The 43,526-nt window shown below is 61.9% G+C and carries 33 protein-coding genes; 20 read left to right on the top strand and 13 right to left on the bottom strand.

Annotation, left to right across the window (positions count from 1 at the left end; genetic code table 11):
- Positions 1–324: 324 nt before the first annotated feature.
- The gene (locus VFV96_06330) at positions 325–963 is read right to left on the bottom strand and encodes a DUF4339 domain-containing protein (protein ID HEU5070013.1); all 639 of its coding nucleotides are present in this window, start codon (positions 961–963) and stop codon (positions 325–327) included.
- A gap of 136 nt (positions 964–1,099) precedes the next feature.
- On the opposite strand from VFV96_06330, the gene VFV96_06325 reads away from it, so the two are divergent.
- Positions 1,100–1,963: a hypothetical protein gene (locus tag VFV96_06325; GenBank protein HEU5070012.1), complete on the top strand. Its 864-nt coding sequence runs from the start codon at positions 1,100–1,102 to the stop codon at positions 1,961–1,963.
- 92 nt (positions 1,964–2,055) lie between these two features.
- On the opposite strand, the gene VFV96_06320 is transcribed toward VFV96_06325, so the two are convergent.
- The 4 genes from VFV96_06320 to VFV96_06305 form a co-directional block, all read right to left on the bottom strand.
- The gene (locus VFV96_06320) at positions 2,056–2,655 is read right to left on the bottom strand and encodes a hypothetical protein (protein ID HEU5070011.1); all 600 of its coding nucleotides are present in this window, start codon (positions 2,653–2,655) and stop codon (positions 2,056–2,058) included.
- A gap of 229 nt (positions 2,656–2,884) precedes the next feature.
- Positions 2,885–3,676, bottom strand: coding sequence for a DUF4197 domain-containing protein (locus VFV96_06315; GenBank protein ID HEU5070010.1), 792 nt, complete (start codon positions 3,674–3,676; stop codon positions 2,885–2,887).
- Positions 3,677–3,797: 121 nt separating this feature from the next.
- Positions 3,798–4,742, bottom strand: coding sequence for a prolyl oligopeptidase family serine peptidase (locus tag VFV96_06310; GenBank protein HEU5070009.1), 945 nt, complete (start codon positions 4,740–4,742; stop codon positions 3,798–3,800).
- Positions 4,743–4,744: 2 nt separating this feature from the next.
- Positions 4,745–6,562 (bottom strand): glutamine--tRNA ligase/YqeY domain fusion protein, encoded by a 1,818-nt coding sequence (locus tag VFV96_06305; GenBank protein HEU5070008.1) that lies wholly within the window; start codon positions 6,560–6,562, stop codon positions 4,745–4,747.
- Between the two features lie 104 nt (positions 6,563–6,666).
- On the opposite strand from VFV96_06305, the gene VFV96_06300 reads away from it, so the two are divergent.
- Positions 6,667–8,853, top strand: coding sequence for a right-handed parallel beta-helix repeat-containing protein (locus VFV96_06300; GenBank protein HEU5070007.1), 2,187 nt, complete (start codon positions 6,667–6,669; stop codon positions 8,851–8,853).
- 201 nt (positions 8,854–9,054) lie between these two features.
- Positions 9,055–10,887 carry a translational GTPase TypA gene (gene typA / locus VFV96_06295; GenBank protein ID HEU5070006.1) on the top strand — a complete coding sequence of 611 codons (1,833 nt, stop codon included), beginning with the start codon at positions 9,055–9,057 and terminating at the stop codon, positions 10,885–10,887.
- A 165-nt stretch (positions 10,888–11,052) separates the two neighbouring features.
- On the opposite strand, the gene VFV96_06290 is transcribed toward typA, so the two are convergent.
- Complete coding sequence (locus VFV96_06290; protein HEU5070005.1) at positions 11,053–11,571, bottom strand: DUF465 domain-containing protein; 519 nt, start codon at positions 11,569–11,571, stop codon at positions 11,053–11,055.
- Positions 11,572–11,801: 230 nt separating this feature from the next.
- On the opposite strand from VFV96_06290, the gene uvrB reads away from it, so the two are divergent.
- Genes uvrB through VFV96_06275 form a run of 3 tightly spaced genes read left to right on the top strand, consistent with a single transcriptional unit; the run spans position 11,802 to position 14,731 of the window.
- A complete protein-coding gene (gene uvrB / locus VFV96_06285; GenBank protein HEU5070004.1) occupies positions 11,802–13,943 on the top strand; it encodes an excinuclease ABC subunit UvrB in 2,142 nt (713 codons plus the stop codon).
- A 45-nt stretch (positions 13,944–13,988) separates the two neighbouring features.
- Positions 13,989–14,297, top strand: coding sequence for a type II toxin-antitoxin system HigB family toxin (locus VFV96_06280; GenBank protein ID HEU5070003.1), 309 nt, complete (start codon positions 13,989–13,991; stop codon positions 14,295–14,297).
- On the top strand, positions 14,294–14,731 hold the full coding sequence (locus VFV96_06275; protein HEU5070002.1) for a helix-turn-helix domain-containing protein: 438 nt from the start codon (positions 14,294–14,296) through the stop codon (positions 14,729–14,731). The genes VFV96_06280 and VFV96_06275 overlap by 4 nt, the downstream gene beginning before the upstream one ends.
- Positions 14,732–14,949: 218 nt before the next feature.
- Here VFV96_06275 and VFV96_06270 read toward each other — a convergent pair whose 3' ends face one another.
- Positions 14,950–16,341 carry an MBL fold metallo-hydrolase gene (locus VFV96_06270; GenBank protein HEU5070001.1) on the bottom strand — a complete coding sequence of 464 codons (1,392 nt, stop codon included), beginning with the start codon at positions 16,339–16,341 and terminating at the stop codon, positions 14,950–14,952.
- A gap of 122 nt (positions 16,342–16,463) precedes the next feature.
- On the opposite strand from VFV96_06270, the gene VFV96_06265 reads away from it, so the two are divergent.
- Entirely contained in the window at positions 16,464–17,357 is an 894-nt protein-coding gene (locus VFV96_06265) for a rhomboid family intramembrane serine protease (GenBank protein HEU5070000.1), read from the top strand.
- A 34-nt stretch (positions 17,358–17,391) separates the two neighbouring features.
- Here the strand turns inward: VFV96_06265 and VFV96_06260 are convergent, their stop codons facing one another.
- The gene (locus tag VFV96_06260; GenBank protein HEU5069999.1) at positions 17,392–17,952 is read right to left on the bottom strand and encodes a YqgE/AlgH family protein; all 561 of its coding nucleotides are present in this window, start codon (positions 17,950–17,952) and stop codon (positions 17,392–17,394) included.
- 194 nt (positions 17,953–18,146) lie between these two features.
- Positions 18,147–18,683, bottom strand: coding sequence for a glutathione peroxidase (locus VFV96_06255; GenBank protein HEU5069998.1), 537 nt, complete (start codon positions 18,681–18,683; stop codon positions 18,147–18,149).
- 402 nt (positions 18,684–19,085) lie between these two features.
- Here VFV96_06255 and VFV96_06250 point away from each other — a divergent pair, with 402 nt between their 5' ends.
- Both VFV96_06250 and VFV96_06245 read left to right on the top strand, forming a co-directional pair.
- Positions 19,086–24,332 (top strand): immunoglobulin domain-containing protein, encoded by a 5,247-nt coding sequence (locus VFV96_06250; protein HEU5069997.1) that lies wholly within the window; start codon positions 19,086–19,088, stop codon positions 24,330–24,332.
- 169 nt (positions 24,333–24,501) lie between these two features.
- On the top strand, positions 24,502–25,497 hold the full coding sequence (locus VFV96_06245; GenBank protein ID HEU5069996.1) for a tetratricopeptide repeat protein: 996 nt from the start codon (positions 24,502–24,504) through the stop codon (positions 25,495–25,497).
- A gap of 24 nt (positions 25,498–25,521) precedes the next feature.
- On the opposite strand, the gene VFV96_06240 is transcribed toward VFV96_06245, so the two are convergent.
- From VFV96_06240 to VFV96_06230, 3 genes are read right to left on the bottom strand one after another with little or no spacing between them, the layout of a single operon-like run.
- Positions 25,522–26,967: a hypothetical protein gene (locus VFV96_06240; GenBank protein HEU5069995.1), complete on the bottom strand. Its 1,446-nt coding sequence runs from the start codon at positions 26,965–26,967 to the stop codon at positions 25,522–25,524.
- The gene (locus tag VFV96_06235) at positions 26,961–27,422 is read right to left on the bottom strand and encodes a hypothetical protein (GenBank protein ID HEU5069994.1); all 462 of its coding nucleotides are present in this window, start codon (positions 27,420–27,422) and stop codon (positions 26,961–26,963) included. The genes VFV96_06240 and VFV96_06235 overlap by 7 nt, the downstream gene beginning before the upstream one ends.
- 49 nt (positions 27,423–27,471) lie before the next feature.
- Positions 27,472–31,791, bottom strand: coding sequence for an amylo-alpha-1,6-glucosidase (locus VFV96_06230; protein ID HEU5069993.1), 4,320 nt, complete (start codon positions 31,789–31,791; stop codon positions 27,472–27,474).
- A 232-nt stretch (positions 31,792–32,023) separates the two neighbouring features.
- Between VFV96_06230 and VFV96_06225 the strand changes: the two genes are divergently transcribed.
- Both VFV96_06225 and VFV96_06220 read left to right on the top strand, forming a co-directional pair.
- A complete protein-coding gene (locus tag VFV96_06225) occupies positions 32,024–32,878 on the top strand; it encodes a hypothetical protein (protein ID HEU5069992.1) in 855 nt (284 codons plus the stop codon).
- 2 nt (positions 32,879–32,880) lie between these two features.
- Positions 32,881–34,620, top strand: a complete 1,740-nt coding sequence (locus VFV96_06220; GenBank protein ID HEU5069991.1) for an ATPase, T2SS/T4P/T4SS family — start codon at positions 32,881–32,883, stop codon at positions 34,618–34,620.
- A gap of 15 nt (positions 34,621–34,635) precedes the next feature.
- Here the strand turns inward: VFV96_06220 and VFV96_06215 are convergent, their stop codons facing one another.
- Positions 34,636–35,652 (bottom strand): hypothetical protein, encoded by a 1,017-nt coding sequence (locus VFV96_06215; GenBank protein ID HEU5069990.1) that lies wholly within the window; start codon positions 35,650–35,652, stop codon positions 34,636–34,638.
- A gap of 100 nt (positions 35,653–35,752) precedes the next feature.
- On the opposite strand from VFV96_06215, the gene VFV96_06210 reads away from it, so the two are divergent.
- From VFV96_06210 to VFV96_06170, 9 genes are all read left to right on the top strand, one after another.
- The gene (locus tag VFV96_06210; GenBank protein ID HEU5069989.1) at positions 35,753–36,772 is read left to right on the top strand and encodes a hypothetical protein; all 1,020 of its coding nucleotides are present in this window, start codon (positions 35,753–35,755) and stop codon (positions 36,770–36,772) included.
- A gap of 6 nt (positions 36,773–36,778) precedes the next feature.
- On the top strand, positions 36,779–37,795 hold the full coding sequence (locus tag VFV96_06205) for a hypothetical protein (protein ID HEU5069988.1): 1,017 nt from the start codon (positions 36,779–36,781) through the stop codon (positions 37,793–37,795).
- A 190-nt stretch (positions 37,796–37,985) separates the two neighbouring features.
- The gene (locus tag VFV96_06200) at positions 37,986–38,306 is read left to right on the top strand and encodes a cytochrome c (GenBank protein HEU5069987.1); all 321 of its coding nucleotides are present in this window, start codon (positions 37,986–37,988) and stop codon (positions 38,304–38,306) included.
- A gap of 215 nt (positions 38,307–38,521) precedes the next feature.
- The gene (locus VFV96_06195) at positions 38,522–38,983 is read left to right on the top strand and encodes a hypothetical protein (GenBank protein ID HEU5069986.1); all 462 of its coding nucleotides are present in this window, start codon (positions 38,522–38,524) and stop codon (positions 38,981–38,983) included.
- On the top strand, positions 38,980–39,789 hold the full coding sequence (locus VFV96_06190; protein HEU5069985.1) for a 4Fe-4S dicluster domain-containing protein: 810 nt from the start codon (positions 38,980–38,982) through the stop codon (positions 39,787–39,789). Before VFV96_06195 ends, VFV96_06190 begins: the two co-directional genes overlap by 4 nt.
- Before the next feature lies 1 nt (position 39,790).
- Complete coding sequence (gene nrfD / locus VFV96_06185) at positions 39,791–41,029, top strand: NrfD/PsrC family molybdoenzyme membrane anchor subunit (GenBank protein HEU5069984.1); 1,239 nt, start codon at positions 39,791–39,793, stop codon at positions 41,027–41,029.
- Positions 41,030–41,146: 117 nt separating this feature from the next.
- Positions 41,147–41,476 carry a cytochrome c gene (locus VFV96_06180; protein ID HEU5069983.1) on the top strand — a complete coding sequence of 110 codons (330 nt, stop codon included), beginning with the start codon at positions 41,147–41,149 and terminating at the stop codon, positions 41,474–41,476.
- Positions 41,477–41,589: 113 nt separating this feature from the next.
- On the top strand, positions 41,590–43,071 hold the full coding sequence (locus tag VFV96_06175; protein HEU5069982.1) for a NapC/NirT family cytochrome c: 1,482 nt from the start codon (positions 41,590–41,592) through the stop codon (positions 43,069–43,071).
- Positions 43,046–43,526 (top strand): hypothetical protein (locus VFV96_06170; protein ID HEU5069981.1); only part of this gene is annotated, 481 nt, incomplete at its 3' end. The genes VFV96_06175 and VFV96_06170, both read left to right, overlap by 26 nt.

Here is a 43,526-nt window from a genome sequence, read left to right as displayed (position 1 = left end):
CGCGGAACGGTATTACAACCGGGAACGGCGCCACAGCGCCCTCGGTTACCAGAGCCCGGTGGACTTTGAACTGCAACTAAACTAAAACACCTATGCGCACCGCCCCTCCAAGGTGTCCATCAAACCGGGTGAGGCCCAGTCCGCGTTACTGGGGAAAGTATTTCCGTGCCGGTCCTGATCCGGGGCGGGCGGTCTTCCTTCGGCTTCGGCAGGCACGGTTGGGCCATGGTCGGGGACACGCTGAACGTGCTGGCGTGAGGCGCTGCGTGCCCCGCGCGTAAGCCCGTTTCCGCCTTTACGAACCGCCCGAAAGCCACTGGCCGTTCATGCGCGAGTTTCGGCCAGCGCGCGGCAGGCTTGGCAGCCGCGAAAGAGGCAGAAGAGCACGAACACGTGGAAGCCCACGCCAATCCAGTCCCGCCCCAGCAGAAAAACCAAACCGTCCAGGCCGAAAAGGATCATGCCCACGATGAAGGCCCAGAGGTGTCGTTTGTGCGCGAAAACGCCGAACAACACAAACACTCCGGCCACCATCAGGTCCAGGGCCAGCGCGACGAACCGGCCGCCATTGGCAATTTCGGCGCCCACCGCGTCCACGATCTGCGTCACACCCAGGCCGACAATGAACCGCCAGTCGCTGCCCCAGGTGGCGGCGATCGAGTTGACCAGTGACAAACCGGCAATCCAGTAGAACCACGAGGCGCCCGATTTCAACTGGGACGCCGTGGCGGCCGGCACGCCGCCGGCGCTTGCAGGCGGTGCGATGGGTTGAGGCGCGGCGGACGCAAAGAACGCCTGCAGCTCGCTGAAATCCGTCGCCCGTGCCCAGGCGGTCAGGTCACTGCGCCGGAGTTCGCTCTGGCCGTTGAGGCGTCCTTCCCGAATCCAGGCGACCACCTGGGACAAGGTGACGGGGCCGTATTCCCGGCCATCGGTGCCGCGCACGGTGTAGGTGTTTTCCATAGGCGTGGCCGTGGTTTACCAAAGCCCTTGGCGAAAGACAACCGTGGCCCGCCGGGCGTTCGTCGTGCGCGTTGGCCATTGTCCGCCGACGGGAAACAGGCTTCCGTTTTGCGCACGTTCCAGACAGGCTGCGGCCATGAAACCACGAGTGCGGCAGGTCGTGGCCCTGGGGCTGAGTGTGATGCTCACGGGGTGTTACACCACGGAGAATCATTTCGCGCGCATCGTCAATGAACCCGGACCCGTGCCGCCCGCCGTGCAGTCGCAATTTGGCGTCATGGGTGTCCTGTCGGCGGACGCCGCGGCGCAGTTCCAGTTCACGCGGCCGGACGATGTGGGCGAAGCCATGGGGGAGATTGGCGCGGGCAGTTTTGCCGTGCTGGCCAAATCGGCGGTGGAGGACGAGGATGCGAGCGCCGGCGAAAAGCTCGAAGGCGTGGCCTTCAGCGCGGTGCTGGCGGTTGCGGCCGGCGTGGTGGGCGGCCTTTTGACCGGGGTGCCCGAGGCCGATTTGAAACGCGCTCAAAAGGAGGTGCAACAGGCGCTGGTGGACAATCCGGTCGAACCGGGAATCGGGGCGCAGCTCCTGGAGATCGCGCGGGTCGCGCCGGCGACGAACGTGGTGGCGGTTCCGGGGGCGGTGCTGACGCGGCTGAGCCAGGCGGATTTGGCCCAGGGGAACTTTCGCGCCCTCGCCGGATCGGGGATCGACAGCGTGCTCATCCTCCGCGCCGTGGATCAGGGATTCGCGACCGAACGCTCGTTAAATCCGGTCATGGCGGTGGATCTGAAACTCCAGCTCGAAGTGGTGCGCGTGGCGGACGGCGCGGTGTTGTTTGCGAACGTGCTCGAATACCGGGGCGAGCGGCGGCAGTTCACACGCTGGGGAGCCCATCACGCCCGACTGTTTCGCGCGGAAATCAAGGCGGCCCAACGCACGTTTGCCGCGGTGGTTTTTGACGAACTGGGTGGCGATGCCTCCGTGGCGCCGCCCAAATAAACTGGCGCCACACCGTCCTCCTGATCCCGACAAAACAAAAAGGGCCGGCCCGTGGATGACGGGCCGGCCGTGTTTGTGTTTGTTCGGAGGAACTAAAACCGATAGCGCGCGCCGATGCCCGCAGTGAAACCGCCGCGCACCGATGGCGTGACGTCCAGCACCGGCGCCACTTCCGCAAAGAGGCTCACGGGAATGTCGGGGAACAGGTAGGTTACCCCGACCGGAACGCGAATGCCGGCCTCGTCGTCCTGATTGTCGCGAAACTTCACGCGGCCGCCGACGCCGAAGTAAAGCGGCAACGCACCCTGGGAGACATGGAAGATGTCATACTTGTGCCAGAGCACGTCGCTTTGAATCGTGAAGTCGGTGTCGTGGTGAAACGACCAGCCGAACGCACCGTCGATGGCCAGGGTGTTGTTGAACCAGTATTTCACCGAGGCGCCCGTCGGTTCGCCGATCACCAGGCCGGCTTCGAAGCGATGATCCAAATCAATCGCACCGTTCATGGGCTGCGGCGTGGTGGAGCTGTGGGTCATGCTCATGCTCTCTGCCGTGGCCGGATTCGTCGTTGTGGACGTTGTTTCCGGCGCCGCATTGGCCGGCGCATTGGTGGTGGCGGTGGTGTTTTCTTGCGCACGAACCGTTACGCAAGCCAGCGCCGCCGTCATGGTGAGGAGAAGTGTTTTTTTCATAGTTTGATCCCTTTCGTGTCCAGCCAGGTTCCAAGCGGCTGACGTGCCAGCCGGTTTCGGCCCGAGGAAAAAAGATGTCCCGACCGGCGCAAATGAAGCAGCACGAACCTTTTGTGAATTTGAGTGATGGAGGCGCGGCGGTCCGTGGGAGACTCGGCGCGTCGGACAATTCGCGACCGGGCGTTGCAAATTGCAACGTGACGCTGTTCGTCAACGCAGGGCGGGCACGCTACGGTTTCGCGTCCGCGCCAAACACCGTTTGCAGCAGATCCGTGGTGCGGGCGAGCGGATTGGTGCGGATGCTTTTTTCCTCCTCGGCCACCCGCTTGAACAGGCCATCCATCGCTTTGTCGGTGACGTAGGCGTCAATGTCGCCGGCGCTCAACTGCGGGCCGGCTTTGCTGCCGAAGAAACTGCTCACCGTGTCGAGCGCGGTGAACTTGCCCATCATCGCCTTGTATTGCGCCGTCACGCCCACTTGATCGGTCGCCCTTTGCACAATGGGATAAAACTTCGCCTGCAAGTTCGTCCGGGTCGTGCGGCGAAAATACTGCGTGGCGGCGTCGGCAGGCCCGGTGAGGATGGCTTTCGCGTCGCTGATCGTCATCTGCTGGACGGCCTCACCGAAGACGTCGGCGGCGACGGGGACGGCTTGTTCCGCCGCGTGATTCATCGAGCCGACGAAGTCATCCGCCAGCTGGCCCTGGCCCGCCGCGCGCAGCACGGATTCCACCTTCTGCAATTTTTCCGGCAGCGGGATTTTCACATCCAGATTGGTGAGGAAACCGTCGGTATGGCCAAGCGTCGCCACGGCGTGCTGGACGCCCTTGCCGAGCGCCTCCTTCAAGCCACCGATCATCTGGTCCTGGGTGAGGGCTGCGGGGGCGGTGGACGACAGCGAGATGTTCGTCGCCGGGTTGTTGGTCTGGAGGGCAGACCTCAAATTGTCCAGTAGTCCGGCAGTGGCGGCAAAGCCACTCAACAGCACGGCCAGGGCGAGCGTATGGCGCGGAGCTTTCATGGAACAAACTACCGCAGGCGGTGTGAAATGCCAGCGCGCCGGGGATTGGCTCGCACGCGGAAGTGAATGCCCCGTTTGCCGATCTCCACCGATGCGGGGGAAGTCTTTGGGCCTGGCGTCGTTACCGCCGCATGGCGTCCGCCAGTTCCGCGTCGGTAAAGGTGAGGTTCGCCGCGGGACCATCGTCAGCAAGAATCTTCGCCGCAATCAGCCGGGTGACCGGTTGCAGCACGCTGAAGTGGTCCGCGCCTTTGATCGGATGGAAATGAACCAGCGGATTCCGGTTGGCGCGGGCCATGGTGCGGAGTTCGCCAATGTTGCTGTCGCGCTCCGCACCCTCCAACACAAAGGTGGGTGTGTGAATCGCGTTCAACCATTTCACCGGTGCGCGCAAATCCGTTTCCTGGCGGCTGGCAAGGTCGAACGGCAAATGGTCCGGCCCGTAGCCGCGGACATCGCTGACGGCGCCAAACGCGAACACGGCGCGGAACACATTGGTGTGCTCGGCGACCAGCAGGGCCAGCGTGCCGCCCGTGCTGTGGCCGCCGAGATAAATCCGGTCCGGATCCACGCCCGGCTGGTGCCGCAGGAATGCGGCGGCGGCGAGAATGTCGTCCGCCTCGCCATACAGGCCCTCCAGCCAGCCCGGATTCAGGTTGCCGCCGCGGAGCGAAGGAAACATCGTGATGATGCCCGCCTCGCGAAAGGCACTGGCCGACTGGTCATTCTCGCGCGGGCCGGGCTCCCACGCGGTCTCGTTGATGCTGTTGTCGAAACCGCCAAAAATCCAGATGATCGCCGGATGTTTTCGTCCGTCTCGTGGCGGGGGGCTGAGGTAGGCGGGCATCGCGCCGATCGGAGAGGGATAATACGCGAGCCGGAAAAGATTCGGCGGTGGCAGGGGAACTGACGCGCGCGTCTTCTCGCGGCGAACCAGATGGGTTGCGAAGCCCTGCCGCCCTTCGGCGAGCGTCTTCTTTCCGCCTTCCGACAGGTCTTGCTGGCGACTGCATCCAGCAACCAGCAGCAGAGCAATACCACAGGTGCGGAGCAGGTTGGTCGTCATGGCTATCCCTTCTGCGCTTCCTTCGCCCACGTGTCCTTCAGCGTGATGGTGCGATTGAACACGGGCTTGCCGGGCGCGCTGTCCTGATCCAGACAGAAGTAGGCGAGACGTTCGAACTGATAACGCAGTTCGGGCTTCGCGTCTTTCAACGACGGTTCCAGTTTGGCCGTCACTACTTCCAGGCTCTTCGGGTTCAGCGCGGTCTTGAAATCGCGGCCGTCCTTGTCCGGCTCCGGCTCGGTGAAGAGGCGGTCGTAGAGGCGCACCTCGGCGTCAATCGCGTGTGCGGCACTGACCCAGTGGATGGTGCCCTTGACCTTGCGGCCCGCCGTCGTGCCACCGGTCTTGCTGTCGAGATCCGCGGTGCAGCGGAGTTCGAGCACGCAGCCGTCCTCATCCTTGATGACTTCCTCGCACTTGATGATATAGGCGTATTTCAGCCGCACTTCGCCACCGGGCTTCAGGCGGAAGAATTTCGGTGGCGGCACTTCGGCGAAGTCGTCGCGCTCAATGTAAAGCTCGCGGCTGAACGAAATCTTCCGCTTGCCTGCGCTCTCGTCCTCGGGATTGTTGACGGCTTCGAGCTCTTCGACTTTGCCCTCAGGATAGTTGGTGAGGACCACCTTGATCGGGCGCAACACGGCCAGGCGGCGCTGGGCGCGCTTGTTCAGATCCTCGCGGATGGCGTGCTCGAAGACGGCGATGTCCGTTGTGCTGACGTATTTCGTCACGCCGACGCCGATCGCGAAGTTGCGCAACGCCTCCGGCGTGATGCCGCGGCGGCGCATGCCGCTGATCGTGGGCAGGCGCGGGTCGCTCCAGCCGCTGACAACCTTCTCGTTCACGAGCTGGATGAGCTTCCGCTTCGAGACGATCATGTAAGTCGGGATGAGCTTGGCGAACTCGTATTGCTTCGGCAGTGGACGCGGGAGTTCGAGATTCTCCAGAATCCAGTCGTAAAGCGGGCGATGCACCTCGAACTCCAGCGTGCAAATGCTGTGGGTGATTTCCTCGATGTAATCGCTCAGGCAGTGCGCGAAGTCATACATCGGATAGATGCACCACTTGTCGCCGGTGTGATGATGCGAGGCGTGCCGGATGCGGTAGAGCAGGGGATCACGCAGCCACACATTGGGCGCCGCCATGTCGATCTTCGCGCGGAGCGTGCGGGCGCCATCGGGGAACTCGCCTTTCTTCATGCGCGTGAACAGGTCAAGATTCTCCTCGATGCTGCGATTGCGCCACGGCGATTCTTTGCCCGGCTTGTCCGGCGCGCCGCGATAGGCATCCGTGTCAGCGGGCGACAGGTCACAAACATAGGCCTTGCCCTTCTTGATGAGCGAAACGGCGTATTCGTAGATCTGGTCGAAGTAGTCCGAGGCGTAGAACGGCTCCAGCGTGCGGTCTTCATGCGTTTTGCCGACGACAGCAGGCAGATGGAAGTCGGACTTGCCGTTGACGGTTTGCGACTCCGGAAGTTTGCCCTTCGGTTTCAAGCCGTATTTGTCCGTGGCCCACCCACCGATGAGCCATTCCAGATCCTCCTCGATGGATTCCACGTATTCGATGTCCTCCTTGGTGGGATTGGTGTCGTCCATGCGGAGGTTGCAGATGCCGCCGAACTCGAGGGCGATGCCGAAATTCAGGCAGATGCTCTTGGCGTGTCCGATATGGAGGTAACCATTTGGCTCGGGGGGAAAGCGGGTGTGAATGTGCGGATATTTCCCCTCGGCCACGTGCTGCGCGACAATGTCGCGGATAAAGTCCGAGGGCGCCGCCGGTGCGGCTGTTGCGGAATCTGTGCTCTTGGCGTCAGACATGGGCAGAGTTTTAACGATGAACGGCAGTTGAAGCAATGCAGGAGGGGACGGAGCGGCGCTGCTTATTCGTTGCCTGCCGGGAAAGGCTGAACTATGAGGTTGTTGTGAAAATTGCGCTGCCTGGGTGGATTGTGGCCGCTTCGGTGGCTGCCTTCGTTTCAAGCACACCGGCTCTGGACCTCCATTTAGCGCCGGATGGCAATGATGCCTGGTCGGGGAAATTATCCCGCCCGAATGCCGCCCATAACGATGGCCCGCTGGCCACCCTAACCGGCGCCCGAGACGCGATTCGTAAACTCAAGGAACAAGGAAAGACCAATGAACCCGTCCAGGTGCTCGTCGCGGGCGGACGCTTTTCGATGACGGAGCCGCTTGAATTGACGCCTGCCGACAGCGGGACGGCGGCCGCGCCGATTACTTACGAAGCCGCGCCTGGTGCGCAGCCGGTCTTTAGTGGCGGGCGAATTATTGCCGATTGGCGTCGGGGAGAGAATGGCCTCTGGCAAACGCGCGTGCCGGGCGTCGCCGAGGGCAAATGGTATTTTGAGCAGCTCTGGATCAATGGCCATCGCGCCACCCGCGCCCGCACGCCGAATCAATTCTGGTATTACTTGGCCGACGTTCGCGAGGAAACGCTGACAAATGCGCCCGGGCATTCCGGAGCGCAGGCCTGCCAGATTGCGCAACTCCGGCCCAACGATTTCAGGGCGCTTGCCGGTCTGGAGCCGGAAGACCTCAAAGACGTGAACCTGGTGGTTTATCATAATTGGGACAACACCCGCCGGTTCATCGACGGTCTCGACGTGACGAATCACTCGCTCAGCACGAGTGGCGAGCGCATGAAGTCATGGAACCCGTGGAAAAAGGATTCGCATTTCGTTCTCGAAAATGCCTTCCGCTTTCTCGACGCGCCGGGCGAATGGTTTCTGCGCCGCGATGGGATGCTGTTCTACAAACCGCGTCCCGGCGAAGACATGACCAAGGCGGAGGTGGTGGCGCCCGTATGCGAAAAATTCATCGTGTTGCGTGGCGATCCGGCGGCCGGGCAGTTCGTCGAACATATCACGTTCAAGGGGCTTGCCTTTCAACACGCCCAGTGGCTTACGCCTCGTGGCGGTTTTGAACCCGCCCAGGCGGCGGCGACGATTGACGCGGTTGTCATGGCGGATGGCGCGCGGCACGTGGCGTTTGAGAACTGTGAACTCGGTCACATTGGCACCTACGCAATCTGGTTTCGTCGTGGCTGCGAAGATGATGTGCTCCGCCACTGTTACCTTCACGATTTCGGTGCCGGCGGGGTGCGCATTGGCGAGATGAATCTGCCGCGAGTGCCCGCCGACGAAACGCGCCGGGTCATCGTGGACAACAACATCATCCGGCACGGCGGCGCCATTTTCCCGTGCGCCGTGGGCGTGTGGATTGGCTTCAGCCCGGACAATCAGATTACGCACAACGAAATCGCGGATTTGTTTTACACCGGCATCAGCGTGGGCTGGCGCTGGGGTTATGCGGAGAGCAACTGCAAACGAAATCTGATTGCCTTCAACCACGTTCACCACCTCGGCCAGGGGCTGTTGAGCGACATGGGCGGGATTTACACGCTCGGTCCGTCCGCGGGCACGGTTGTGCGGAACAATGTCTTCCACGACATCCATTCGTTTTCCTACGGGGGCTGGGGGCTTTACACCGACGAAGGCAGCTCAGGCATTCTCTTTGAAGACAACCTGGTTTATGACACGAAGACCGGCAGTTTTCACCAGCATTACGGCCGGGAAAATATTTTGCGGAACAACATCCTGGCCGACAGCGCGGAGCATCAGTTGCAGGTTACCCGCGTCGAAGACCACCTTTCGTTCACCTTCGAACACAACATCGTTTACTGGACGAACAACAGCCCCGCACTGGCCGGTCCCTGGGCGGCGAACCGCCAGTTGACCCGCAGCAACTGCTACTGGAACGCGTCCGGTGCGCCGGTGACCTTTTTTGGCCAGTCACTCGCCGATTGGCAGCATACACCGGTGCCACCGCCCGCAACCAACAGCGCGACGAGCCTGCCGGCGTGGGCGGGGCAGGGCCGTGAAGCGGGCACGCTGATTGCCGATCCGCTGTTCGTGGATGCAGCGCACAATAATTTCCAGCTGGAGTCCAACTCGCCTGCGCTCAAATTGGGTTTTCACCCCTTTGATGCCGGCCAAGCCGGGGTTTACGGGGACGCGGCGTGGGTCCGGCAGGCGAAGAACGTCGATTATCAAGCGACGGAGGTGGCGCCACCGCAACCCACCGCAAAATAGCCGTGCGCTGTGGTGAAACCGGCCGGAAAGGGGCTGGAAATCACTCTTTCCCCGGCTTGACCTTTGGCCTTTTATGGCCACACTACGCGGCCCGGCTAGTCGCCCTCCGCAAGCCGCTGGTGTTCCGCCAGCGTTTCCCGGTCGCATCGGATTGATGCGTCGGTTATTTTTTGCGCCGTGAGCGAGCCGGTCATTTACGATATGGAGCACATCCGAAACATCGCGATCATCGCGCACGTTGACCACGGCAAGACCACGCTCGTCGATTGCCTGCTCAAGCAATCCGGCACCTTCCGCGCCAACCAGGCCGAAACACAGGTCGAACGTCTCATGGACTCGATGGACCTGGAAAAGGAAAAGGGCATCACCATCCGGGCGAAAAACGCGGCGTTCAAATATCACAACTACCACATCAACATTGTGGACACTCCCGGCCACGCCGATTTCGGCGGCGAGGTTGAGCGCATCATGAACATGATTGACGGGGTGCTGCTCGTTGTGGATTCCGCCGAAGGCCCGCAGGCACAGACGCGCTTTGTGCTTCGCAAGGCGCTCGAGGCCGGCGCCAAGCCCATCGTCGTCATCAACAAGATCGACCGCGAGAACGCCAATCCGAAGAAGGTGCTCGACCAGGTCTTTGAACTGTTCATCTCGCTCAATGCCACCGATGAACAGCTCGATTTCCCGTTCATTTATTGCTCGGCCAAGCAGGGTTTCGCGAAGACCGAGCTGGAACACAGCAGCGGCACGATGGAGCCGTTGTTCGAGGCCATTGTGAAGCAAATCCCGCCGCCGCGCGCCAAGGCCGGCGATGGCTTCCAGATCCTCGTCGCGAATCTCGATTACTCCGACTACCTCGGCCGTATCGCGTTCGGCAAAATTGTCGAAGGCAAAATCAAGGTCGGCGACGCGGCGGTTTGCCGGCACGGCGATGGCCGGATCACCAAGAACAAAGTGACCATGCTCTACCACTTCGAGGGCATGAAGCGCATCGAGATTCAGGAGGCGCACGCCGGCGACATCGTGGGCGTGACCGGCTTCGAGGACGTGTTCATCGGGGAAACGCTGTGTGACAGCGAGGAGCGCCCGGCGCTGCCTTACATCCCGATTGATCCGCCGACGATCCAGATGGAGTTCGCCGTGAACGACGGTCCGCTCGCCGGCCAGGACGGCAAGCTCGTCACCGCGCGCCACATCTGGGACCGGCTGGTAAAGGAGACGCGCACGAACGTCGCCCTGCGCATCGCGCAGACCAGCGACCCCAAGATTTTTGCGGTCAGCGGCCGCGGTGAAATGCAGATCGCCATTCTGGTCGAGCAAATGCGCCGCGAAGGTTACGAAGTGCTCGTTTCGCGCCCCGAAGTGCTCTGGAAGAAGAATGAAGCCGGTGAACTGCTCGAACCCATCGAGAAGTTGTTTGTGGAAGTGCCGCAGGAAAACATGGGCGCGATCATGGAAAACCTGGCCTTCCGCAAGGCGCAGATTACGAACATGAACCACCACGGCGACCAGGTGACCATCGAGGCGCTGATTCCGATGCGCGGCCTCATCGGCTTCGAGACGGACCTGGTCAACCAGACCAAGGGCATGGGCGTGATGAGCCATCTGTTCCATGAATATGGGCCTGACCGGGGCGAGATCGCCGCGCGCAAAAACGGCTCGCTGGTTTCGATGGATGCCGGCGAAGCCACCAGCTATGCGCTGAACATGATCCAGGAACGCGGCCGGTTGATGGTTGAGCCCGGCGACAGTGTTTACGTCGGCATGATTGTGGGTGAAAACGCGCGCGAGAACGACATCCCGGTCAATCCGGTGAAGGAAAAGAAGCTTACCAACATGCGTTCGCAGGGCGACGGCAAGGGCATCCAGCTGGCGCCGCCGCTGAAGCTGAGCCTGGAACGCGCGCTCGAATACATCGACGTGGACGAATACGTGGAAGCCACGCCGAAAAACCTGCGCCTGCGCAAAAAGGAGCTGGACGAAAACAAGCGCAAGCGCGCCGAGAAAAACCGCGCCATCAAGTTCGTGGAATAAATCGAAACGGATTTAAGTGGGGAACAACACAGCCGGCAGAGCCACCTCTGCCGGCTGTTGCTTTTGGAGCCGCAAAAACTTCACTGTGGATGGACCGGGGGGAAACGCGGATCCGCCGGGTTAAAACCACCGTTGCCAGCCCTCCGGCCGCACTTCCGCGGCCCGTTATTTGGCCGCGGGCTCCGCGTGGTTGATGGCGTGGTAAAGCCAGTCTTTCAACCGCGCGCGCCGCAGCTTCAGATCCTCCAGCTCCTGGTCGTTGGCGGAATCGATTTCCTCCTCGATGCGGTAGATGGCGTCGTCGAGGTGGTGGTATTCGTCGTAGGCTTTGCGGAACTGATGATTGGTGCCCTTGAGCCGTTTGATGATGGCGGAACGTTCGGGCAGCTCGTGATTGATGGGGTGGTGCAGGCCGGCGTCCGTTGCGGAGGTGGGGGCGGCCTGCGGGGCGGATTTAAGAATGGCGTGGTAGAGCCAGTCCTTGAGCCGGGCGCGCTCCAGCTTGAGCTCCTCCAGCTCCTGATCTGTGGCGAAGTCAATGTCCTCCTCGATGCGATACACGGCGTCATCCAGGCGGTGATACTCCTTGAACGCCTTCCGGAACTGATCGTCCGTGTTTTTCAACTGTTTGATGGTTTCCAGGTGGCGGGGAAACTCGCGGGTGATGGGATGATGCAAGTCCATGGTGAATTTCCTTTCGGTTCTGTGGTCATGCTAAACGCGGCTCGCCATCAGTAAAGCGGAAGTTTCAGGGGCTCCCGGCCAGCGAGGGAATCATGGCTCGGTAAAATTGGAGGTGCGGATTTGCATTTGGGAGCATTCCCATGATCCGTCCTGGTCCGCCGCCGCCCCGGAGGTTTCTCGCTGCGGCGGAATTTTGACGTTTACCGGCCGGCCACGTAGTTTGGCCGCGCATGTTCGAACTCGTTTCACCTTACGCACCCGCCGGCGATCAGCCGCAAGCCATCGCCAAACTGGCCGCGGCCATCGAGGCGGGCGCGAAGCATCAGACGCTCCTCGGCGTCACGGGTTCGGGCAAGACGTTCACCATCGCCAACGTCATCGCGAAGGTGAACCGCCCCACGCTGGTGCTCTCGCACAACAAGACGCTCGCCGCCCAGCTTTACGCGGAGTTCAAAAGTTTCTTCCCGCGCAACGCCGTCGAATACTTCGTCAGCTACTTCGATTTTTACCAGCCCGAGGCTTACATCCCGCGCACGGACACGTTCATCGAGAAGGATTCCTCGACGAACGACGACATCGAACGGCTGCGGCTCTCCGCGATGAGCAGCCTGTTCGCGCGCCGCGACGTCGTGGTGGTGGCGAGCGTGTCGTGCATCTACGGCATCGGCAGCAAGGAGGATTACGAGGCGATGCTGGTGCATGTGCAGGTCGGGCAGCATTTCACCCGCGAGCAATTCCTGGCGAAGCTGGTGGACATCCAATACACGCGGAATGACATCACGTTCGAGCGCGCGCAGTTCCGCGTGCGCGGCGATGTCATCGAGCTGCGCCCCGCCTACACCGAGGACGCCGTGCGCGTGGAGTTTTTCGGCGACGAGATTGAGCGCATCACGCGTTTCGATCCGCTCACCGGCAACAAGTATGAGCAGTTGCCGCATCTCACGGTGTTCCCCGGCAAGCAATTCGTCACGCCCGCCGAGAAGATGCGGCCCGCGATCCTGGCCATCCGCGAGGAACTCGGCGAACGTATCACCTGGTTCGAGAAACACGGCAAACTCATCGAGGCGCAACGCATCAAGCAGCGCGTGGAATACGACCTCGAGATGATGGAGGAGATGGGCTTCTGCTCCGGCATCGAGAATTACTCGCGGCACATCGGTGGGCGTCCGGCGGGTTCGAAGCCGACGACGCTGCTGGATTTTCTGCCGAAGGATTATCTGCTGGTGATTGATGAATCGCACGCAACGGTGCCGCAGGTCGGCGCGATGTATGAAGGCGACAAGTCGCGCAAGACGACGCTCGTGGATTACGGCTTCCGCCTGCCGAGCGCGCTGGACAATCGCCCGCTGAAGTTCGAGGAGTTTCAGAAAATGCAGGGCCAGACCATTTACGTCAGCGCCACGCCGGGACCGAGGGAGTTGGAGTGGACGCGGCGGAGCGCATTGGAGCGCCGGTCTCCGACCCGGCACGAACCGACGAGCGACGCCAAACCCGCCGGATCGGAGACGGGCGCTCCGGGCGTTGTCGAACTCGTTGTGCGCCCGACCGGCCTGATTGACCCGACCATCACGCTCAAGCCGCTCGCCGGGCAGATTGACGATCTCATCGAGGAGGCGCGCAAGCGCGTCGAGCGCAAGGAGCGTGTGCTGGTCACCACGCTCACCAAGCGCACGGCAGAGGAACTCACCGATTACCTGCGCGACATTGGCATCAACGTGCGTTACCTCCACAGCGAGATTGGAGCGATCGAGCGCGTGGAGATTTTGCGGTCGCTGCGCAAGGGTGAGTTTGACGTGCTCGTCGGCATCAACCTGCTGCGCGAAGGCCTCGACCTGCCGGAAGTTTCGCTCGTCGCCATCCTCGACGCGGACAAGGAAGGCTATCTCCGCAGTGCGACCAGCCTAATCCAGACCGCCGGTCGCGCCGCGCGCCACCTGCACGGCGAGGTGATTCTCTACGCCGACGTGAAGACGCAGAGCATCCAGAAGTTTCTCGCCGTCTCCGAGTATCGCCGCAAGAAGCAGCTTGCCTACAATGCCGAACACAACATCACGCCGCGCAGCGTGGTTCGGGCGGTGGAAGACAGCCTGGTGATTCGCAGCGAGCAACGGAATGTCGCCGCGGGAGTGTTGAATGACGCTAGGATGGACGTGGACCTCACCGAGACTTTGCGCGAACTCGAAGAGGAAATGCTGGCCGCAGCGAACAACCTGGAGTTCGAGAAAGCCGCGTTGTTGCGCGACCAGATCAAGGAATTGAAGCGGATGGTGGGTGGAGGCAAAGAGGCCACGGCTTCAGCACAACCAGTCAGCTACAAACAACGCAAACCTTCTCCGCGCCAACGCGGCAAGTCGGGCGGCGATCCATTCTAAGTTTCGCAAGTTGACAAGATTTCCAAGCGGGGACAATTTGTCCCCGTGCGAATCATCGCCGAAGGAACCATCCGACAGTGGGCGGCGGATCATGCGCGGGCCGCGACATCGCTCCGTCAATGGGTCAAGGTGGTGCGGCTGGTCGAGTGGGATGCTTTCGCAGCCTTGCGCCGAACCTTTCCGTCCGCCGGCATGGTCACTGTGGAGAGCGGGCGCAAGGTGGCGGTGTTTAACGTGGGCGGCAACGAGTTCCGGCTCGTGTGCGCCGTCCACTTCAACACGGGCACGGTGTTCGCCCTGCGGTTCCTGACGCACGCGGAATACAGCAAAGACATCTGGAAAAACGAATTATGAAAACCGCCAGCCGACCCGTCGCCACGCCAGAAACCTTCGCGTCCCTGCCGAAGGATTACACGGGCCTTTGCCAGCGTTACGTCCCGCGCCCGCTGCACGACGCTACCGACTACGCCGCCGCGCGCCGCGCCATCGAGCCGCTGGCGGGATTTGAAGACCGCCTGAACGCGGATCAGACGGATTATCTCGAAGCCGTGAGTTCATTCATTGAAGCCTACGACCAGACGCGGGTGAAGTGGCCCAAGGGCAAGCCGGTGGAAACACTCCAGTTCCTCCTCGAACAACACGACCTGTCCGCCGCCGACCTCTCGCGCATCCTCGGCAGCGACCGTTCGCTCGGGTCGAAACTTTTGCGGGGCGAACGCCGCCTGACGGTGGACCACATCCGCACGCTGGCCCGGCGCTTCAACATCGAACCCGGAGTTTTGCTTTGAGCCAAGCTCCCGACAGGCAGAGGAATATTTGGCAAGGGAATGAAGGCGATTCCATTCCGTTGCCAAACATTCTGAATGGAGGAACGAACTGGCTGACGTTGACCAACATTTCGCTTCCCAGCAGCACATTCATCTGGGGGGACACCACATCGGCAGTTCTTGGGCAGAGGTTCTACCGCGCTGTGCTTATTGAGTGATGAGGGTCCGGCAATCCTACCTCACAGCTTGATCACATCTCCCTGCATCGGCAGTGCGGCTTTGAGGCCAAACCGCTTCCGGATCAGCGCCGCCAGCGGCTCGCGTCCCTTCGCTTCACCATGGGTCAGAACCACCTGCGGCTTTGAGGGTGCCAGGTGGGCCAGCCACTTGATCAATTCAGACTGTCCGGCATGGGCGCTGAAGCCGTTCAACGTGTGGATGTGCGCTTTGACGGCGACAGGCTCGCCAAAGATTTTCACGGTTTGGGCGCCATCGACGAGCTGCCGGCCCAGGGTGCCCTCGCCTTGATAGCCCACGATCAACACGCACGTTTCCGGCCGCCAGAGGCCGTGCTTCAAATGGTGCAGGATGCGCCCGCCGTTGCACATGCCCGAACCGGCCATGATCAGGCACGGACCCGCCACGTCGTTGAGTTTCATGGAGTCCTGCGCCGTAGGCGTCGGCTTCACGAAACGCTGGCTGCGGACAAATTCACAGGCCTTCTCCATCGCCTTCGCCTCGTCGTCGAACAAATCGGGGTAGCTGCGGTAAATCTTCGTGGCTTCGATGGCCATAGGGCTGTCGAGGTAGATGGGAAAGGGTTTGACGGTGCCGGCGCAGAAGAGTTCTTCGAGATGGTAGATGATCTGCTGGGTGCGCCCGGTGGCGAAGGCGGGCACCAGCATGCGCGCCCGCCGGTTGATGCCGTCGGCGATGATGGCGCGGAACTCGGCGAGCGTTTCCTGAATGGGTTTGTGATCGCGGTCGCCGTAGGTGGACTCCAGAAACACGAGGTCCGCGCGTTGAAAGGGTTCGGCATCCTGAATGATCGCCAGCCCGGCCGGGCCGAGGTCGCCGGAGAACACGACGGTTCTGGTCCGGCCCGCCTCCTGGATCCGCAAGGCGATGCTGGCGGAGCCGAGCATGTGGCCGGCATGCACGTAACGCGCGCTGATGCCGGGCGCCGGTTCAAAGTCCCGGTTGAATTCGACCGGACGAAAGCGCGGCATTGTTTCATCCACGTCGGCCGCGGTGTAAAGCGGTTCGATGGCGGCTTTGCCGGCCCGCTGGCGTTTACGGTTGTTGCGCTCCGCTTCGTTCAGTTGGAGGTGGGCAGAATCGCGGAGGATCAGCCCGGCCAGTTCGATGGTGGGCTTTGTGGCGTGGATGGGCCCCTGGTAGCCGTGCTTGGTGAGGAGCGGCAGGCGCCCGACGTGGTCCAGGTGGGCGTGGGTGACCAGCACGGCATCGAGCCGTTTGGCGAGCAGCCCGGCGGGCAGGACGTTCTTGGCCTCCAATTTGGCGCCGCCCTGAAACATGCCGAAGTCCACGAGCAGCCGCGCGCGGTCGGTTTCAACCAGATACGCCGAACCGGTTACGTCGCCGGCGGCACCGTGCAAGGTGATTTTCATGATGAGGTAATGCGTGAGACGCAGGCAGTGAAACGGTCCGGCCGGGCCAGTTCAAGTTCAGATCGTGCCCCAGAGTGTGGCAATGAACTTGGAGCCGCGCGGCAAAAGCGTTAGAACAGGGCGTGCGTTCGATTGGAAATCTGCCTGCGGAAGCTCAGGCCCGGACCTTTGGCGACTATCTGCTCACGCGGGGCATCCGCAATCAGGTGGAGCATGACGCGGGAGGCGTTTGGGAGATTTGGGTGCTGGAGGATGAACAGGTGGACGTGGGCCGTGCCTTGCTGGAGCGGTTTCGCCAGCAGCCGGATGCTGCCGAGTTCAACGGACGGGCGGCGGATGCCGGGCGGTTGCGCGCCGCCGAGGAAAAGGCCGAAGCCGACTGGCGCAAGCGGGTGCACAACCGGCGCCGGGTGTTTCCCGGTTCCGTGCGCCACGGTGCCGGTCCGTTCACGTATGCCTTGATTGTTGCGTGTGTGGTGGTCGCGGTGTTCTCGCGGTTGGGGACGGATGAAGCGGTGGTGAAGCGGCTGTTGATCAGCCTTTACGTGGGACACAGTGCGGGCTTTCTGCCGGAAGTGATGCACGGTGAGGTGTGGCGGCTCTTCACGCCCATCCTGCTGCACTTTTCAATCGGCCACATTCTGTTCAACATGATGTGGCTTTTCAGCCTCGGCAGCATGGTGGAATCCGCCCAAGGCTCCGGCCGGTTTGCGCTGCTGATCGCATTTTTCGCGCTGGGTTCAAACCTGGCCGAATATACGTTTTCGCATCCGCTCTTTGGCGGCATGTCGGGCGTCAACTACGGGCTGATCGGCTACGTCTGGATTCGCGGCAAGTTCGATCCCGCCTCGGGCCTGCACCTTGACCAGCAAAACGTGGTGCTGGCCATCGGCTGGTTTTTCCTGTGCTTCACCGGCTGGGTGGGACCGGTGGCCAACTATGCGCACGCCGCCGGCTTGCTGCTGGGCATGGGGTGGGGCTGGATTTCGGCCCAGGGGGCACAGCGGAAGCTGTGAGCCAAAGCGTGTTCCAGCCGGACGGAGCCTGCGCTCAATTCACCGACGGGTCTTCGGGCATTTCCGCGAGGAGGCGGCATTTCCAGCCTTTGGAGCGCATGATCGTTTTCCATAAACCCTCCGGCGCCGGATCGAAAACCAGATCCAGGGTTGCCGGATGCGTCAGCCAGGCCTTGCGTTTCATCTCGTTTTCCAACTGACCCGGCGCCCAGCCGGCGTAGCCTGCAAATGTTTTCAGCCGGCGGCTGGGGGAGTAACCGTTGCTGATTTCCATGAGCTCATCCAGCGAATGCCCGAGGCTGAGTCCGGCCATGACATTGGCGTCCGGGAGAAAAGCATCGGAGTGGAGATAGCTCATGGCCGTGGGCTGCACCGGTCCGCCGACGAACAGCGGCTGGTCCTTCAGGGATTCGGGGAGCTCGGTTGAGACGACTTCGCCGAACTTTTTTTCCGCGGTGCGGTTGAGCACGAGGCCGAACGCGCCCTCCGCGTCGTGCTGACAGATCAACACCACCGTGCGGGCAAAGAAGGAACCGCCCAAGCTGCCGGCATCCAGCAGCAGCTGTCCCTGAAGGTATTTGGACGTCTCGCTCATGGCCCGCCGCAATGTGTCGCAAGCTTGCCGGGCGGGCAACTTGGATTAAATTCGTGCCATGAAGAAACTGCTTTTGATCGCCAGCCTGCTGGCCGTGGTGGCCACGCTGATCACGGGCTGCAAATCGCACGCGGGCAGCCGGGAATACACCCCGGGCAAAGGCTGGCAACAGAACTGATGCGGCCGGGCGACCCTCACTTCGCGGCCAGTGCGGATTCAACGGCCCGGGTGATTTCGGTGGAATCCGGCGTCACCTTGGATTCCCACCGGTGCAGGATTTTGCCGTCCCGGCCGATGAGGAATTTGTTGAAGTTCCAGGTGATGTTTCCGGGGAACGGCGAATCCTTGCCGGCCAGCGCGACGTAAAGCGGATGCCGTTGCGGACCGTTCACGTCAAGCTTGTCGAACATCGGAAAAGAGACGTTGAATTTGCTCGTGCAGAATTGTTTGATCTCCGCGTTGGAGCCCGGCTCCTGTCCGCCGAACTGGTTGCAGGGGAAACCCAGCACCACCAAGCCCTGGTCCTTGTATTTCTCGTAGGTCGCCTCCAGTGCGGCGTATTGCTTGGTGAAGCCGCAATGCGAGGCGACGTTCACAATCAGGAGCACCTTGCCCTTGTAGGCGTTCAAGGTGGTGTCCTTCCCGTCAATATCCTTCAGTTTGATGTCGTAAAGCGAATCCGCGGCGAAGGTCACGGTTTGCAGGGCGAACAAAACGGCGAGGAACAACATGGATTTCATGGCGGCACTATAACCGGTTTTTCGGCGGGCGCCACTGGCATGTTGAACAAGCTTGGCCGCGTTCATCCGTGGCGGCGCGGCCCGATCACGGCCGGCCAATGCGTGGATTCACGGCCGTCATACCCGATGCAATCCCCTTTGCCTGGCGGATTTGAAACAGGGCTCAGGTGATAAGAATACAATAAATGCAACAATTGTCCTGTGGCGACGGCAACGGGCGATTCTTTACTGTCAGTCTCAGTCACCCATCAAGCCATGCCAGCGCTGCGACGCGCTTTTCTCGTCGTGTCATGAGGCACTCTGAGGAAGTCCTGTCGCGATGTAGCTCCAGACAGCCGGTGGCCAAGCTGCGGGTGAAACTGACAACCACAACGCAACCCGACTAACTCACCTATGCGCATACCCACAATCGACTGGCGTCATGCAGCTCCACTGGCCCTTACGCTCCTCGCGGCCGGTGCAGTTCGCGCCGACTACAAACCCGTTCCCCTGACCCCGGGCAGTTTTACCGCCGATGCGGTCGTCGAAAAAACGGCGCCGCCGCCGTTGCAGAACTTTGTGACCGCCACGGTTGATGGCGGCACCAACATCAACTCGGTGACCTACTTTGAGCAGGGTTACGTCACCAACAAGCCGGGGATCGGCCTGCCCGTCCACGGCACCACCTTCGCGGCGTTGGATGAACCCAACCATCAGTTCCAGATGCCCGCCGACTATACGACGAATGATGCGGTCCTCGTTTACACGGGCATCCCGACCGGCACGGTCACGCTGACCACGCCGACGGCTTACAGTGCACTTTCGTTCCTGATGACCAGTGCGGGCGGCGCGACCACCATCAACTACACCGTGCATCACTCGGGCGGCGCCGATGAAACCGGGACACTCGGTGTGCCTGACTGGTTCGACAACACGACCGGACCGCGGGCCTGGAACATCAACGGCCGCGTGAACGTGGACAATGGCGGTTTGGACAACGTGAGCAACAACGTGCCCAATCTTTGCTACAAGGACATTTTCCTGACCGACACGGTGAATCCCGTCACGAGCATCACCTTTACGTCGAGCAGCGGCAATCGCGTGTCGATTTTCGGGACGAGCGCCTCGGTCGATGGCAGCACGTTTTCGCCCATCGCAATGAGCGGGTTCAATCGGGACGTGATCATTGAGGCGAACAACGGTGCGCCCACGTCCGGTTTTACCTTCTCTGAAACAACCGTCACCATGGACGGTGGTTCGCCCAACAACACGGCCAACACCTTTTACGAGGTCGGCTTCAACCGCGATGCGCCGACGACGGGCGTTCCGGCCGCGGGCTCCACGTGGACGTTTGGCAATCACACCTACACGATGGCGCCCAGCTACAAGTCGAACGACGTGATGTATGTGGCCGGCTTCGGCACTTACACGGCCGGCACGCTGACCTTGAGTTCGCCGGCGGCTTACACCGGGCTCTCTTTCCTTGCCAGTGCGGGCAACGGGCCGGTGGGTATCAACGTGACCGTCCACCACGCTGATTCGTCCACTGAAGGTTTTACCATCAATGTGCTGGACTGGTTCAGCGGTTCCACAGCGGCTTGGGTGGCCAACGGGCGGGTGCAGCCGGAAAACCTGGCCCTCAACAACGTCAACGGCGGTGGCTGCAAACTGTTCGCGAATGATATCGTCCTGGCCAGTTCCAGTCCCGTTACAAGCATCGATTTTGCATACTCCAGCGGCGGTCGCGCGGGAATCTTTTCCGTGAGCGGCCAATCAACGGGCGGCGGCAACTATAGTCCGGTGGCGGTCACTGGCTACAACGCCGATCTGATCATGGAAGCCAATCCGCCGTGGGGCCCCAAAGGCCTGACCACCGCCACCACGGTTTCCATGGATCGTGGCACGAACAATTTTGAGGCCACGTGGTATGAGCAGGGGTATTCCAAGAACTATCCCTCCAGTGGTCTGCCGCCGGCGGGTTCCACCATCACGAGCCTGGCCCAGGGCGATCACAATTATCAGATGCCTTCGACCTACGCGGGCAACAACGTGATTTTCGTGGATTCGTTCTACACCAACGCCAACCTGACGCTGGCCACGCCTTCCGCTTACACCGGCCTGTCCTTCTTGAGCGCCACCGCCAACGGGAATGTGACCAACCAGTGCATCATGCAGTTCCAGGACGGCACGCAAGAAACGAACACATTCGTCTCGCGCGACTGGTTCAACAACGCTCCTTATGCCTTCACTTCGCGCGGCCGCGTGAACCTGACCCGGCGGACGCTGGATGCGGTGTTGAATTCATCCAATCCGCGCTTGTATGAAGCCGAGTTTTCTCTCAACAACTTCAGCAGCCCACTGACCAACATCGTTTTGAAGTTCCTCGGCGCGGCGAGCGCCAACGGACGCATGGTCGTGCTGGCCGTCAGCGGCACCACCAACAACGTCAAGCCGTTGATCGTAGTGCAACCCGCCGGCTTCAAGATGTGGGATGGTTCCAACGCGGTGGTTTCCGTCGGCATCGGTGGCGGCACCCCGCCGATTACCTACCAATGGCAGTTCGGCACCAATGGGGTTTTCAACGATCTCGCCAACGGCGGCGTGTATTCTGGCGTCACGACCACGAATCTCGCGCTGACCGGGGCCAGTTTCCCGAATGCGGGTGATTATCGGGTCATTGCCACCAGCCCAGGCGGTTCGGTAACCAGCCTGGTGGCGACGGTGACCGTGCTCACCACCTTGCCCGATGTGACGAAGCCAAGCGATGTCATCACCATTTATCAGGGCACGCCCTCGGGCGGGGAGCCGCCCGCCAACGCGCTGGACAATACCACCACGAAGTATCTCAACTTCGGGCTCAGCAACGGCACGCCTTACACGGGACCGGTTGGCTTCATTGTCACGCCGGCCATCGGGCGGACCACGTTGTCCGCGATCCGGTTCTACACCGCGAATGATTCCGAAAATCGTGATCCCGCCGATTATCTGATCGAAGGCTCCAATGATGGCGGCACGACCTACGCCATGGTTTCGTCCAACTCCCTGGCGCTGCCTTCGACCCGCAACGCCGGCGGCCAGGCGTTGAATCCCATCAATCAGGCAATTCAGGAGGTTCGCTTTGCGAACGCCCAAGGTTACAGCACCTACCGCATCACCTTCGCGAACGTGAAGAACAATGCAAGCGCGAACAGCATGCAGATCGGCGAAGTCGAACTGCTCGGCGTGCAAACGCCGACGCCACCTATCATCGTCGATCAGCCGCCGGTGAACAACAAGGTGTTCGTGGGAGCATCGCCCGTGCTCCATGTGCGGGCCATCGGTTATCCCACGAACTTCACCTACCAGTGGTATCTGAACGGCGCAACGCAGATTCCAAATGCCACGAATGCCGATTACCAGCTTACCAACGTGCAACTGGCGGATTCGGGCAAAACGTTCATGTGCACCGTGGTCAACAGCAGCGGGTCCACCAACAGCATCACCTCGACCCTCACAGTCATTGCCGCTCCAACAGAGAACTATCCGCTCACCATTCTGGCGGATCAGCCGGTCGGCTTCTGGCGTCTGGATGAGGCGGACGACGGCGTGGGCAACAACGGGGCCATCGCCAACGACTACTGGGGCGGCCACGGCGGTGTTTACAGCAACACGACCCTGGCGCAGGCCGGTTACAGCTTGAACGATCCCAACACGGCCGCCGCGTTTGGTCTGGTGTCACCGAGCAACAGCTACGCCGGCTCAATCAATGGCGTGGGTTTCTCCACCCCCAGCAACAACAACGCGGCCTTCTCCGTGGAAGCCTGGGTCAAGGGCAACGCCTTTGACCAGACCACGGACGCGGGGCTGGTCACGAAGGGCCCTGGCGGTGGTGGCGAGCAATTCTGCCTCGACACGGGCTCAACGGGTGCTGGCACGCACGGCATCCGCTTCTACGTCCGCGACGCCGCGGGCGCGGTGCACAGTGCCAACACCGGCACCAACCAGTTGGACGGCCTCTGGCATCATGTGGTGGGCGTCTGCGACCAGGCTCACAGCAACGTGGTGCTTTATGTGGACGGCCGGCGGAGTTCGACGGCGACCATCACGCCGTTGACCGGGCTGCTCAATTCGACTGAACCGGTCAGCATCGGGTCGCGCCGCAGCAGCAGCGGCAGCCCGACCTACAACAACCAGTTCTATGGGAGCATTGATGAGGTGGCCATCTACGGTTACGCGCTCAGTTCGAACCAGGTGTTGAACCACTACTATGCGGCGGGCATCGGACCGTCCTTCGTTCAGGACATCACCAACTTGGTGACCGTGCCGGAAGGCTCCACCGTGGCGTTCCAGCCGGTTGTCATGGGCACGCCGAACCTGTCGTATCAGTGGTATCTCTCCACCGACAGCGGCGGTTCTTTCAATCCGCTGCCGGGCGAAACCAACGCCAGCCTCGTGATTCCCAATGTGCCGGCGACTTACACCGGCTACATCTATCAGTTGAACGTGAGCAATGATTACGGCACCGCCCAGAGCACGATGGCACAGCTCTCCGTGATTGCGGGGCCGCCCACGTTGCTGACGGACATTCCCTACGAAACCTATGTGTTCGCGGGCAACACGGTCCGCCTGTCGGCCTCCTTTGGCGGCAGTCCGCCGATCTCGTATCAGTGGTATAAGGACAACAACCCGTTGTCCGACGGCGGCCGCATCGCGGGCGCGCACAGCAACGTGCTGACCATTGCCAACGCGCAGGTCGGTGACGCGGGCGGCTACCAGTTGTTCGCCAGCAACAACCAGGGCGGTCCGGTGCCCAGCAGCCTGGGCACGCTGATTGTCGGGGCCATTCCCACCTTCAACACGAACGGTCTGGGATGGAGCCTCAACGGCAACGTTTCAGCGCCTGTCTTTGACTACACGGGCGTGCTGACGCTGACGGACGGAACCGGCGGCGAAGCCCGCAGCAGCTTCTTCCCGTATCCGGTCTATATCGGCGCGTTCGATGCCAGCTTCCGCTATCAGGACACGACGGTGGGCGGCGGTGGCGCGGACGGTGTCGCGTTCATCGTCCAGAACTCGCCGGACGGTCCGGCCGCGCTGGGCGGCGCGGGCGGCGCCCTCGGTTACGAGGGGATCACTCCCAGTGCCGCGGTGATGTTCAACATTTACAGCGGCGCCCCCGGCGGTGTCGGGGTGGCCCTGGGCACCAATGGAACGCGGTTGAGCAATTACATCAACACCACGCCGGTCGGCATCTCCAGCGGCGGGCCGATCGATGTTCACCTGCGCTACACGCCGGGGGTGTTGCACCTGGACCTCACCGACGTGACCTATGCGGTGTCGTTCTCCACGAACCTCAATGTGGACCTGCCGGCGTCCGTCGGCAGCGACTCCGCCTACGTCGGCTTCAGCGGAGCCACGGGCGGCATCACCTCCAGCCAGACCGTGAGCAACTTCGTTTACACGCCGTTCACAGTGCTGGGCGCAGCGCACACCGGTCCCAACTCGACGGTCATTTACTGGCCGTCCACGGTCGGCGGCTACGTCCTGCAATCCCGCCCGGATCTGACGACGGGCACCTGGCAGGACGTGACGGCGCCGATCACGCAGGTCGGGGATCAGAATCAGTTGATCGTATCGCCAACCGGCCGGCAATTCTACCGGCTGGTGCTGCCGCTGCCGTAATCGGCGGCAACGTTTCCCGCAGCGGGAAAACTTCGACAGGAGGCCGGGCATCCGCCCGGCCTCCTTTTCTTTTGCGCCACCGCCGCGGCCGCCGTCGTCCGTAGGATTACCAACATGGGTCGCCTTGACATCATCGCCGGGCGGTTTCAACCTCCGGCCACGGTTTGCCATGAAAAACGTCGTCCAGTTCTCCCGCTTTGGCGCCCTCGGAATCGCGCTGCTCCTGCTCGTTGCCAATCGTGGTCACGCGGAACCGCAAACCACCAACGACGTGCCCGCGGCGGCGAAGGCTGACGATCTCCTCCAAGCCGAGCTCTTGAAGTCCTACGTGCATTTGCAGGAGCAGTTGCACGCCGCCCAGCTCGCCATCGAACAGAACCGGCAGGAATATCAGGAATCCGCCCGCGCGCAGGTGACCGCCATGACCGACAAGTTGAACGCCATCCAGACCGCGCTTGATCTGGAACGGCAGCGCCAGCAGGAGGAAATGCAGCGCTCGAACCGCACCTTGCTGGGAGTGGCCTCCGCATTCGGCGGCCTTGGGCTCTTGGCCATGCTGTTCACGGCCGTCTTTCAGTGGCGCACCATGAGCCGACTGGCCGACATGACCACCACGCACACGCAACTGGTGGCGCGACTGCCCCAGGGACTGCTGGCGGTCGAAGCGGACGGGCAGGCCGCCTCCGCCGTTGAAGTGTCCAATCAACGCCTGATGTCCGTAATCGATCGTCTCGAGCGCCGGGTTTACGAACTCGAACATACCGCCGCGAAGCCGCTTCCCGCAGGTGAGCCCGGCGGGGTGGAGACGGAAACGCCGGCGGAGGATGAACCGGCAGACGGCGTGGCCGGGCGCATTGCCGCCTTGCTCAACCGGGGGCAGACGCTTCTCAACGCGGACCAGGTGGAAGAGGCGCTGGCCGCCTACGAAGAGGCCTTGAAGCTCGACGAAAATCATCCGGAAACCCTGGTGAAAAAAGGGGCGGCTTTGGAACGGCTCAAACAGGATGATGAGGCGCTGCGGTGTTACGACCGCGCGATTGCCGCGAACGGCAAGCTGACCATCGCCTACCTCTACAAGGGCGGCATCTACAACCGGCTCGAACGCTACAACGAAGCGCTGGAATGCTACGAGCAGGCCTTGAAGGTCCAGGGCAGCGCGGCTTGACGAAAGGCTGCCGGTGCGGCTGGATCAATTCCGGCCAAAATGGCCGGCTTCGCCGCGTTCGCGGGCGGCATTGAGTTGATGCTTCGCGAGCAGGATCTTGGCCTTGATCAGTTCCCGGTTCTCTTCGCCCTTGGACGCCAGTTCCTTCTCCAACTCGGCGATCCGTCGTTCGTAGGCGGCAATGCGTTCCTGCAATGGGGCGTGGAGTTGTTCCAGACGCTGCTCCAGGCTGCGCATTTCAGCTTCGGCCCCTTCTTGTGCGGAGAGCAATTCAGCCCGTTGCCGAAACAAGCCCTGCACCACGCGTTGACGCATCCATTCCAGAAACCCGCCGCGAATGGCCTGCTGCGTCTGCTCGACGCGGGCTTCCGCGGCGAGGGCGCGGCTTTGCCACTGCGTCACGGAAGCCGCGGCCGCGGGCGCCAGCGCGGGCACGCCCACCATCGGACGCCGGGCGCGCACGCGCCACAAGACCAGCAAACAGAGCAACGTCAACGTAGCAGCACCGCCGGCCAGCCAGCGGCCGCGTGAACGCGATTGTTGCGTTGCGGTTTTGGCCTGGACGAGCTGGGTTTGCAGCGTGCCGATGAGGCTCTTTTCGCGCAACTGATTCAGCGCGGCGAGGGTTTTGGCATCCACCACCTGGCCCTGCGTCACGATGACCTGGGCCGGCGCGTAGCTTTCCGTGATGCACAGGGCTTCCACCCGCCGCGTGCGCAGCAGCTGGGTCAGGTCCGCGTCCACCCATGCGTTGGTGGTTAGAAATCGTGCCAGGAAACGGGCGCTGGCCTGTTCCTCGCGGGCGAAGGCGTGCAGCAGCTCGCTGCGGGCCGCCGCCAGCGAGGCCAGTTGCGTTCCCCGGACGATGGTGCCGCTTTTTTCGACGGTCTCCGGCGTCGGCTGATCCGTCAACACGTCCACCGGCACGAGGCGGATGGAGTTCTTGGCGTTGAAAATGGCAGGCGCCTTGCCGGCGATGATGGGCCGCTCCATGACGGCCCGCAGTTTTGCTGCGAGATCGTCCTGCGCGTCGGCGTCGCTTTCATCGCGGGCCCACACCGGCGCCAAGGCATCCAGCAGCGGGAAGCCATCCGTCCGGCGGCGGGCTGATTCGACGGCGCGCTGAAACAACGCCCCGCCGATTTGGCGTTCGCTTTCGGGCCTGCCCTTCATCGTGCGGTAAAGGGCGTCCAGAAAATTGCTGCGGGCATTGGCGAAGGCATGGCTGAGCGCGGCTTCGGCGTCGGCCGCGGCGTCGGCCTGGAAACGCACGACCACCGGCACCTTGAGGGCCTCGCGTTGCTGCAACGCGGCCGTGCGCTCGGGATCAATTATCATCAGCGGCACGGGGGTGACGACTTCCTGGGTGGCGACATCACCCAGCCGGTAAGCGGGAACTTGCGCGGGAACGGTTCGCGCGGGAGCCAGCAGAGCCACGGCGAGCAGCAGGCTGGCGCGACGGTTCACCATAGGAAGGATTTTTGTTCGCCCAAGAGCTGGTCGCCGTGCCACAACGTGACGCGCCAGGCGGTGACTTCACCGAAGGTCTTGAAATCATCACCCTTCAACGCCACGCCGGACCAGTGCGTGCCGCCGTGGCCGGTGTTGACTTCCGATTCGATGGTTTTCTGCCGGGGCAGATTGCCCTGTGCGATGCCCCGCAGTTCAACGCGCAGTTTAAGCGCACCCTGCACACCCTTGGCACGCCATTCCACGTCGTAGCGGATGCCCGATTGCTGGTCGGGATGCCGCCGCAGCCATGCCTGATAGGCGTCGCGGTCGTAGAGGCTCGGAGATTTCGTATGCCGGCCCTGCAAGTCCAGGAAATGGGGGAGCACCTTCACGACCTTGCCGGTGGCCGCCGAGGCGGACGTCACCAGCAGGACGCTGCAAAAAATCATCAGGGGAAACAGCCACCGGCGCATGGCCGCAACATTAACGACGGACCTCGGAAACGCAAAACGGAAATTCATCTCAGCATCCGGCGAGCCATTGCCACACGCGCAACGCTTCAGTCGCGCCCCAGGCCTGGGCATCGCACCCGCGCTGGCGGTGCGGGGCATCGCCATCGAGCACTTCCGGGATTTGACCGAGGCAGCCTTCGTCAAGCAGGCGGAAGCTGCTGGTCAAGTAGGCGCGGGCGGCGGCGACGGCTTCGGGCGAAGCCTCCCATGCGCGGGCCAGGGCTTCGCAGAACACCGGAAACGTCCACGTCCACGCGGTGCCGTTGTGATATGCGGGCTTGCGGCGCGTGTCCTCGTCGCCCTCGTAGCGGCCGCAATACGGCCGGCGCGGGTCGTTCAGCAGCTGACCGTGGTGGCGGATGTCCAGCGGCAGTTTCACCGGCAGCGGCGCGAGCGACCGCAATCCGCCCGGCACCACCAGCCAGCGACGCACGGCTTCGGTCATGCGTTGCGCGCGCTCACCGTGGATCAACCCGAGGCTGACGGTGAACAGGCCGTTGCTGCGCAGTGCATCATCCACGGCCGACCGGGCGGCGGGCATGCCGCGTTCTGCGCGGAGGGAATCGGCAAACCAGCCCGGTTCTTCGAGCCAGAAGAATTGCTCCAGCGAGCGGGTGGCGCGGTCGGCCAGCGCGGACCATGGTTCGCCGGCGGGCCGGGCCCCGATGCGGTCCAGCTGCCGCAACAACCGGATCCAGAGGCATTGGATTTCGATGGGATAACCTTCGCGGGGCGTGCCGGCGGGATAATTGGTGTCCATCCACGTGAAATGGCCGGGACTCCAGACGAGTCCTGAAGCGGCGTCCACGTGAATGCCGTTGGGGGTGCCCGCCAGATAGCCGGCGGCGATGCTGCGCAACACTTCGGCCAGCGGCCGTTTGCCGGCCTCCACGGGCGTTGCGTAAAAGTCGGCCGCGCCGCGCCGCCCGGCCAGTTCCTCGCACACGATGCCAAACCACAGCGGCGCATCGGAGGTGTCGCGATTTCCCACGTGCTCGCCATGAATGATGTTGGGCAGGGTGCCCTTTTCCTCGAAGCGCGCGAAGGTGAGCAGGATTTCGCGCACTTCCTCGATCATGCCGGCGGCAAGCAGGCCACGCGCGCAGATCAGCGTGTCGCGGCCCCAGTCGAGAAACCACGGGTAACCCGCAATGACCGTGCGGCCTTCGCCGCGGCGCACGACGAACGCACGTGCGGCTTGTTGCAGGGCCGAACTGTCCAGCGGCCGGCCGGCTTCACGGGCGGCCTGCCACCGGCCTGCCGCGTCGGCCAGAGTCCGGACTTCGGCGTCCGTCGGGTCAGCCGCCTCCGCGGTGACGATCAAATTGATGGCGTCGCCCTTGTTGATGGCCAGTTCAAACCAGCCCGGGCTGTAAACATCGCCCGCACCGGTTTGCCCACGCGTGGCTTCGACGGGGTGCGGCACGTTGAAACACCATTCCGGTTGCGGATGGAAAATGCCGTGGCCGGCCACCACGCGCAGTTGGCGATCCCGGGCGGGTGTGAACGCGAAGCCTATGGCCGGGGCCGCGAGCGGGTGCGTGTTGACTGTGAAGTGATGATCCGCGCCGCCGTTGTGTTTGGTTTCCGAATGGAAATTGCGGTCCTCGATGTCCACGCGCACCGTGAGGCGCACGTTGGCTTCGGCGGGGAGTTGTTTGCCGTGAGCTTCGCTGACATTCGGCCGGCTGAAACGAAACAGGGTGGTGTTGCGCCCGGGCAGCATGTCCGCCGCAAGTTGCAATTCCACGGTGCGGCCGTCACCGGCTTGCGCCACAAACTGCCAGACGGCGGGCGGTCCCGGATGGAAGCTGGCGAGGTTGTGGTAGTCCAGCGGCGTGATGAAGCCGTCGGCATTCACCCAGACCCGCAGGCGCTTCGCGAAAACGTGGCGGTCCACCGGCAACGTGGGATGCAGATTGGCGCCGAGCACGCAGTCGTATTTGGAGTTCACCCGGCCCAGATCAACGCAAAGCCGCGCCATGCCGCCGCGCCCGTTGGTGAGCAGCACCAGATCCTCGGGCAGCGGGCGACGTTGCGGGACGACCGGCTCGGCCGGGAGAAAGCGCACCGCCGCGATGACGGGCTCAAACGGTTCCGTCAATCGTTCGAGCGTCAGGACAGCGTCGAGCGGTTCGGTGCGGGGAGGAAAGCAGGCGAAGCGGGTTTTGCCTCCGACCACGGAACAAATGTGCTGCGCCGGAGAATCGTTGGGTGGCGCATTTTCGGGTTGCGCCGCGGCCAGCGTGGCGCGGAACGGGGCGTCGTCCTCCAGCAGCAACCAATGGTGCGGCGGAATCAGCGTGATGCGGCGCGCATCCTCGCGGGCCCAGCGAATGACATTGGGAAATGGCGCGGCGCCGGAGGTCTCGGTGCGTGGCCCCCGCCGGCTGGCGGCGGCCAGAAACCGGGCCGGCGAGGCTTCGACCTCGGCGGCGAGCGTCAGCCAGTCGAACGCGCCCACGGTTTCGGGTGGATGAACCTGGCACAGGCACGCCACGGCCCAGGCGGCGCGCGCGCGGGCCTGCCGGTAACCGTCGCCGTGGAGACCCATCGGTTCGAGCGTGGCGGCCAGGCAATAGGCGGCGCCGGCCGGCAGTTTGAACCGCAGTTGATTCGCGTGGTGTGCCATTTCGGGCACGGGCTGGCCCAACAGGTCGAACGCGTTCAGCCAACGACCTTCCGCGCCCACGTGGGCCGGCGTCGCGTGCGCCAGCTTGGCGACGGGCAGTTTGATTTCGCGCGGCTGGTCCGGATCAAGATTCACCAGCACCAGCACGGCATCCTTGCCCTCGGCCGATTCGCGGAACAACGCGAACACATCGGAATCGAGCGTGCTGACCCGCGTCAGGGTGGCGCCATCGAAGAAGGCGGGATGCCAGGCGAGGAGCCGGTTCAACTGGGCCAGCTCCGGAATGATGTTGTTGGGCGCACCCCAGTTCAGGCCCGTGCAGCCGTGAACCTTGATTTTTTCCTCGGCCAGCCACTCAACACCACCGGTGAAGCCAAAACCGCCGCTGACGCTGGCGAGGGCACACAGCCGGTTGCGCAGGAGGGACCATGCCCGCCCGCGGGCGGCCAGGCGGGCGTTGTCGTGGGTTTCGGCGTAATGAATGAGCATGCCGACCCGCTGGCTTTGCTTGAGGGCGTGGTCCAGATACCCGCCGACCTGCACCGCGGAGTAGTTTTGGAACAATTCGCTGTAGGCCCACTGCATGCCGCCTTCGGTCAGGAGGGTCTCGGTGGCCTCCCACGCGCCGCCCAGACCTTCCAGCAAAAAAACCACATCGGGAAACTCCTGCTGGACGCGGGCGATGATGTATTGCCAGGCGGGCATCGGAACCATGTAGCCCGCGTCGCACCGGAATCCATCGACGCCGCGGCGACACCAGACGAGCAGACTCTCCGCGATCACGTCCCAGAGGGCGACGCTGTCCTGCTTCAATTCAACGAGGTCTTCCCACGTGGTGCCCCAGGCACCAGGGCTGTGAAATTCCCCGCCCGGATTCCGCACGAACCATTGGGGATGCTGCTCCTGCAAGGTGGAGCCCCAGCCGGTGTGGTTGATCACGATGTCCAGAAAAACGCGGGCACCGTGACGATGAACCGCCAGGGCCAGTTCGCGGAATTGATCCACGCCCGTGGTGCGCCTGTCGAATTCAACGAGTGCCGGATCGATGGCCGTCAAATCCAGGCAGGCGTAAGGGCTGCCGAAACGGCCAAACCGCGCAAAGGTGGTCGGCGTGGGACCGATGGGCAGCAAATGCAGAATGCGACAACCCAGCGTGCTGACGATGTGCGGCAGTTGCGGGATGAGATCACGCAGCTTGCCCGAGGGTGAAATTATGGCGTGGCCTTCCGCCTCGAGCTGCTTGAACTGGGTGTCCCGTTGCGGGTCGTCCAGACGCAACGCACTTTTGCTGCGTCCGTGCAAGCGGGGAAACGCGCAATAGATGATGTTCGCCGTGCGCGTCCAGTCGGGGTGGACGGCAATCCCATAATCTGGTCCGGAGGGCCAGTGCTGCCAGCCGCGGTCGTCGAGCAAATAACCCTTGGCCTTGAAGTAGCCTGTTTCCGCCAGGGGCATCTGCAAAAACCAGCCCTGTTCGTCCTGTTCCATTGGCAGATCCCGCCACGCGGCGCCCGCGGGTGGGGCGCCCTTGGCGTGCGCATTCACGATCTCCCGGCGCAGGGCATCGGCCCGGCCCAGATTCGTGCGCAGCCGGGCGCGCCAGCTGCGGGGATGAGCCTCGCCGCCGGCGAGCCGCAGTTGAAAGCGGATTTGGTCGCCGACAAAGCGCACCAGCCGCCCGCCCGGGGCAGGGGACATCAACGGAGTTTGGTTGGACATGCCTTCCTTGGCGGCCCGATTCGGGCCGCGCACACAGTTTCTCGAAATCCGGCGGAATGCAACACGGTTCAACTTTGGGACACAAGCGACGAATTTTTTGACGCGGAACTCTCAGTTGCCACATGAAACCCGGGGAACTAGACTGGCCGAAAGATTGCTCCAATCCCGTCCGCCCAACGGCGTTGTGGAGCGGGCAAAGACTCAGCAAAGCATGGCAACCACCTTAAGTTCTGAGGAAGCGGCTCAATTGAATCAAACAATTGAGATGTTCGAGGTCATCACCCAGTCGCAGCCGCAGGACTACCAGTCGCTCGAAATTCTCAAGGAGGCTTACAGCAAGCTCGGCCGGGAACAGGACGTCATCGGCACCTCCAAGCGCATTGCCCAGGCCTATGTGCAGATGGGCCAGCTCTCCTCGGCCATTCTGGAATACGAAACCATCCTGCAACGTTTTCCCGACGATCCCGACGTCAAAGCCGCCCTGCTCGAAATTGAAAGCAAGGCTTCGAGCTTCCCGGTTGATGCCATGACGCCCATCAGTCCGGCGCCCTTGGTGCCCGGGCGAAGTTCTGACACCACCGTTCGCAGCCGCCGGAGCATGCCCGTTGGCGAAATCGACGATGGGCGCAAGGCCCTGCACAAGCTGTTCGTGGACGGCAAGCACATTACCGGTGCCGACTTTGATCTGTGCTGGACAACGCCTGATCCCATGCTGGCGCCGGCGGATGTGGTCGAACCGTTCATTCAGCGGCTGGCCGACAAGGCCATTTACCCGATTGAAAAGTCGCTCCGCGTGCTGGTGGATAAAAGCCGCGTGGGCTACATCCCGCTCGAAAAATACGACATCGACATCGAGCTTTCCCGCTCCTTTCCGGCGGAAACCTGCCGTCGCTGGTGCGTGCTGCCGTTCGACCGCATGAGCAAATCCGTGCTCGTCGCCACGGCGAATCCGTTCAATCCGCAGGCGGCGAAGGAGTTGTCCGAGGCGACGCACAACCGGATTCTGTGGTATGTGGCGCCGCCGGTGGAAATCGTCAAAAACCTCCGCAAAGTATTTCGTTCATAATCATGCCGCCCGTAAAATCATTCGGTGAACGCATCGCGGACGCCCTGGTCGAGGACGGCCTGCTGACCCACAAGCAGGTCGAGGAACTGCTCGAAATGCAGAAGAAGGAGGGCACGCGGCTGCTCAAGCTCGTGCTCGACAAGGCGCTCGTCAGCGAGCAGGACATGACTGTATCGATGGGGCGGGTTTTGAACGTCTCGCCCATCAATCTGGCGCGCGTCAGCATTCCCGCGGAGGTGGCCGACCTGCTGCCACGCGAAATTTCCCAGAACCACAAGGTCATTGCCGTTTCCCGGCTGGAGAACAAGCTGTTCATCGCGATGGCCGACCCGTTGAACGTGCTCGCGCTCGACGACGTCAAGCGCATCACCAAGCTGGAAGTCGCGCCGATGATCGCGGCCGAGAAGGCCATTCTCGACAAGCTCAACGGCATTGACGCGGCCAAGAGCGGCAGCATCGAGGACATCATTCAGGACGCGCAAAAGCGCGCCGACGGGGATGGGGACGCCGACAACATCGAGACGGTCAAGGAATCGATGGAAGAGGTGAACCTTGACCAGCTCGCGGCCTCGTCCGAGGAGGCGCCGGTCATCAAGCTTGCCAACCTGATCCTCGTGCAGGCCATCAAGGACCGCGCCAGCGACATTCACCTGGAGCCGTTTGAAAAGACGATGCGGCTGCGCTACCGCGTGGACGGCGTGCTCACCGACGCCACGCCGCCGCCCAAGCAGATGCAGCTCGCCCTGGCTTCGCGCCTGAAGATCATGAGCAATCTGGACATCGCCGAGCGCCGGCTGCCGCAGGACGGCCGCATGCGCGTTCGCGTCGGCGGCAAGGATTACGACCTGCGGGTGTCCGTGCTGCCCACGGTGCACGGCGAGAAAATCGTGCTCCGCGTGCTGGACAAGTCGAACCTGTCCGCCAGCCTCGACAAATTGGGGCTCGACTCCGACACGTTCCAGCAGGTGAAGGCCGCAGTTGATGCGCCGCACGGTCTGATTCTGGTCACGGGACCGACCGGTTCCGGCAAGACCACCACGCTGTATTCGGCGCTGAACGAACTGAACAACCCGGTTTACAACATTGTAACAGTCGAAGACCCCGTCGAATTTCAGGTGCCCGGCATCAACCAGGTGCCGGTGAAAAAGGAGATTGGCCTCACCTTTGCCAACGCGCTTCGCTCCATTCTCCGCCAGGATCCGGACATCGTCATGATCGGTGAAATCCGCGACACCGAAACGGCGGAAATCGCGATTGAAGCGGCGTTGACGGGGCACCAGGTGCTTTCCACGATGCATTGTAATGATGCGCCGGGCGCCATCGCGCGGCTCGACGACATGGGCATTGCGCCGTTCCTGATTTCCTCCTCGGTGATTTTGTCCTGCGCGCAACGGCTCATGCGCCGCATCTGCTCCCATTGCAAGGAGCCCGTGGTCTATCCGCCCAAGATGTATCAGGATCTGAACATCGACCCCAGCCTGTTTGACGGCATCACGTTGTATCGCGGTCGCGGCTGCGACCGGTGCAAGAACTCCGGTTACGCCGGGCGCATTGCCATCATCGAGGCCATGACCGTGTCGGATGAAATTCGCAAACTGATCATTGCACGCGCCAATACGCGGGAAATGTCGAAGGTCGCCATCGGTCAGGGGATGCGCACACTGCGCATGGTGGCACTGGACCGCGTGCGCGAAGGTGTGTCCACACTCGAACAGGTGCTGGTGCTGACGGCCGCGCACTGACGCGGCGGGCCGCAATCAGAAGTTGCGGCGCGGGATGTTCATGAACGGCGACACTGGCGCCGGCATCGCCCGGGTGGGCGGCGGCGTAGGTGGCGTGGGCTGCGTTGCCGGGGTCCACCATGGCGCCGTGGTGGTGTTGTCACTCAAGCTGCCATTCAACGAATTGCCACTGGCCCGGGCGGAAGGCGCGGGCGTCAGTGTGGGCGCCGTCGGCTTTGGGGGATCGTAGAATGAACTGTCCACGTAAGGCGAGGCGAACGGGCTGTCCGCCAGGGGCGCCGTGGCATCCGGCCGGGTGTTGTTGAAGTCGAGGATTTTCTTGAAGTCTTCCGCGCGCTGCAATTCCGCATCACTCAGCTTGGCCGGCGGCTTGTAACCGTTGTTGAAGCCGAAAAAACTTGCGGCGTCAGCCGAGCCACGGCCGGCGGAACCCGCGGCGTCAAGACCGAAGGCGCGGCGGATGCCCTTCTCCACCGGACTCAAGGTTGACGGATAACTGTCATTGCCATCGAATGGCGAACCTCCGAAGGCGGCGCCGGCGCCCGCCACGTTGGTCTGGGCCGGGTTGTTTCCGCTGAAGATGTCCAGCATGCGGCGTTCCATCGGCCGCAGCTCGCTGCGCTTCCGGCCGTCCGGAGTCAGCTCCTCAGGCTTGTATTGGTCGTCGGGGGATTTGATGGAAAAAACTTCGTCCGACTTGAGAAACATCCAGTCCTCTTCCTTTTGAATGAGCTGCTTGAGTTTCGGGTTTTGCACGGCCGGGGGCGGAACAGGCGGCGGGGTGGTCATGATCATGCCGCCCAGTGAATTGCCGGATACCGGCGCCTTGAGCGGGTTGTTCAAGTCGGACTCCAGTTGATCCAGCGGCGAGTGACCGGGAAGCAGTGAGCCCGCCGTGCCCAATCCGCGGGTGTCTTTCGGGGCGGAATACTCGATCGGCCGCATCGGTTCACCATCCGCCAGCACTCCTTCGCACAACGCGAGCACGGCCAGCGTGCCGAGCCAGAAGGTGCGTTGAAACGAAGCTCTCATGAGTCTTCCGACCGTATCCCAAACGAGCCTTAGCGTCAAAAGGCAAAACGCGCGCAGGGGGCGCTTGTGAGCCGGTGCGACGGCGTGTTAGCCTTGGCCCATGGACAACCCGGACTGGGCGAGCCTGAGCGACAACGAGTTGCTCGAACAGCGCATCTCAACGCTCGGGCTCAAGCTCGCCGGCGGTCCGCTCGAGCCATTGGTCCGGCAGTTGTATGACGAACTGACGCAGCAGGGGCTGAGCTTCCATCCGCCCTGTCATTTGGGGGACGAATGGTTTGTGCCCGTGGGCGTTCCGGCGATTTTCATTCCCTTTTTTCTGGCCCATGACCGGCTGCGCGAACTGGAGCGGAAAATCATCCTCGAAGTGGAAGGAGAAACGCCCGAATGGTTCATGAAGCTCATCCGGCACGAGGCGGCGCACGCGTATGCGTATGCCTATCAGGTGTTCAAGAAGCGGAAATGGCAGCGATTTTTCGGGCGCACCTCGGCGGAGGAAACGCCTTCCTTCTACCGTCCGCGACCCTATAGCCGGAGTTTCGTGGTGCATCTGGACGATTGGTATGCCCAAAGTCATCCCGACGAGGACTTCGCGGAAACCTTTGCGGTCTGGCTAACCCCGGGGCTGAACTGGCGCCAGCGTTACGCCGGCTGGAAGGCGGTTCACAAGCTTGAATACGTGGACGAACTCATGCGCTCTCTCGTCGGCAAGCCGCCGGTGCATCAACCCCAGTATCGCGTGCCGGATTACGACTGCCTGCGCGTCAAGCTCAAGACCTACTACGCGCGCAAGCGCAAGGCTTACGAGCACTCGTTCCCGGATTTTTACGACAACGACCTGCGCCAGTTGTTCGACGGACCGCCCGGAGCGGACGGCCGCGTGCTGGCCTCCGATTATCTCCGCCGCCACCGTCACCAGCTGACCAACGCCGTTTGCCAGTGGACAAATGAAAACCGCTATCGTGTGGACCAGTTGCTGGTCCGCTTGATAAACCGCTGTGACGCGCTTGGCCTGCACATCAAGGCCTACGATCCGCGGCAGAACTTGCAGGTGTCCGCCTACATCACCACCCTCGTCATGAACCACCTGTTCACCGGCAAGTTCAAACGCACCAAATAATTTTCCGTGAAGAACAAGTTGAAAATCCTTGTCCTGTGTGACGCGGTGGAACCCGTCCCGCCCGATCATGATCTGGCCACGTATCTGGCCGGGGACCGCAAGACGGAGGCCGACGTGCTGGCGGCCTTCGGGCAGCTCGGCCATCTCACCGAACACCTGGTCATCTTTGATGATCTCGAACTGCTGCGGCAGAAGCTGCAAAGCTTCCAGCCCGACATCATCTTCAATCTCGCCGACCAGTTCCGCAACAATCGGGCATTCGACCAAAACATTGTTTCCTTTCTCGAAATGCACGGCGTTCCCTTCACCGGTTGTGGCTCCACCGGATTGACGCTCTGCAAACACAAGGCCATCTCCAAAAAAATCCTGGGCTACCACCGCATCCGCGTGCCCGAGTTCACGGTCATCCCGCGCGGGCGCCGCGGCGTGCGTCCCAGGCGGCTGCAGTTTCCCATTCTGATCAAGCCGTTGAAGGAGGAGGCCTCCTACGGCATATCCCAGGCTTCGTTTGTCGAGAGTGATGATCAGTTTCGCGAGCGTGTGCAGTTCATTCACGAGAAATACGACAACGACGTCATCGCCGAGGAATACATCGAAGGGCGGGAGCTTTACGTCAGCATTCTCGGCAACCAGCGGCTGCAGGCGCTGCCGATTCGCGAGCTGGTGTTCAAGGAGGTTCCGCCGGACGAACCCAAAATCGCCACTTACCGGGCCAAGTGGGATGAGAGCTATCGCCAGCGCTGGGGGTTGCAAAACCAGTTTGCCGAAGGCCTCGACCCGGTGCTGGCTCGCGCCATCGAGCAGACCTGCAAGCGCATCTATCGCCTGTTGACCATCGATGGCTACGCCCGCATCGACCTGCGGGTGACGCCGCGCAACGAAATCTACTTCATCGAGGCCAACCCCAATCCCATCCTGGCCGCGGACGAGGACTTTGCGCAATCAGCGCGCAAAGCCGGAATCGAATATCCGCAGTTGATTGACCGGATTGTCCGCAGCGGTCTTAACGCTGTGCGTGAGTGAGCCCATTGCGTGCGAGGGCGGCACATTTGGCTTAAATGGTCACCATCCGCGGTATGCACAATTTGGCGTCGGCGTGCAAAATAGGGCGAATCTTGAACAAAGGAGGGGTAGTTGCTTCCGGCTGGGCGAGGGATATTTTATATGTTCAAAGCGCCCCAAGCGTGGCGTCCGACACAACACACAAAACATTATGAAAAAGATCATCCTGCTCGCGAGTGCGTTCGCCTGTGCGGCGATTTTGAGTGCCAAGGCGGCTGACGGCGGTGAAGTTTATGCCAAGAACTGCGCCAAGTGCCACGGTGAAGACGGCAAGGGCCAGACCAAGATGGGCGAGAAACTTGGGTGCAAGGACTACACCAAGGAAGCCATCAAGGTGGAGGAAGGCGTGAAGGCGGTCAAAGAGGGCCTGAAGGACAAAGAGGGCAAGACGCAGATGAAGGCGTTTGGGGAGAGTCTTTCCGATGAGGAGATCAAGGCCGCCGTTGAGCATCTCGCGGGCTTGAAAAAGTAAACCGGTTTCCTTTCTGCGTTTGAGCCACGGACTTCGGTCCGTGGCTTTTTCTTTTTGGCGCCCGCTTCGCATCGTTTGAACGCCACCGCCAAAATATGCGAAGAGAACGCCAAGCAACGGAGAGTCGCAGCTGGCAAACGCCTCTACGGTCGTGCCACAGCTGACAAACGGTTCCGCATGAGGCGGACATGACCCGGCTGAATGTAGAGGCGGCCATGCGATTCAAACTTCCTCCACAAATTGTTCGTCTGGTTCTTCTGACCATGGGAATCGTGGGCAGCTACCTGGCGGCGCGCTATTTTCTCACGCCGCCCTCCTTCGGTGAATTCGGCTGGTATCGCGGGGATGCGCTCGAGGAGCGGGCCAGCCTGCCGCGCCATTACGCCGGCAAGGAAGCCTGCTCCGAATGTCACGAGGACAAGGCGAAGCAACTCGCCAAGTTCGAACACAAGTCGCTTTCCTGCGAAGTCTGTCACGGACCTGGCCAGCAGCATGTCGATGCGCCAGACGTGGACAAATTCAAGCCGGACAAGAAAAACACGACGTCGTGTCTGCGTTGCCACGAGGAGAACCCCACCCGCCCCAAGTGGCTGAAACAAATCAACGTTCGGGATCATTATTCGGGGCAAAAGTGCGTCGAGTGTCACGTGCCCCACGCCCCCTCGGAGGTTCCATGAAAGAGCCAATCACCCGTCGCAGTCTGCTTGCCAAACTGGGGCTGGCCGCCGCTGCCGTGGCGGCTGCGCCCGCCGCCAAAGCGGCCAAGACCACCGTGCAGAAAGTGTTTGCCTCCGCCGGCGCACCCAAGGGGTATGATCCCTCAAAGCACAAGTGGCAAATGGCGATTGATGCGAACCGTTGCATTGGTTGCGGCTCCTGTGTGGAGGCGTGCAAGAAGGAGAACAACGTGCCGATCGGGCCCTACTACCGCACATGGATCGAGCGTTACATTGTCAAAAAACCGGAGCCCGGCTCGGCGGAAACACGGGGCGAGGTGCTGGTGGATTCGCCGGAAGGGGGGATGCATGGATTCCCTGACTTGCCGGTGCCCAAGGAGGACATCCTCCAGTCGTTCTTTGTGCCCAAGCTGTGCAATCTCTGCGTGCATTCTCCCTGTTCGCAGGTGTGCCCGGTGGGCGCCACGTTTGAGTCGCCGGACGGCGTCGTGCTCGTGGATCCAAATTACTGCATCGGTTGCGGCTTCTGCATCCAGGCATGTCCCTACGGCTGTCGCTTCATGGACCCGGTCACGCACACGGCCAACAAGTGCACGTTGTGTTATCATCGGATCACCCGCGGATTGAAGCCGGCGTGCGTGGAGGTGTGTCCGTCGCAGGCCCGCATCTTCGGGGACTTGAAAAACCCGGTGCCGGACGATCCGTTGCAGAAATTCTTTGCCGAGCACCGCGTGCAAAGCCTCAAACCGTATCTCGGCACGGAACCGCGGGTGCAGTATGCCGGCATAGACAAGGAGGTGCGTTAACATGGCGGCCGATTTGACCAATGCAGTCGTGGAAGCGATTCCGCATTTCCAAGGATATGTTTATCCCAACGAAGCCACGCGCGAGCCGTTGTGGAGTTTTTTGATCGTGGTCTATCCCTATGTCACCGGCCTGGTGGCGGGTGCGTTCATCATGGCCTCGCTGGTGCGGGTCTTCCGTGTGCAGGCGCTGGAGCCGGTGTATCGGCTTTCCTTGCTGACCGCGCTGTCCTTTCTGCTCTGCGCCACACTGCCGCTGCTGTTCCATCTGGGACATCCCGAGCGGTGCTATCAGATCATGATGACGCCGCATCTGACGTCGCCGATGGCCATCTTCGGGTTTGTGTATGCGTGGTATTTGATGGCGGTGCTGCTGCTGGAGCTGTGGTTTGATTACCGGCAGGACTTTGTGGTCTGGGCCCGAACCGAGACCGGTTTGCGCGGATTGTTGTATCGGTTGCTTTTGCTCGGCGTTTCCGACGAGTCGGAAAAGGCGGTGAAGCTGGATCACAAAATCGGCTGGATCATCTCCATCCTGGGCATCCCCTCCGCCTTCTTGTTGCACGGCTACGTGGGCTTCATCTTCGGGTCGATCAAGGCCAATCCGTGGTGGGGCAACGTGCTCATGCCGGTTATTTTCATCCTGTCGGCCATGGTTTCGGGCATTGCGCTGTGCGTCTTCAATTATGTCGTTTTGAACTGGGTGCGCCGCAAACCGGTCGACATGCGCTGCCTGGATGCGATGGGCATGTTCCTGTTCTACGCGCTCGTGATTGACGCGGCGATTGAGGGCCTGGATTGGATCCATCGCATTTATTCCGCCGACGAAAGCTTCCAGGTCATCCGTCACGTGGCCACGCACAAATTGTTTTACACGCTTAACATCGGCCAGGCGCTGCTGGGCACGCTGGTGCCGCTGCTGGTCCTGGGATGCCTGCAAATCCTGCGCCGGTTCGTGGCCGAGCCGGTCCGTCGCCGTCTCTATTTTGTGGCGGCGGTGCTCATTCTCGCCGGCGTGCTGGCCATGCGCTGGAACGTGGTCATTGGCGGCCAGTTGTTTTCCAAGAGCCTGCGGGGCTTCATGAGTTACAAGATGGATTTTGCGGGCATGGAAGGCTGGTTCATGGGCGGCTTCCTGCTGCTGCTGCCCTTTCTCATTCTGATCATGATGGTGAAATTGTTTCTGGCGGAGCGCGGGCAGGAGACCGGCCGCCCACCGGTCTCTGCCATCGTCCGGCAATAGAGGGTAAGCCTTTGCCAAGATAGGCAATGCCCGCCGGCTGGTTTGCGCCGAGACTGGTTTCACTGATGCGATCTGTTCCGTCGCGCCAGTAACAACAACAAACAAAAGACGAAAGCCATGAAACGAAAACTGCTGCTGGGTCTGGCGTTGTTGGTGGTTACGGCTGTTTGCGCAACTGCTGAAGACGCCAAGGCACTCTATGAAAAGGGCTGCCAGAAATGTCACGGCGCCGATGGCAAGGGGCAGACCAAGATGGGCCAGAAGATGGGGGCGAAGGATTACACCGACGCCAAGGTGCAGGAAGCCCTGACCGATGCCGCCGCCACCAAAGCGATCAAGGAAGGGTTGAAGGACAAGGACGGCAAGATTTTGATGAAGCCGGCCGAGGATTTGAGCGACGCAGATATCAAGGGGCTTGTGGAGCACATGCGCTCGTTCAAGAAGTAAGTCAGGCCAACATTTTGCCGCCGCGCTGTCTGTGCCGAGGCGCGGCGGTTGTTTAGGAACAATGCACGGTCGCAGACCGGATCGGCGGGAGTTGTAACGCAGGACCAGGACGTATGAACCAAGATGTCTCCACCCCCAAAGCCCAGCGGCCATCGCTGTTGCGCAACTGGCTCAGTTTGACCGGCCTCGTGGTCGTGATCGGCAGCCTGTTTTCCACGTTGCTGCTGTTCACCATGGATGCCCTTTCGCACGGGGCCAACCCGTATATCGGCATCCTGACCTATTTTGTCGCGCCCTTTTTCTTTGTCACGGGGCTCATCCTGACGTTCGTGGGCGTCTGGCGCGAACGTCGTCGTCGGGGCGCGTCCGCCGGCGGATTGCTTCCCCGGATCGTGGTGGATTTGTCCCGGCCGCGTGACCGGCGCATGATGGCCTTCTTCCTGACCGGCGCCGTGCTGTTCCTGCTGATATCCGCGGTGGGCAGCTACCACACGTATCACTTTACCGAGTCGGTCACCTTTTGCGGCGAGGCCTGCCACACGGTGATGAAGCCGGAGCTGGTCTCGTATCAGCACGGTCCCCATGCGCGCGTGGCCTGCGTGGAATGCCACATCGGCTCCGGCGCCACGTGGTTCGTGAAGTCCAAGCTCTCCGGCAGCTACCAGCTTTACGCGGTCGCCTTCAACAAGTATCCGCGCCCGGTGCCGACGCCGATCAAAAACCTCCGCCCGGCCCAGGAGACGTGCGAGCAATGTCACTGGCCGAAGAAATTCACCGGCAACCTCGACCGCACTTACAACTACTTTCTGGGCGATGCGACCAACACGCCGTTCTCCGTGCGGCTGCTCCTGAAGGTGGGCGGGTCCGATCCGACGCACGGTCCCGTGGGCGGCATCCACTGGCACATGAACATCGCCAACAAGGTGGAGTATTACGCGCCCGACGCCAGCCGGCAGAAGATCCCGTGGGTGCGCGTCACGGACCGGCAGGGTGTGGTCACTGTTTATCACACACGCAACTTCACCAACCAGCCGCCGGAAGCGGAAATCCGCCGTATGGATTGCATGGATTGTCACAACCGCCCGGCGCACACGTTCCAGACGCCGAACGCGTCCGTAAACCTCGCCATGTCACTCGGCAAAATTGACCCGGGCCTGCGCTGGATCAAGACGAACGCGGTTTACGTGCTGACGCAAAAATACACGAACGAAACCGAGGCGCTGGAGGGCATCGCCACGCATCTGGCCAGCCAGTATCCCAACGACCCGCGCGTCCGCAGTGCGATTGATGCCGTGCAAACCATCTATCAGGAGAATTTCTTCCCGGAGATGAACGCCGACTGGCGGTCGTATCCCAACAACATCGGCCACAAGGACTGGCCCGGCTGCTTCCGCTGCCATGACGGCCTGCACAAGACCGACGACGGCCAGCGGGCTGTCACGGCCAGCGATTGCAACACGTGCCACACCATTCTGGCGCAGGGCCAGGGCAAAGATTTGGAAAAACTGAACCCCGAGGGGCTGAAGTTTGCTCATCCGGGCGACGAACTGGATGAGAATCCCACGTGCAATGAATGCCACACCGGCGGCTTGTGACGTAACGCGAATTCAACAACTGCGAACGACGTTTTTTGCAGGGGCGCTGCCATTCGTGGCCGGCGCCCTCTTTTTTGCCCACGCGGCGGCCGCGGCGCCAGACATCATTAAAAACAGTGACTGTCTGGAGTGTCACAGCGACAAGACACTCACGAAGACCGGCCCGGATGGCAAGGAGGTTTCCGTGTTCGTGGACGAGACGTTGTTCAAGGCCTCGGTCCACCGCACGAACAACTGCGTCAGTTGCCACCAGGACATCACCACGCAGCATCCCGATGACAACAAACCCGTGGCGTCGGTTGACTGTGCGCGCTGCCACGGCCCGGAGGCGAATCAATACGCGGCCAGCATTCACGGCGTGAGCCACAAGCTCGGCGCGTCCGCCGCGGCGTCGTGCAAGGACTGCCACGGCACGCACGAGATGCTGCCGGTGACGCATCCGGCATCGCCGGTGT

This window comes from Verrucomicrobiia bacterium (assembly GCA_035765895.1).
GTDB lineage: Bacteria > Verrucomicrobiota > Verrucomicrobiia > Limisphaerales > DSYF01 > DSYF01.
Note: the sequence above shows the minus strand (reverse complement) of the source record. Positions and strands in the feature narration are given on the sequence as shown.

Excerpts from the sequence above, each read along its gene's own strand:
- VFV96_06310 (HEU5070009.1), bottom strand. The coding sequence starts at position 4,742 with ATGACGACCAACCTGCTCCGCACCTGTGGTATTGCTCTGCTGCTGGTT.
- VFV96_06260 (HEU5069999.1), bottom strand. The coding sequence starts at position 17,952 with ATGAGCGAGACGTCCAAATACCTTCAGGGACAGCTGCTGCTGGATGCC.
- VFV96_06275 (HEU5070002.1), top strand. The coding sequence starts at position 14,294 with ATGAAAACCGCCAGCCGACCCGTCGCCACGCCAGAAACCTTCGCGTCC.
- VFV96_06250 (HEU5069997.1), top strand. The coding sequence starts at position 19,086 with ATGCGCATACCCACAATCGACTGGCGTCATGCAGCTCCACTGGCCCTT.
- VFV96_06245 (HEU5069996.1), top strand. The coding sequence starts at position 24,502 with ATGAAAAACGTCGTCCAGTTCTCCCGCTTTGGCGCCCTCGGAATCGCG.
- VFV96_06195 (HEU5069986.1), top strand. The coding sequence starts at position 38,522 with ATGCGATTCAAACTTCCTCCACAAATTGTTCGTCTGGTTCTTCTGACC.
- nrfD (HEU5069984.1), top strand. The coding sequence starts at position 39,791 with ATGGCGGCCGATTTGACCAATGCAGTCGTGGAAGCGATTCCGCATTTC.
- VFV96_06330 (HEU5070013.1), bottom strand. The coding sequence starts at position 963 with ATGGAAAACACCTACACCGTGCGCGGCACCGATGGCCGGGAATACGGC.
- VFV96_06255 (HEU5069998.1), bottom strand. The coding sequence starts at position 18,683 with ATGTTGTTCCTCGCCGTTTTGTTCGCCCTGCAAACCGTGACCTTCGCC.
- VFV96_06175 (HEU5069982.1), top strand. The coding sequence starts at position 41,590 with ATGAACCAAGATGTCTCCACCCCCAAAGCCCAGCGGCCATCGCTGTTG.
- VFV96_06325 (HEU5070012.1), top strand. The coding sequence starts at position 1,100 with ATGAAACCACGAGTGCGGCAGGTCGTGGCCCTGGGGCTGAGTGTGATG.
- VFV96_06180 (HEU5069983.1), top strand. The coding sequence starts at position 41,147 with ATGAAACGAAAACTGCTGCTGGGTCTGGCGTTGTTGGTGGTTACGGCT.
- VFV96_06215 (HEU5069990.1), bottom strand. The coding sequence starts at position 35,652 with ATGAGAGCTTCGTTTCAACGCACCTTCTGGCTCGGCACGCTGGCCGTG.
- VFV96_06305 (HEU5070008.1), bottom strand. The coding sequence starts at position 6,562 with ATGTCTGACGCCAAGAGCACAGATTCCGCAACAGCCGCACCGGCGGCG.
- VFV96_06190 (HEU5069985.1), top strand. The coding sequence starts at position 38,980 with ATGAAAGAGCCAATCACCCGTCGCAGTCTGCTTGCCAAACTGGGGCTG.
- uvrB (HEU5070004.1), top strand. The coding sequence starts at position 11,802 with ATGTTCGAACTCGTTTCACCTTACGCACCCGCCGGCGATCAGCCGCAA.
- VFV96_06235 (HEU5069994.1), bottom strand. The coding sequence starts at position 27,422 with ATGCGCCGGTGGCTGTTTCCCCTGATGATTTTTTGCAGCGTCCTGCTG.
- VFV96_06320 (HEU5070011.1), bottom strand. The coding sequence starts at position 2,655 with ATGAAAAAAACACTTCTCCTCACCATGACGGCGGCGCTGGCTTGCGTA.
- VFV96_06225 (HEU5069992.1), top strand. The coding sequence starts at position 32,024 with ATGGCAACCACCTTAAGTTCTGAGGAAGCGGCTCAATTGAATCAAACA.
- VFV96_06240 (HEU5069995.1), bottom strand. The coding sequence starts at position 26,967 with ATGGTGAACCGTCGCGCCAGCCTGCTGCTCGCCGTGGCTCTGCTGGCT.
- VFV96_06200 (HEU5069987.1), top strand. The coding sequence starts at position 37,986 with ATGAAAAAGATCATCCTGCTCGCGAGTGCGTTCGCCTGTGCGGCGATT.
- VFV96_06220 (HEU5069991.1), top strand. The coding sequence starts at position 32,881 with ATGCCGCCCGTAAAATCATTCGGTGAACGCATCGCGGACGCCCTGGTC.
- VFV96_06290 (HEU5070005.1), bottom strand. The coding sequence starts at position 11,571 with ATGGACTTGCATCATCCCATCACCCGCGAGTTTCCCCGCCACCTGGAA.
- VFV96_06315 (HEU5070010.1), bottom strand. The coding sequence starts at position 3,676 with ATGAAAGCTCCGCGCCATACGCTCGCCCTGGCCGTGCTGTTGAGTGGC.
- VFV96_06230 (HEU5069993.1), bottom strand. The coding sequence starts at position 31,791 with ATGTCCCCTGCCCCGGGCGGGCGGCTGGTGCGCTTTGTCGGCGACCAA.
- VFV96_06210 (HEU5069989.1), top strand. The coding sequence starts at position 35,753 with ATGGACAACCCGGACTGGGCGAGCCTGAGCGACAACGAGTTGCTCGAA.
- typA (HEU5070006.1), top strand. The coding sequence starts at position 9,055 with ATGGAGCACATCCGAAACATCGCGATCATCGCGCACGTTGACCACGGC.
- VFV96_06270 (HEU5070001.1), bottom strand. The coding sequence starts at position 16,341 with ATGAAAATCACCTTGCACGGTGCCGCCGGCGACGTAACCGGTTCGGCG.